Raw genomic sequence first — 57,265 nt, forward strand, 5'->3', positions numbered from 1 at the left:
CGATCACCCTCGCCCCCGGCGAGAGCACCGACTTCACCCTCAACCTCGGCACGGCCCAGGAAAACGCCGAAGACTCCTGGCTGCCCCGGACCGTCACCGTCACCCCGCCCGACGAGACCACCTCCCTGACCCTGAAATGGCCCTGGGGCCCCCTCGTCGACCAACGCAGCGCCACCCACCCCGCCACCTTCGTCAACCCCATCGGCTGACCCCACCGCACTGCCGCACCCACCGACCCGCCGCCACGGAAATTCACTACGGAAGCGGCGGGCAGGGCCACTACCGTGCCCCCCATGGCTGCCACGACCGGTACTCCCCTGAGTTACGACCGCTACTGCGCCGAAATCGTCCACCAGGCCGACCAACTGCGGTCCACCGTCAAGAACACCGACCCGGCGGCCACCGTGCCGACCTGCCCCGGCTGGAACCTCGGCCAGTTGATCCGCCACGTCAACGGCGCCCACCGCTGGGTCGAGACGATCGTCGGCACCCGGGCTACGGAGCCCGTCTCCGACGAACTGGTCAACGAGACCCCGAAGCTCGCCGACGAGGACCCGGCCGCGCTGGGCGCCGTACTCGCCGAGGGCGCCGCCCGGCTGTCGGACACCCTGCGGGCCGCCGGTCCCGACGTGCCGGTGTGGACCGTGGCGCCCGGCGGCACCCCCGTCTTCTGGGCCCGCCGGATGACCCACGAGACCGCCCTCCACCGGGCCGACGCCGCTCTCGCCGCCGGCCGGGAGTACGTCCTCGACGCGGACGTGGCGCGCGACGCCCTCGACGAATGGATGGGATTCCACGCCGTCGAGGAGATCGCCGAGGAACAGCCCGGCGCACCCGTCCTGCTCGGGCCCGGCCGTACGCTGCACTTCCACGCCACGGACACCGAGGCGGAGTGGTTCGTCGACCTCACCGGCGAGGCCCCCGTCTGGCGCCCCACCCACGAGAAGGCCGCGGTCGCCGTCCGCGGCACCGTCACCGACCTGGTGCTCTTCCTCTACGGGCGGCCCGCCGTCGCCGGGGGCGTGGAGACCATCGGCGACCGGAAACTGCTCGACGTGTGGCTGGAGCGGACGCGGTTCTGGCTCCAGTGAGGTGGGTGGGGCATTGACGCAGGGCGCCCATGGCCGGTTCCCGACGTCCGCGCTACGCTGACGCCGACGTAAACGGAACGGCGTTCCAGGGGCGGAGGAGGCTCATGAGCGAGGGCCCGCGGCAGCAGACCGGCGCGGACACCCCGGCCGCGAGCCCCGCCAAGCGCGTACGCGCCGACGCGCAGCGCAGCACCGACGCCCTGCTCACCGCCGCCGCCGACGTCTTCGCCACCTCGGGAGTCGACGCCCCCGTACGGCAGATCACCGCCAAGGCAGGCGTGGGCGCCGGCACCCTCTACCGCCACTTCCCGCAGCGCGCCGACCTGATCGCCGCGGTCTTCCGCCACGAGGTCGACGCCTGCGCCGACGCGGCCCCGTCCCTCATGGCCGAGTACGGACCGGTCGACGCGCTCGCCCGCTGGCTCCAGCGCTTCGCGGGCTTCATCGCCACGAAGCGCGGCCTCAGCTCCGCGCTCCACTCGGGAGACCCGGCCTTCGACAGCCTGCCCGGCTACTTCCAGGAGCGCTTCGTGCCCGTCCTCAGCGCTCTTCTCGACGCCGCGGCGAGCGCCGGGCACATCCGCTCCGACCTGGACCTGGACCCCGAGGACCTGCTGCGCGCCGTGGCCAACCTGACCCTGCCCGCCGCCGAGGACGACGACCCCACCCAGCAGATGGTCACCCTCCTCGTCGACGGCCTCCGCTACGGCGCGCACACCCCGGACGCGTGCTGAGCCGACGGCGACTGCTGCGGTTCCAGCCGGCCACTGTGTGTCCGGCCTTGGCGAGGTTGACCGCCATCGGGCTGCCCATGATGCCGAGGCCGATGCAGCCGATGGTGCCCATCGCGCAACACTTCCACCTTTTTCGCCTGCCGGATCTCCTCTACCGTCATGCGGAAACGGGTGGGAGTGTCACCGGCACACGTCAACGCTCACGGGAGGACGATCGCGGTGAGGTCGATGTCGATGTCGAAGGGGGCGCCCAGCTTTACCTGCTCCCGGAAGGTGTGCACGGAGCGGTAAGTGCGGGTTTCCTCGTCCAGCTCGAAGACCTGCACGACGGGGTGGCCACCGGGCCCGGCCTTTTCGACCCGCCAGAAGTGCGTGATACCCGCCTTTGCATATTTGTGCGGCTTGGTGTCGCGGTCCCGTGCCTCGGATTCCGGAGAAACGACTTCGACGGCGAGCAGGACGTCCCGCACCTGAAAATGCGTCTGGTCCGAGTGACGCACCGCTGCGGTCCGCACTACCGTGATGTCCGGTTCGGGGCCGTTGCGTTCGTCGATCAACACAGTCATTTCGCGCGCGACCGTCAGTTCTGGCGGCGCCGTGCGTCGCAGCCCGCTGACCAACGAATCGATCACGACGCTGTGAAAAAACCTCTGTGGGCTCACAAACACCAAGCTCCCGTCGAGCAATTCCGTATGCGGCGGGAGGTCAGGCAGGGTCAGCAGGTCGTCCACGGTGTAACCGTCTGGCGGGGGCACGGGCCAGTGGTGCGCGATCTCAGCGGTCATGAGTCCTCCCATGGACGGGATTCTGGGCCGTACGGCCAGCGTACCCACCAAGAACGCCGCAGCCGCCGCTCGAACTGCTGAGCGACGGCTGCGGCGTTGACCTGGTGCGGGGACCTACGAGGGGGTCACTCCCACTCGATGGTGCCCGGGGGCTTGCTGGTCACGTCGAGGACGACGCGGTTGACGTCGGCGACCTCGTTGGTGATGCGGGTGGAGATGCGGGCCAGGACGTCGTACGGCATGCGGGTCCAGTCCGCGGTCATCGCGTCCTCGGAGGAGACCGGGCGCAGCACGATCGGGTGACCGTAGGAACGGCCGTCGCCCTGGACGCCGACGGAGCGGACGTCGGCGAGGAGGACCACCGGGCACTGCCAGATCTCGCGGTCCAGGCCGGCCGCGGTCAGCTCCTCGCGGGCGATGGCGTCGGCCTCGCGGAGGAGGTCCAGGCGCTCCTTGGTGACCTCGCCGACGATGCGGATGCCCAGGCCGGGACCGGGGAAGGGCTGGCGCTGGACGATCTCGTCCGGCAGGCCCAGCTCGGCGCCGACCGCGCGGACCTCGTCCTTGAAGAGCTGGCGGAGCGGCTCGATGAGCTCGAACTCCAGGTCCTCGGGGAGGCCGCCGACGTTGTGGTGGGACTTGATGTTCGCGGTGCCGGTGCCGCCGCCGGACTCCACGATGTCCGGGTACAGCGTGCCCTGGACCAGGAACTTCACGGGCTCGCCGGCCGCGCCGGACTCGGCGACGATCTCCGCCTGGGCCTGCTCGAAGACCCGGATGAACTCGCGGCCGATGATCTTCCGCTTCTGCTCCGGGTCGGAGACGCCGGCCAGCGCCTTCAGGAAGCGCTCGGAGGCGTCGACGACCTTGAGCTGGACACCGGTGGCGGCCACGAAGTCCTTCTCGACCTGCTCGGTCTCGCCCTTGCGCATCAGGCCGTGGTCGACGTAGACGCAGGTGAGCTGGTCGCCGATGGCCTTCTGGACGAGGGCGGCGGCCACCGCGGAGTCCACGCCGCCGGACAGACCGCAGATCGCCCGCGCGCTGCCGACCTGCTCACGGATGGCCGCGACCTGCTCGTCGACGACGTTGGTGGTGGTCCACACCGGCTCGATGCCCGCTCCCCGGTAGAGGAAGTGCTCCAGGACCTGCTGGCCGTGCGTGGAGTGCATCACCTCGGGGTGGTACTGCACGCCGTACAGCTTCTTCTCGTCGTTCTCGAAGGCGGCGACCGGGACCATGTCGGTGGAGGCCGTGACGGTGAAGCCCTCGGGCGCGGCGGAGCAGGCGTCGCCGTGCGACATCCACACGGGCTGCTCGGCCGGGGTGCCCTCGAAGAGGGTCGAGGCGTTCTTGGAGACGTGCAGGTCGGTACGGCCGTACTCACGGGCGCCGGTGTTGTCGACCGTGCCGCCGAGGGTGGTGGCCATGAGCTGGAAGCCGTAGCACATGCCGAAGACCGGGACGCCGGCCTCGAACAGGGAACGGTCCAGGCTGGGCGCGTCCTCGGCGTAGACCGACGACGGGCCGCCGGAGAGGATGATCGCCTTGGGGTTCTTGGCGAGCATCTCGGCCACCGGCATGGTGGACGGGACGATCTCGCTGTAGACCCGGGCCTCGCGTACGCGGCGGGCGATGAGCTGGGCGTACTGCGCGCCGAAGTCGACCACCAGGACGACGTCGGGGGCGGCAGCAGGTGACGCTGATGGCACTTCGGCGGCCTTCCGGCGGTGTGGTGCAGGGGTTGGACTTTCAATTCTAACGGGCTCATACTGAGCGCCATGTACAAGCAGCTGACCTTCGTCTTTACCTATGGCACCGGCCCGTCCGGCTGCCATGGTCGTGCTGCTTGATCAACTGACGAGCGACTTCCCAGGCGCCCCGGGCCGGTACAGGCCCGGGGCGCTCGGTTTTTCCGCGGGCGGCGGGCCCGTAGGCGGTGCGGACGGCGGCTGTGGGGTCATGATCCGTAGGAGTGACGGACATGAGCGGTATCCAGGCGGTCACGGACCCGGCGACGCTTCCCGAGACCACGGCCGCGGGCCGGGCCACGAGCAGGGCCACGGTGAAGCCCGACACCGGCGCGCGCACCGAGGCGGCGGCCGGAGTGATCACGGACGCCCGGGAGCGGATCGACGATCTCGACGGCCGGATCATCGGCCTCGTGCAGGAACGCATGGCCGTCTCGGCCGTGATCCAGCGCGAGCGCATCGGCTCCGGCGGGCGCCGGGTGAACCTGTCGCGCGAGATGGAGGTGCTGGAGCACTACCGGGGGCAGCTCGGCCGGCCCGGCACCGCCCTCGCGATGACGCTGCTGGAGCTGTGCCGCGGCCGGATCTGAGTCCGCGGCCGTCCGGGGCCGGGTCCGCGGCCGGTCCGGGCCGCGGGCGTCCAGGGCCGGGGCCGCGGCGTCCGCAGCCGAATCCGACCCGTGGGCGGCGACTCACCCGTACGGCGCCGTGACCGGCCCCCGCCGAACTTCGTTGTTCCGGATGCCACGCCAGCCAGGTGCGGTCTGCAGGACTACGCGTAGACGCCGCCCGTGGGCGGATCCACCGGAGCGATGAGACGCCGACCGACTTGGAGCGGTCCGCGTCGTGGGACCTCGCTACGGTGCTGTGGCCGGTCAGCAGGGGACAGCAGCCCGGTCACATCCGATGGGGCGGTCGGTCCTGGGGACGCCCGGGGCCGACCGCATCCGGTCGAAACGGTTGCGCCGGGTGAGGCGCGTCCAGCACGATGCACAAGAGCGGCACACCGTGCCCGAAGCGGGGCCGTGAAAGCGGCACGCCGTGCCCCGAACGGGAGACGGCACCCGTCGGCGGTCCGGACCGCCGACGGCGTCACGGACGCCGGAGCCACCGGCGCCGGCAGGCGGCCGAGGCCGCGAGCGCGGGGGTGCCCACCCCCGGGACAACTTGAGAGCCAGCGGCGCCATCCCCCCCGGCGCCGCCCCCTCGGCGCCGACGCTGCCCTGACGCCGGCGCCGAAAGCCAAGGGCCCCGCGGCCGTCCGCACCCCCCTCGCGGGCGGCGTCCCGGGGCCCTTCGCTATGGCGGGATGCGGGGCACTACGGAGCGACACCGGCGTAACTTCCGGCGCTCAGGCCGGACCGTGCAACCTTTTCCGCGCACGGCCGGTCAGTATCTGCAATCGCCCGGCCATCCCGCGCCCCACCGCGACGGCCCACCCCGAACCGGTGCCGTGATCACGGCACTTCGGCTCCGAGAGGTCTTCACGATGCAGCTCCGCCGCGCCCTGGCCGCCGTCACCGCAACGGCCGCCATAGTCCCTGCCGCCCTGCTGGCGGCCCCCGCCGCGTACGCCACCGAGACGCCCGAGCGGGCCTCGACGGCCATCGCGACCACCACCGCCACACCGACCGCGACGGCGACACCGACGCCCGGCGCGACCGAGACCTCCGGCTCCCCCGCGCCCGGCGAGAGCGGCAGGCCGCCGCAGAGCGGGGGCGGGACGAAGACCGCTGCGCCGGCTCCGCCCAAGGGCGTGGCCCCCGGGAAGAACGCGGAGCCGGGCACGCCGACCACGCCCTCCGCGACCCCGGAGTGCAAGGACTGGTCGAGCGAGCGGTCGGTCAAGGCCGAACTCCGCGGGCTGCCCGGCAAGATCGTCGCCGGGGCCGGATGGGTGGACTTCACCTACCGCGCCACCAACACCTCCACCGAGCACATCCTGTCCGTACAGGCGTACACGCAGGTCTTCGCCCTGGACAACAAGACCTCCGACGATCTCTCCGAGCACCTGACGCTCGAATGGTTCGACGCGGCGACGGGCCGGTGGAAGCCGGTCGCGGGCTCCGAGGAAGGCGACGGCTACTTCGCCTCGATCGCCGGTGCCGACGGCCTGCGCCCCGGGGAGTACGCGGAGGCGAAGCTGCGGTTGAAGGCCGACGCGAAGACCCCCGCCGGCTACGGCGGCGCGGTCAGCGTCGGCTGGTACCTGAACGCGGACCTGAACTGCGGCTCTTCGGACGCCGCGGACCACCCGTTCGACATCCTGCCCGCCGGCAGCACCCGGCCGCCCCACGTACCGGACTCCAAGGGGCGGCCCGGCACCCGCCCCAACCACCCGGCGCCGCACGGCGGCGTGAAGCAGCAGGCCCAACTGCCGGTCACCGGCAAGCTGGCCGAGACCGGCGCGTCCTCCGGACTCCCGGGCCTCGCGCTGTCGGGTGCGGCGGCGGTCGCCCTCGGTGCGGGGGCGGTGTTCGCCGTACGCCGCCGCAAGGGCGCCGACGCGTCCTGAGCCCGGAAGCCGGGACGGGACGCGCCCCGGATCAGCTCTCCGCCGGAGCCGTGACCTGCGGCTTCGGCGGGACCGCCGGTACGGGCAGCAGGGGCAGCCGCAGCGCCGCGAACGCCTTCTCCGGCACGGCCGGGCGGTGCGGCGCCACCGCCGACAGCCGCTGATAGGCCCGGCCCGGCGCGGGGCGGGGGTCCGCCTCGCCCTTGTTCGGCCAGAAGGACATGGCGCGTTCGGCCTGGGCGGTGATGGTCAGTGACGGGTTGACACCGAGGTTGGCGGAGACCGCCGAGCCGTCGACCACCGAGATGCCGGGGTGCCCGTACAGCCGGTGGTACGGGTCGAGCACGCCGTGGTCCGCGTCCTCGCCGATCGGGCAGCCGCCCAGGAAGTGGGCGGTCAGCGGGGTGCCCATCAGCTCGCCGACGTTGCTGCCCGCGAAGCCGTTGATCTCCTGGGCGAGCAGGGTGGCCGCTTCGGTGGCCTCGGGGATCTGCTGCGGGTTGGGCGCGCCGTGGCCCTGACGCGCGGTGAGCAGCCCTTTGCCGAGGCCGCCCGGCTTGCGGTACGTGGTCAGGGAGTTGTCCAGGGACTGCATGACCAGGCCGATGATGGTCCGCTCGGACCAGCGGCGGTTGGACAGGGAGCGCAGCAGCAGGAGCGGGTGGCGTACACAGTTGGCCGCCCAGGCCAGGGCGCGGGGCGCGCGGGTGGCGATCGGCACCTGGAGGACGGACAGGCTGCCCATCGCGTTGGAGCCCTTGCCGTAACGGACCGGCTCGATGTGGGTGCTGTCGTTCGGGTGGATGGACGAGGTGATCGCGACGCCGCGGGTGAAGTCGGCCTTCGGCGCGCCGTGCGCCTTGCGGTAGCGGCGGTCGTCGGTCTGCGCGCCGACCAGCGCCTCGGAGTTGGTGCGGGTCAGCTCGCCGAGCCGGCCGGAGATCCGGGGCAGCAGGCCGCTGTCCTTCATCCGGTGCAGGAGCGTCTGCGTACCGTACGTACCGGCGGCGAGGACCACCCGGCGGGCGGTGAACGTGCGGCCCTTGCCCTTGCGCTTGTCGTCGGTGGGCAGCGTGCCGACGGCGAAGCCGCCGCGGGAGTCCTCGGTGACGGTGACCACGGACGTCATCGGGTGGATGACGGCGCCGGCCTGCTCGGCGAGGTGGAGGTAGTTCTCGTTGAGGGTGTTCTTGGCGCCGTGCCGGCAGCCGGTCATGCACTCGCCGCATTCGGTGCACGCGGTGCGGGCGGGGCCCGCGCCGCCGAAGTACGGGTCGGGGACCTCGGTGCCGGGGGCGGCCTTCGCCGTACCGTCGGTGTCCTGGCCGTCGCCGAAGAAGACGCCGACCGGCGCCATGTGGAAGGAGTCGCCGACGCCCATCTTCTCGGCGGTGGCCTTGAGGTGGACGTCCGAGGGCGTCATGGTCGGGTTGAGGCGGACGCCGAGCATCCGCTGCGCCTGGTCGTAGTACGGCTTCAGCTCGTCCTGCCAGTCGGTGATGTGCCCCCACTGCTGGTCGTCGAAGAACTGTTTCGGCGGTACGTAGAGGGTGTTGGCGTAGTTCAGCGAGCCACCGCCGACCCCGGCGCCCGCCAGGACCATGACGTTGCCGAGCAGGTGCACGCGCTGGATGCCGTAGCAGCCGAGGGCGGGCGCCCAGAGGTAGTTCTTCAGGTCCCACGAGTTCTTGGGCAGCGTGGCGCGGGTGAAGCGGCGCCCGGCCTCCAGGACGCCGACGCGGTAGCCCTTCTCGGTCAGGCGGAGCGCGGAGACGGAGCCGCCGAAGCCCGAGCCGATGACGAGTACGTCGTAGTCGTAGGCGTGCCCGTCCTCGGCCGGTCCGGGCCGGTGTGGGGCATGGTGGTGCTGGGGCACTGGCACTCCCTCGATCTCGGCGGGTCCTGGGGCGCTTCTGCCGGCGCTCCGCGGCGTCGCGACGCCCGTGTCTCAGCGGAGGCGGAACGCCTTCATCGCGCGCAGGCTGCGGGTCATGAGCGCCGCGTACTTCTCGTCGTCCATGCCGAACGACGGGGCGAGCGGCATGAGGCGCTGGTGGGCGACGGTCTGCGCCTCGGTGTACTTCAGGATGCCCTCGGAGCCGTGGCGGCGGCCGAGGCCGGAGTCGCCCATGCCGCCCATCGGGGACTGGACGCTGCCGTAGGCCGCGGCGTACGCCTCGTTGACGTTGACGGTGCCGGTGCGCAGCCGGGCGGCGACGGCGCGGCCGCGGCGGCCGTCCCTGGTCCAGACGCTGGAGTTCAGGCCGTACGGCGTGGCGTTGGCGCGCGCCACGGCGTCGTCCTCGTCGGTGAACCGGTAGACCGAGACGACCGGCCCGAAGGTCTCCTCCTCGCACACGGCCATCGGGGACTCGACGCCGTCGAGGATGGTGGGCTCGTAGAACAGCGGACCGATGTCCGGGCGGGCGCGGCCGCCGGCGACCAGGGTGGCGCCCTTGGCGACGGCCTCGTCCACGTGCCGGGTGACGGTCTCCAACTGGCGTTCGCCGACCAGCGAGCCCATGTCGGCGCCGTAGGCGAGGGCGTTGCCCAGGCGCATCGCCTTCGTGCGGGCGGCGAAGCGCTCCATGAAGGCGTCGGCTATGGACGCGTGGACGTACAGCCGCTCTATGGAGATGCAGAGCTGGCCGGCGGAGGAGAAGCAGCCGCGTACGGCGCCCGCCGCGGCCTTGTCGACGTCGGCGTCGTCCAGCACCAGCATGGCGTTCTTGCCGCCGAGTTCGAGGGAGACGCCGACCAGGCGGGCGGCGGCGCCCTGGGCGACCTCGCGGCCGGTGCGGGTGGAGCCGGTGAAGGAGACGTAGTCGGCGTGCCGGACGACCTCGGGGCCGACGACCGGGCCGTCGCCGAGGACGACCTGCCAGACCTCCGGGGGCAGCCCGGCCTCGATGAGCTGCTCGCGGGCCCACAGGGCGGTCAGCGCGGTCTCCGTGTCGGGCTTCATGACGACGGCGTTGCCGGCGGCGAAGGCGGGCAGCGCGTCGCCGACGGACAGTTCGAAGGGGTAGTTCCAGGGCGCGATCTGCCCCACGACGCCACGCGGCTGCCGCAGTTCGGTGACCTTGGTGAGGGTCGGTACGACACCGGTGCGGCTCCGGGGGCGCAGGTACGCCGGTGCCTTGCGGCCGTAGTGGCGGGCCGCGATGGCGACGGCCTGGATCTCCTCGTGGGCGTGCAGCCGGGCCTTGCCGGTCTCCAACTGGATCAGGTCCAGCACCTCGGCCTGGCGGCGGAGCACCAGGTCGTGGAAGCGCAGCAGGACGGCGGCGCGCTGCCGTACGGGGACCTCGGCCCAGGCGCGCTGGGCGGTGCGGGCCCGCTCGAAGGCGGTGGCGACGTCCTCGGGTGTGGACTCGGGCAGGTCCGCCAGCTTCTCGCCGGTGAACGGCGTGTGGTTGGCGGTACGGCCGGTGCCGGTCACGCCGCGGGTGAGGCGGGTGACCAGGTGCGGGGTGACCACGTCGGCGGCGGTCCGGGTGCCGGCGGCGGCGCGGGCGACGGGGTTGCCGCCGGCGGGCGCGTCCCGGTCGGCGGCGGGCCCGGCGCCGACGGGTGCGGAGGAGCGGGTTCCGGTGTCCTGCGAGTCCGTCATGCGGGCGAGCGTATGACGCGCCGGACGCTTTGGGTACCCACCGGTAACGAGTTTTCCCGCGGTGGGCACAATCACGCCAGTATTCACTGGCCACAAGGGCGCTGTGCTGGGGGCTTACGGGGGGGCGGGGCGGATCGGGGGACGGTGCGCGAGTGGCACTCGGGCGGTCCCCGGGCGGTGCGGCGAACGGTGCGGCAGAGGCCGGGGCCGGCCGGCGAAGCTCCCCGTCACCGTGCCGGAGAGCCGGCGCCTACCGGGTGAAACGTCCGCAGGGCCACCGTGAAGTGGCGTTTCGCCCGCTCGCGTTCGGCCAGTGGTGCCGAGACCCACACGTCGTACGTCCTGCCGCCCTCCTCCCAGACGAGGTCGAAGGTGTGCCGGGGCCCGCCGTCCTCCGGACCGCCGTCCCAGGTGAACTCCCACCGGGCGGCGGGCAGGCCGCGGTGTGTGGCGGGCGAGACCGTGCCGTCGCGGTACCCGGGGTAGAGGCCGGGGCCGTCCGCGTGGGCCCGGCGCATCGCGTCCAGCGGCCCGGCGGGGGACGGTCTCCGGAGGAGGATGCCGAGCCGGTAGCGCCTGCCCTCGGAGGAGTAGAAGACGCGGGGTGCCTCGTACGAGCGGGTGGCGCCTTCGGGGACGGCGAGAGCGAAACCGAGTGGGTCGCGCGCCATGGTGTAACCCGGTGGGGCGGTGTCAGCCGTACCAGGGGTGCCCGAACGTTCCTGCGACGGGGACGGCGACCGCGACGGCGGCGATGGCGATGGCGATGGCGATGGCGATGGCGATGCAGACTGCGTCGCCCGGCGTCCGTCGCCCTTGCCGTCCGGGTCCCCGCCCCGGTCCCCGTCCCGCAGAAACAGTGCCGCGAGGCCCACCCCCGCCCCCGCCAGCACACACACCGCCAGACCGGCCAGGAACACGGTGCGCGCGCGTCCGGTGTGCGGGCGGGCCGCGGCGGCCAGCGCGCGGTCCGCCAAGGCGTCCGGTATCGGGACGCCGTGCGCACGGCCCGGTTCCGGCGCGGGTGCCGGGCGCCCGGGGGCCGCGGCCGCGGAAGCGGGCGGTGGTGTCTCGGGGGCGCGGCCCGACTGGAGGTAGCCGCGCAACAGCCGTTCGGTGCCCGGGATGTCCAGCCGCCGGTCCGGGTCGCGTTCCAGCAGGCCGCGGACCACGGCGAGGAGGGGGCGGGCCGGTTCCGGCAGTTCGATCTCGTCGTGCACGACCGCGCTCAGTACGCCGCCCAGCGAGTCGCGGTGGAACGGCGAACGCCCGCTGAGCGCCGCGCACAGCAGTGCACCGACCGACCACAGGTCCGCCGCCGGTCCGGCGTGCCGGCCGGCCATCCGCTCGGGCGCGGTGTACTCGGGCGAGCCGACGAAGCCGCCGGCCTCGGTCAGTGTCGGGCTGCCGGGGAGCTGGGCGACACCGAAGTCGGTGAGGACGACCCGCCCGGTGCCCTCCTCCAGCAGGACGTTGGCGGGCTTGATGTCGCGGTGCAGGACGCCGCGCGCGTGCGCCACCCGCAGCGCGCCGAGCAGGGCCAGACCGATGCGCGCCACCTCGCGGGGCGCCAGCGGGCCGCCGCCGGCCAGCCGGTCGGCGAGGGAGGCGCCGTCGACCAGCTCCATGACGATCCAGGGGCGCGCGTCCTGTTCGACGACGTCGTGCAGGACGATCACGTTCGGGTGCTTGATGCGCGCGACGGACCGGGCCTCGCGCATCGCGCGCGCCCGCTCCGCCTCCGGGTCCGCGCCGGCCGGGCCGTCGTCCAGGTGCAGTTCCTTGACCGCGACCTGGCGGCGCAGCATCTCGTCGGTGGCGCGCCAGACCGTTCCCATGCCGCCCCGGCCGAGCCGTTCGCCCAGGCGGTAGCGGCCGGCGATGAGCCGACCCTCGCCCCGCAAGCTCCCCATGGGGCCATCTTGCCCCAACGGCCGGGCGCCGGCGGTGGAGGTCCGGAGGGACACGGGGTGGACGAGAGGCGCACGGGTCGGTTGTGCACGATTGCGGCGCGCGCCCGCGGGCAGGGAGTGGGAAGCCTGGCCGGACGGTGTGCGGTGGGGCGTGGTGACCCCGCGTACGGCAGTGCCGCACGACACACGCGGGGGAACCTCCGCCGCCTCTGCCGCCGTCCTTGACACAGTGAGGCGGCAGCAGCACTCGGCAGAGGCAACAGGGCAGCGGCAAGAAGGCAGTCGGCGGCACACGGGCTCTGAGCACGGCACGGCGGATCGGGGGTCGGACATGGTGATGCAGGACGGCGGTGCGGTGGACGTCCGGCCCGGTCCCGACCCCGGGCGGGCGGCGGCCGGGCACGAGCGCGCGTACCGCACGGCGGGGGCCGCCCTCGCGGTCTACGGCGGCGCGCTGACCGCGTGGACGGTGTACGGCATCGTCCAGGGCGACGGCAGCGTCTGGGACTTCTTCGAGGGGCTCTTCAACCCGCGTGCCTCCTTCTTCATGTGGACGCTCGGGCCCGGCGAATGGGCCCTGGTCGTCGCGCTGCTGGCGGTCGCGGCGGGCGCGCTGGCCCTGCGGCGGGTGGCGCGTACGGGTGCTCTGCTGCTGGGCTGGGTGATCCTCGCCCAGTCCGTGCGCGAGATCGTCGGCCTGTGCCACGCCGGGTACCGGCAGTTGTACGCCGTGGAGCCGCTCGGCGGCTGGGTACTGGCGACGCGGGCCCTGGGGCTGCCGGCCGCCCTGATCGTGATCGTGGCACTGCTCCGGGCCACCGAACGGGCGGGAGCGGCCGGGGCCGCCGCGGGCGGCGGGGCCGCCGGAGAGGGCGACACCCGGACAGGAGTGACAAAACGGTCGTGCGCCGACACCGACTCCTGGTGGCGGCGCCGGCTCTCCCGTATCTGCGGGGTGCTCTTCCTCGTCATGGGCGCGACCCGGCTCGTCTGGGCGGCATGGAGCACGGCCGAGGAGCACATCGGCCTGGGCACCTATCTGCGCCGGGCGGTGGACGGCTCCGCGACCGGCGGCATGGTCCAGCTCTCGCAGTCCGGCGAGTTCACCACGCTCTCGTCGGTCAGCGTCCTGCTGGTGCTCGGCGTGCTCGCCGTCCGCAGCAACCGCGACGTGCGCGGCGCGTTCCTGGTGTTCGCCGCGGTCGAGCTGTACCTGACCGTGCGGACGGTGGTCCTGCTGACCGTCACCGGGTTCTTCGGCGGCCCGTTCGTCACGGGCGAGAGCGCGGCGTCGCTGGTGATCACGGCGTACGAACTGGCCGCCACGACCTCGGTGGTGGTCCTGGCGACCGGCCGCTCGTTCAGTGCCTATGGTGCGTACGAGTCCCGGCTCAGCGGCCCGTATGGCGGTGGAAGCCATCGATCATCGCCTGACGGCCGGGCAGGTTGAACTCCCGGCCCAGGGTCCGCATGATCGAGTTCTCGGTGGGCCGGTTGAGGCCGCGCGGGTGGTAGCCGCCGCCCTCGAAGGCGCCGACCTTGCCGCCGTCCGGCGAGTTCTGGCCGAGGTAGCGGTACCACTTGGCCTTCTTGGCCTTCATCTCCGCGACGCTCATCTTGGTGATGTTGGGCGCGGCCGGCTCCGGGCCGCTGTACGTGCCGTTGGTGTCGTACACGTACTCGTCGGCCAGCTTCCCGAGGGAGTGGCCCGTCTCGTGGACCGCCACCTGCGCGGAGTCGCGGTGGTCGGAGGAGGCGGTGGCGATACCGTCGTACCCGACGGACGAGGTGATGCCGTTGTAGCCCGCGCCGCCGTACTTGGCGGAGTTGCCGAGGACGATCACGAGGTCGGCGTCCGGGGCCTTGGAGGCGTACGACTCGACCTTGCCGGTGTCCACGCACAGCAGGCGCTCGATGTCGTCGCACCAGAAGCGGGTGTCCAGCGCGGTGTCCTTGACCACGCCCTTGGCCGGGTCGCCGGAGACGCCGGACTGGTTGGAGACGGCGTCCACGGTCCAGACGTTGAACAGCGAGCGGTTCGAGGCGTACGGCTCGACGGCGGAGACCTGCGCCCACTTGGCCTTCGCGTCGGCGTGGAAGTCCTTCTGCTGGGCGAGCGTGTAGCCGTCGCCGATGACGACGACGTCGACCTTCTTGTCGGTGGGGCCGTTGCGCACGACCGAGGTCACGGTGCCGTCGGCGGCCAGCTCGGCGGCGGAGCGCGCGCGGTGGGCGCTCACCAGGCTCTCGGGCGTGGCGGCCGGGACGGTGGTGTGCCGGGGGTGCCCCTGCGGGGTGAAGTACTCGACCTGCTGGGTGCGGGCGTCCGCGGGCGGGGGCGCGGACGCGGCGGGGGAAGCCGACGCGGCGGCGGGGGCGGTGGCCGCCATGCCGCCGACGAGCGCGAGGCCGGCCGCGGCGGCGGCCACGCGAAGGCCCGTACGGCGACGGGTGGCCGCCCGGGTCCGTATGCGCGTCCGTATGGAGGTGCCGGGCGGTGTGGGGATACGCCGGGGTCTGTGCACGAAGAAGCCTCCGAAGCGATGCCGAGCCGTGCCCCGGGGGGCCGTGCTCCGAGGGGGTGGTGGCCCGCGCGGCGCCCAACGGGCAGGCGTGCGGCGGATCGCGGCCAACCTAGAGGCGCCAGTGACGGGAGGCAACGGGCGGGGCGGAAGTTGTCCGGAGGTGAGCGACGCCGGGCCGGTCGCGGATACGGAACGGGTCCAGCGGGACGTTGCCGGGTGGCTGGTCGAAGTCCGCCAGGGCGCTCAACGGCGACGGCCGCCACGTGTGGGGGTCGCGGCGGCCGTCACTGTGAGCTGCGCCGCCTCGGCCGCTCGTGGCCTCCTCGGTGGTGCAGCATGAAAGGCACTCTGCCCGCGGGCGCCACCTCACGGCATCCTCCGCAGGTCGTGCACCGACCCCCGCCGTCCGGCGGGGGTCGCCACGGTGTGCGGCGGGCAGGCCCATGGACGCGATGCAGAGAGGGGCGGCCGGTGATCCGTGTCGCGGTGGTGGACGACGAGCGGCTGGTCAGATCCGGGCTGCGGATGATCCTGGGCACCGCCCCGGACATCGAGATGGTCGCGGACTGCGGCGGCGGCGAGGCCGTGGACACCGTGCTGGAGAGCGCGGCGGACGTCGTACTGCTCGACATCCGGATGCCGGACGTGGACGGGCTGACCGTCCTGCGCGGCCTGCGCGCCGCGCCCGAACCGCCCGCCGTGGCCATGCTGACGACCTTCGACGCGCAGGAGTACCTGACCGCGGCGCTGCGCGAAGGCGCGGCCGGTTTCCTGCTCAAGGACTCCGACCCGGAACAACTCGTCCGGGCCGTACGGACCCTGGCCGAGGGGGGCAGCGTGCTCGACCCGGGGGTCACCCGCACCGTGATCGGCGGCTTCCTCACCGCCGAGGACCAGGCCGCCGCGGTCCGCGCCGTAGGGGCGCTGACGCCGCGGGAGTCCGAGGTGCTGGCCCTGCTCGGCGAGGGCCTGGGCAACGCGCAGATCGCGGAGCGGATGGGCCTGGCACCGAGCACCGTCAAGGACCACGTACGGGCGCTGCTGGGCAAGCTGGGCGGGCTCAACCGCGTCCAGGCGGCGATCCTCGCGGACCGCGCGGGCCTTGTCGCGGGCGGTCCCCGGTGAACGCGCGCGGCGGCCTTACCGACGGCATACGCCGGGCCGTGCCCCAGGCCGTGTCCCGGACCGCGTCCCGGGCCGTACCCCTGGTCGTGCCGGTGCTGCTGTCCATGGTGGACGCCTTCCTCGTCAACGGTCTGGACCTGGGACTGGAGTTGGGCGTCTCCCTGGTCGCCGCCACCGCGCTGCTGCTGCGGCGCCGGCTGCCGCTCGCCGTCTTCCTCGTCACCCTGCCGGGCCTGTACATCGGCTGCATCTGGTTCGCGCCGATGATCGCCCTCTACACCCTCGCCGCGCTCCGCCCCGGCCGCGCCCGGCTCGGCGGCTGCGCCGCGCTGCTGATCGCCGCGCACTTCCTCCCGTACCCGCTCTCCGACCTGGACCCGGGCGCGTACCGCGAGAACGTGCAGGTGCTGATCGACGCGACGGTGACCTCGGCCGCACCCATCGCGCTGGGCCTGCTGGTGCGCACCCGCCGCGAACTCGCCGCCCGGGTCGACGACCTGACCCGCAGCCTGCGCCGCGAGGACCGGCTGATCGCGGACCGGGTGCTGGCCACCGAGCGGGCGCGGCTGGCCCGCGAGATGCACGACGTGGTCGCGCACCAGGTCAGCCTGATCAGCCTGCAGGCCGGAGCGGTGCAGGTGAGCACCGGGGAGGACGCCGCGCGGGAGTCGGCCCGGACGATCCGTGAGCTGTCCGTACGGACCCTGGAGGAGCTGCGGCACATGGTCGGCATCCTGCGGGCGGCCGGCGGCGGCAGCGCGGACGCGCGGGACCTGGCACCGCAGCCGGACCTGGCCGAACTGCCGCGGCTGATCGAGATGAGCGCCCTGGACGTCGTGTACGAGCACGAGGTGCCGGACGGGGCGGCCGGGGCCAAGGCCGTGGAACGGGCCGCCTTCCGGACCGTCCAGGAGGCGCTGACCAACGTACGCAAGCACGCGCCGGGCGCGCGGGTACGGGTGCGGGTCGCGGCGGTGGGGGCGGAGCGGGCGGAGGGGAGCGCCGAGGGAGCGGAGCCGGTGGCCCCGCGGGGGCTGCGGGTGGAGGTGCGCAACGGGCCGCCGGACGCCTCCGCACCGGCCCCGGCGCTGCCGGGCGGCGGCCACGGCCTGGTCGGCCTGCGCGAGCGCGCCCAGAGCCTGGGCGGGCTGCTGGAGGCCGGGCACACGGCGGACGGGGGATTTCTCGTACGGGCGGAATTCCCCCGGGACGCGGGGTGAGGATTCCGCCAGATTTGTGGCGAGTTGAAATGATCAGGAGCAGAAATGAAGGGCTCCGACTCGACACTTGATCCCGGTAAGTAATCGGCATGCGACTCTGCGCCATCATCGATCGCCGGGCGCGGTCGCCGGAAGACCCCGCCCCGGCGGGTCTCGTGGAACTACGCGGACAGCGGGGCGGCCGCTTCGTCGACGGCCGTGCTCAGGTCCGGGTAGACCTCGAAGAGGCGGCGCACGCCGAGCGCCGCGAGCACCCGGTTGACGTGTGAGCCGTCCACCGCGCCCTGCGCGGGCAGGATCAGCCGCAGCCGCCCCTGGCAGGAGCGCATCAGCCGACGGGCGGCGATCAGCACGCCGACGCCGCTGGAGTCGCAGAACTGGACCTCGGAGAGGTCGAGCACCACACTGCGACGGCCCTCCGCGACCGCGTCGTGCACGTGCTGGCGCACCGTCGGCGACGTGACCAGGTCCATCTCGCCGGAGACCTGCAATACGGCCCAGCGGCCCTGCTCGCCTTCTGCCACCTTCAACGACACGCGCTCGAAGCCTTTCGCTCGCTTGCGGACGGGACACTCCCCGGTACCAACCGGAATGCACCCTTCCCGCCTCGACTGCCCGGCCGTTCTTCCCTGAAACTCTTCAGAATTCTGTGCGCAACGGGCCGTTCCTCTCCAAGGCTATGCCCAGTGAGCGGGGAACTTTCCCCGGGAACCGGTCACACACGGATAACACATCGGCAGATACGGGCGCGAACGGTTGCGCTTCGATCCACCCTGAGCGGGCATTACCACCAAAAGTGACCGTCTCCATACCATCCGTAGGTCATCGGCAGGGCGGGTTTGCCGCAAAGGGGCATCAATGTCGGACCGGGCCACTACATTCGATGGCACGGTGGAGTGCGGGGCACGGCGGCGGCGAGGGATGGGGGCCGGATGGGACATGACGCACCACCGCGCTGGGACAGGCGGATGCAGCAGCGGCTGGCGCGCGGCGAGGCGGCCGCGCTCGGTGAGCTGTACGACCGGTTCGCTTCGCTTGTGCACAGCCTTGCCCGCCGAGTCCTCGGCAGCGAGACCGCCGCCGACCGCATCACCCGTGAAGTCTTCGGCTACATCTGGGAGAACCCCGACTCCTACGACCCCAAGCAGGGCTCGCTGCGCTCCTGGGTGGCCCAGCTCGCCCAGCGCCAGTCCGTGCACCGGCTGCGGCAGGCCGAGGCCGCCTCGGCCCGGGACCGCGGCAAGGACGCTCCCGAGCCCGCCGAGCTGGAGCGCCAGGTCCGCGCCGCCTCCACCGCCGCCCGCGCCGACTACATCGTCACGTCCATGCCCGCCCCGCTGCGCGCCGCCCTGGAGCTGGCCTACTTCCAGCGCCGCGACTACCGCCAGACCGCCGCCGACCTCGGCGTCACCGAGGACGAGGCCCGGCGGCGGCTGCGGCTGGGCCTGCAACTGCTGTCCACCGCGCACAACCATCAGGCCCTGCCGCCCGCGCGGCCGGCGGAGTCCCCGCCGAGCGGCCCCGGACCCGGACGGCAGCGGTGAACGGCCCGGAGGAGTGGGACCGGCACGATCCGGACGACCCCCACGGCCCGCACGAGCCAGGAGGCCCGCACGAGCCGGGAGACCCGCACGTCCCGCACGATCCGGGCGCCCCGCAGGGCCCCGGCACCGACGGCGCGTCCCGCTCCGGCGGCCGGCCCCGTATACCGTCCCCGCGCACCGCGGCCGAGGACGACGGGCCGCTGCCCGACGCGCCGTCGCCGACGGCGCGACCGCACGCACCGGAACCACCGGCCCCGGAACCACCGGCACCCGCGTCACCGCAGCCCGCATCATCGGAGTCCGCATCACCGGAACCGGCGACCGCCCCCGCGGACGCCGGGAACGGGTCCGCGCACCCCCTCGCGCCACCCGCGCCCGCGCCCGCACCGCCCCCGCACCGGGTCCTGAAGTCCCTGCTGGGCGCGTGGGCCCTGGCCGCCTGCTCCGCCGAGGAGACGGCCGCCGTGGAGGAGCACCTCACGGACTGCGCGCCCTGCGCGGACGAGGCGCTGCGCCTGCGGGACGCGGTCGGCCTGCTGCATCCGGCCGACCCGCTGGACCTCGACCCGCTGTTGCGCTCGCGGGTGCTGGAGGGCTGCCTGGGCCGGCGCCCGGCCCGTATCCCCGTTCCGGAGTGGGCGGCCCCGTACGACGCCGAGACCGCCAAGCTGGACGCGCTGCTCAGCGACATGGGCGAGGCGGAGTGGCAGGCTCCGGTGCGGCTGCGCTGGTTCGAGGACGAGCGGCCCGCCGAGCGGCGCACCACCGTGGCCGGGGTCATCGGGCATCTGATGGCCGTGGACGGCCTGGTCGCCACCGCGCTCGGCCTCGGCGACCCGCTGGGCGCCGCCGCCCCGCACGGGCCGGCCGGTCCCGACGACCGTACGGAAGCCTGCTGGCAGGCGATCGCCGACGGCCGCGCCCCGCACGCCACCCGCGGACCGTGGCGCGACCAGAGCCACACCCTGGTCCGGACGGTGTCCTTCGCCGGCCACGGCGTCACCGGACTGGCCGTGCCGTACGGGGGCACCCGGCTGCCGCTGCGCGACGCCTTCCTGGACCGCGCCTTCGAGTGCTGGGTGCACGCGGGTGACATCGCCGAGGCGGTGGACTATCCGTACGAGGCCCCGGCCGCCGGGCATCTGCACCTCATGGTCGACCTGGCGGCCCGGCTGCTGCCCCGCGCGCTGGCCTACCGGCGCCGGGCCGGGCTGGCGCCGCCGCCGCAGCGCCTGGTCGAGGCGGGCGCGCCCGGCCGTACGCTGCATCTGGAGGTCGAGGGCAGCGGCGGCGGTCACTGGTACATAGCCCTGGACTCGCCGGGCGCCCTCGGCACGCCGGACCGCACGGTCGCGCACATCGCGCTGGACAGCATGGAGTTCTGCCAGCTGGCCGCCGGGCACGTGCCGCCGGAGGAGACGGCCGCCGGGCAGCACGGCGAGCCGGAGGCGATCCGCGACGTGCTGTTCGCCACGGCGTCGCTCTCGCGGCTGTGAGCGTGCCCGTGCCCCGCCGGGGGCACGGGCAGCGGTCGCTACGCGAAGACGACCGTGCGCGAGCCGTTGAGCAGGACGCGGCGCTCGCTGTGCCACTGCACGGCGCGCGCCAGGGCCTGGCACTCCACATCCCGGCCGACCGCCACGAGCTGGTCCGGCGTGACGCCGTGACCGACGCGCTCGACCTCCTGCTCGATGATCGGGCCCTCGTCGAGGTCGGCCGTCACGTAGTGCGCGGTGGCCCCGATGAGCTTCACGCCGCGCGCGTGCGCCTGGTGGTAGGGCTTGGCGCCCTTGAAGCTCGGCAGGAAGGAGTGGTGGATGTTGATGATCCGCCCGGACAGCGCCTTGCACAGGTCGTCGGAGAGCACCTGCATGTAGCGGGCCAGCACGACCAGCTCGACGTTCTCCTCGCGCACCAGCTCCAGCAACCGCGCCTCGGCGGCGGCCTTGGTGTCCTTGGTCACCGGGATGTGGTGGAAGGGGATGCCGTACGAGCCGGCCAGCTCGGCGAAGTCGGTGTGGTTGGAGACCACGGCCGCGATCTCGACCGGCAGCGCGCCGATCCGGGAGCGGAAGAGCAGGTCGTTGAGGCAGTGCCCGAACTTGGACACCATCAGGACGATGCGCATCTTCTCGTCGGCGCGGTGGATCTGCCAGTCCATCTGGAAGGAGTCGCCGACCGCGGCGAAGCTGGCGCGCAGCTTCTCCACGCTGACCGTGGCGTCCGCGCTGAAGTGGACCCGCATGAAGAAGAGCCCGGTGTCGTGGTCCCCGAACTGCTGGCTGTCCTCGATGTTGCAACCGGTCATGAACAGGTAGCTGGACACCGCGTGCACGATGCCCTGCTTGTCCGGGCAGGAGAGGGTGAGGACGTACTGGTCGGGGGTACTGGGCTGCGAGTCGCTCATGACCTCATAGGGTCGCACATTCCCGGCCGTGGTCCGTCCCACGGCGGGACGGACGGCGGGGGCGGGAGCGGACGAAACCTTTCGGCCGCGGGGTCCCGCGCCGCGCCCTCAGGCCGGGGCGCCCTGCCCCCGCGTCATGATGGCCAGGACCTCCAGCGAGTGCGGCGGCGCGTCCGGGTCCTCGCCGTCCGCCACCGCCATCCGTACGTGCGCGTCGCGCGCGGCCCGTACCGCCTCCGGCCAGCCGTGGTGCTCCAGGTAGGCGGTCACCGGGGCGTCCGGGCCGACCTGGTGCATGATGCGCAGCACCCGCAGGACGGCGACGTCGACCAGCGACGCCTCCTGGGAGTCGCGGAAGATCGTGCCGACGTACTTCTCGGCGGACCAGTTGTCCAGCCAGGTGTCCTCGACGAGCCGGTAGACGGCGTCGGTGACGTCCCCGTACCCCGGGAGACCGGCCAGCCAGGTCTCCCGCTGGAAGACGGGGTCGGAAAGCATGTGCAGCGCGGAGCGCACATTGCTGCGCCAGCGCCACCACGGCATGTCGGTCAGCGGCATGGCGCCCATGGTGGTCGAGCGACGGCCGCGACGGGAAGACTTCTCCGAACCTTGCACAGTATTCGATCGTACGTTCTCCGCCGATGATCACTGGCGGCCCCCCGGAGTTCACCGCGCCGTCACCACCCATTGCTCCGGCGTCACTCACACGTTCCGGGCGAAGCGGAATGCTCCGTGCACATGACCGGACGGCGACGCCCCTCCTCCCCCCGCCCCTTCCCCCGCGCCCTCGCGGCAGCCACCGCCGCGACGGCCTGCACGGCGGTCCTGGCGTCACTGCTCTCGGCCTGCGGCTCCCTCCCCGGCGCCCCGGGAGGCTCCGGGGAGAAGGAGCCGCTCACCGTCATGACGTGGGCCCCGGTGGACACCAAGGCGACCAACATGCCGGGCATGCCCGCGATGGCCGAGGCGTACGCCCGCTGGGTCAACTCCCGGGGCGGCCTCGGCGGTCACCCGCTGAAGGTCGTCACCTGCAACGACCACAACGACTCGGTGGCCGCCGCGGGCTGCGCGCAGCGGGCGGTCGAGGCCAAGGCGGTCGCGGTCGTCGGCTCGTACAGCCAGTTCGGCCGCTCGTTCATCTCGCCCCTGGAGCGGAACGGCATCCCCTACCTCGGCGGCTACGGCGTCTCCGACGAGGAGTTCGCCAGTCCGCTGTCGTATCCGGTCAACGGCGGCCAGGCGGCCCTCCTGGCGGGCAACGGACGGCAGCTCGCGAGCGTCTGCGAACGGGTCTCGCTGGTGCGCCCGGACACCATCCAGGGCGACCAGATGCCGGCCCTGCTCAGCGCGGGCCTGGCCGACGGCAGCCGCGCCGCCGCGAAGGACGTCCGCGCGCCCGAGGACGGCACCGACTACGCCGACGCGGCACGGCGCGCGCTGGACGGCGTCGGCGCCGGCACGGCCGGAACGGGCGCGGCGGGCGGCGCCAAGGGCGCCGGCGGCTGTGTGACGGCCGCCCTCGGCGAGCGCACCGACACGTTCTTCGACTCCTTCCGCCGGCTCCAGCCCGACGGCTCGAAGGTACGGATCGCCTCGGTGCTGGGCAGTGCCGGCCAGGCGCTGGTGGACCGTACGGGCGGCCGGGCCGGGCCGCTGGAGGGCGCGTACCTGACGGGCTGGTACCCCGTCGCGAGCGACCCGCGCTGGAACCCGATGCGCAAGGTCATCCACGACCACGCCTTCGGCGACAACCGCATCGACCCCGCCGACCCGGGCGTCCAGACGACGTGGATCGCCTACACCGTGCTGCGCGCGATCGTGGAACGGCTGGGCAAGGAAGGCGTCGAGGACATCACGGCCCACACCGTGCAGCAGGCCCTGGACCGCGGCGGACAGGCCGTGGACACGGGCGGGCTGACGCCGAAGCTGCGCTGGCGCTCCGAGGACATGCTCGCGGTGCAGGACTTCCCGCGCACCGTGAACGCGCTGGTGACCTACCAGGTCGTACGGGAAGGGCAGCTCGTGGCGGCGAAGGAGGGCTTCGTGAACGTCGCCGGGACACTGGAGAAGCCGCGGGCGGACGTCTGAGGAGCGTCCGTAGCCGCCCGCTGAGGGACATCCGGCGCGCCCCGCTGAGGCGCGTCCGTCACATGCCGCTGAGGCACGTCCGTCGCGCCCCGCTCAGGGGCACCGGCCGACGCGCCCCGCTCAGGGGCACCGGCCGGCGCGCCCCCGCCTCCCGCCCGTACGGCCACCCGCTCAGCTCTTCTTCGTCAGGGCCTTCTCGACGTCCGTGAGGACCGCCTCGGCGGCGAGCGGGCCGCCCGAGCTGTTCCACGCCGAACCGTCGATCACCACGACGTGGTGCTTCTCGACGGCCTTGAGCTTGCCGAAGTTCGGTACGGCCGTGGCCTCCTTCAGTCCCTTCTCCCCCGCGGCCCGGTCGCCGAGCGCGCCGAGGAACAGCCAGTCGCCGTCGATGGTCTCCAGGCGCTCCAGGCTCACCGGCTCGCTGTGGCCGGAGCTCTCGCCCTGCTGGCCCTGGGGCCGCTTCAGGCCGAGCGCGGCGAGAGTGTCGCCGACGTGGCCCTTGCCCTTGCCGACGACCGAGGGCGCGCCGTTCTGCCAGCGGATGACGCTGGTGACGGCCCCGGCGTTGTCCCCGAGCCCGTTCTTCACGGTCTTCAGGCGCGCGTCGAAGGCGTCCAGCCACTTCTGGCCGTCGGCCTTCTTGCCGAGGGCGTCGGCGGTCGCGGTGAAGGCGTCCCGCCAGGGGGCGTTGAGCTTGGCGGTGAGCACGGTGGGCGCGATCCGGCCGAGCTTGTCCTGGACGCGCTTGGCGCCCACCGTCTCGTCGAGCAGGATCAGGTCGGGGCGCAGGGCGGCGAGCTTGTCCAGGTCGGGTTCGGCGACGTTGGCGACGATCTCGGCGGACTTCGCCTTCGGCGCGAGGTAGCCGGCCACGCCGGACTGGCCGCGGCCGCTGGTGGCGCCGATCGGGTGGGCGCCGAGGGCGAGGGCGGCGTCGAGGGTGGGTTCGCTGAGCGTGACCACCTTCTTCGGGGCGGCGGGCACCTCCACCTTCTTGCCGTTGGCGTCGGTGACGGTACGGGTGCCGGAGCCGCCCGCCTTGGTGTCGGCGCCGTCCTTGCCGCCGGAGTCGCCGTCCCCGCAGCCGGCGAGGGTCAGGGCGCCGGCCAGGGCGACGGTGAGCAGGGCGGCGGATCGGCGGTAACGCATCGGAAATGCTCCTCGGGTGTGCGGAAAAGTTCGGGGGAGGTCAGCGGGTGCCGGTGGCCGGGGGCGCGGCGGTGTCCCGTCGGCCGGGTGGCGTGCCGGGGCCGAGCAGGGCGATCAGCCCCTGGGCCAGGCCGACGGCCCAACAGGCGTAGTCGTGGCCGCCGTTGTAGTCGGAGCCGGTGACGGTGTGACCGTCGGCGCGGAGCTTCTGGCGCAGGTCACGGGTCTGTTCGAGCATGCCCCACTCGTGCAGCCCGGCCTCCAGGTGCAGCCGCAGGCCGCGCGGTGCGCCCGCGGCGTAGCGGCGGGTGATCCACGCGGTCTCCTCGGCCGGTTCGCCCGGGGGCCGCCACCACAGGGAGGGGGACTGGGCCAGGACGTTGCCGAAACGCTTCGGCGCCGTGTGCCCCGCGTACAGGGCGGTGAGTCCGCCCAGGCTCTGCCCGGCGACGACCGTGCGCGCCGGATCCGTGCCGACCGGCAGCCGGCCGGCGGCCCAGGGCAGCAGCTCTTCGGCGAGGAAGGTGACGTACTCCGGGTGGCCGCCGAGTTCCCGGGCGCGGGTGGCGTTGTCGACGGCGTGCGGGGCGAGCACGGTCAGCGGCGGGATCGCGCCGTCGGCGACGAGGCCGTCGAGCGCGTCCTCCAGGTGCAGTTGGCCGAACCACATGTCGCCGTCGAGCAGGACGAGGGTGTCGGTGCGCCCGCCGGGGCCCGCGCCGGGCGCCGACGGCTCGTACACCCACACCTCGCGTTCCGTGCCGAGCGCGGCGCTGGTCACCTGGTGGCGCCGTACCGTGCCGCGCGGGGCGCCGGGCCCCGCGGGGCGGGTCCACGGGCGGGGCGGGGCGTGCGGGAGTTCGAAGACGGAGCCGGGCGGACCGTGCCAGCGGGTGGCTATCGTGCGGGGGTTGAGGGGGTCGCCGACACCGGTGGCGGCCAGCGCGCCGAGGTCGTCCGGCGCCCGGCCCTCGGTGTCGGGGGCGATGCGGTACGAGCCGCGGTGGTCGCCGCGCAGACGGTAGGTCAGGTGCCACACGTCCGTACCGGGCAGGTGGCGCATCAGGCTGGCGGCCAGGTCGGAGCGGTCCATCAGCCGGTTGACCATCAGCAGCACCTGGCGGGTCGCGGGGTCGCCGCGCCACAGGAAGGTGACGGCGCGGTGGTCGGGGTCGGCGTCGAGCGGTTCGGCCAGTGGCGTGCCGCGGGCTTTCACCTCGTCCCAGAACCGGTCCAGCACCGCGGCACGGGCCTGTGCCGACCCGGCCGCGGCCAGCTCGGCGGCCAGGCGCCGTACCCGCGGGCTGTCCGTGGTCTCGGCCGGGTGGGGCCGGGGGGTGCGGGGCGGCCCGGCGGGGACTGCCGGGGCGGTGCGGGCGCCGGTCGCTGGGATGCCGTCCGCGTGGGTCATCTGTTCACTCCCTGGGAGAGGGCCAGTTCGACGAGCCGGGGTACGACGTCGGCAGGGCTGGGCATGACGGCCATCTCCTCGGCCGTCTCCCCGGCAGCGGTGGCCAGCGCTTCGTCCTCAAGGAGCCGGCGGACCAGTTCGCGCCCGGGGCGGTCGGGCCCGGCGAGGGCGGCCGGGTCCTCCGGCACCAGACCGCACCCGCGCCTCCGGACCGCCGCCGCGTTGGCCGGCCGGTCGGCGCCCTCGCCGAGGACGAGCTGCGGCAGGCCGGAGTCCAGGGCGGTCAGGGTGGTGCCCGCGCCGCCGTGGTGGATGGTGGCGTCACTGCCCGCGAGCAGCGCGCCCAGGGGTGTCCACGCCACGGGGCGGACGTTGTCGGGGAGCGGGCCGAGCGCGGACAGGTCGGCGCCGCCGAGGGCGAGGACGAACTCGGCGTCGGTGACGCGGGCGGCGTCCACGACCCACTCGACGGGCGAGACACCGTCCACGACCGGGCGGACCGTGCCGAGGGTGACCGCGATCCGGGGGCGTTTGCGGTCCTCGAAGAGCCAGCGCGGGAGCGCTCCGCCGCCGTTGTACGGGACGTAGCGCAGGTAGCGGCGGTGCGGTTCGGCGGTGACGCTCATGGCGGGCGGGGTGACGTCGAGCCAGGCGGCGACCGGGCCGGGGCCGGTGAGGCCGTGCCGGGCGTACCCGTCGGCGAGGGCGTCGTTCATCATCGCGACGTGCCGTCCGGTGTGGCCGAATCCGACCGCGTGCACGACCGAGGGGATGCCGAGGGCGGCGGCCACGAGCTGGCCGACGACGCCGTTGGGGGTGTGCACGACGAGGTCGGGCCGCCACTGACGGGCGATGTCGACCATGGTGTCCGCCATCTCCTCGCTGAAGAAGGAGAAGCCCTTGCCCTTGGGGGCGGTGCGCTGCTCGCCCGGGGCCGGGGGCTTGCCCTGGCGGCCCTTCTCCATGGCCGCGTACAGGGCGTCGGGGTCGATGCCGGGCGCGCAGTCGACGGCCGGCAGCCCGGCGGAGACGGTGTGGCCGACGGCCCGTCCGCAGGTGGCGACGAGGACGTCGTGGCCCGCGGCGCGGAACGCCTGGGCCAGCGGGACCATCGGGTAGAGCAGCCCGAAGAAGGGGGGCCCGGCGAACAGGACACGCATCGAACTACCTGCTTTCTTCCCCGACGGTCCGTCAAGACGCTCTCGGGTCACGGGTGGTACGGCGGGACGACTGAAACGGGTGGGTCGCGAGTGCATGTGTGCCAGGTCACACACTCCGAGTGACGACCAAGCACTTAGGCAAGCCTAAGCTAACCACGTGCTCAGCAGGTCAACAACGTCCCCCGGCTGGATACGCAGGCTCGGCGCCGCGTGCCGGCACCATCCCCGACTCCTCCTCGCGGTCGCCGTGAGTTCCGTGTTCGGCACGGGACTTGAAGCGGTCGGACCGCTGCTGGCCCGGCTCGGCGTCGACGACGCCGTGGCAGGTCGCACCGGCCGCATCGGCTGGCTCGCCGCCGCGATGGCGGGCCTGGCGCTCGTCCAGTTCGGCGCCGAGTTCACCCGCCGCTACGCCGCCGGAAAACTCGCCCTCGGTGTCCAGCACCGGCTGCGCACCCAGGTGTTCGACTCCCTCCAGCGCCTGGACGGCGTCAAACAGGACGCGCTCCGCACCGGCCAGGTGGTCTCCCGCGCCAACAGCGACCTGACCCAGGTGCAGATCATGCTCGGGATGCTGCCGATCCCGCTCGGCACCTCGGCCCTCTTCCTCGTCGCCGTCGGCGCGATGCTCTGGCTGTGCGCCCCGCTCGCCCTCGTCGCGCTGACCGTGGTGCCCGCCACCGCGTGGGCCGCCGCCCGCAGCCGCGCCCGGCTCGTCCCCGCCACCCGCGCGGCACAGGCCGGCGCCGCCCAGGTCGCCGAGCAGGTCGAGGAGGCCGTCACCGGCGTACGGGTGGTCAAGGGCTTCGGCCAGGAGGACCGTGAGACCGACCGGCTGGCACGCGCCGCCCGCGGCCTGTTCGGACGGCGGATGCGCGTGGCGCGCATCCAGGCCGGCGCCACCGCCACCCTCGCCGCGCTGCCCGCGCTCGGCCAGGTCGGTGTCCTCGCCCTCGGCGGCTGGCTGGCGCTGCGCGGCACCATCGGACTGGGCACCTTCCTCGCCTTCGCCGCCTACATGGCGCTGCTGGCCGGGCCCGCCCGGCTGTTCGCCAGCTTCCTGGTCACCGCCCAGCAGGCGCGCGCCGCCGCCGAACGCGTCAACGAACTCATCGACGCCCGGCCGGAGATCACCGAACCGGAAAACCCCGTCGCCCTGCCCGACGGCCCCGTCGGCCTGGAACTGCGCGACGTGCGCTTCGGATACGCGCCCAGCGACCCCGTCCTCGACGGCACGTCCCTGACCGTACGGCCCGGCGAGACACTCGCCCTGGTCGGCCCGTCGGGCTCCGGAAAATCCACCGTCTCCCTGCTGCTCCCCCGCTTCTACGACCCGCAGGCCGGCTCCGTGCACGTCGGCCCGCCCGGTGCGGCCGCCGACATCCGCGAACTGTCCCTCGCCGGCCTCCGCGCCACCATCGGTGTGGTCTTCGAAGAACCGTTCCTGTTCTCCTGCTCGGTCCGCGACAACATCGCCTACGGCCGTCCGGACGCCACGGACGAGCAGGTCAGGGCCGCCGCCGAGGCCGCCGAGGCACACGAGTTCATCGCCGCGCTGCCCGACGGCTACGCCACCGAGGTCGGCGAGCGCGGACTGACGCTCTCCGGCGGGCAACGGCAGCGCGTGGTGCTGGCCCGCGCCCTGCTGGCCGACCCGCGGGTACTCGTCCTGGACGACGCGACCTCCGCCGTGGACGCCGGCACCGAGGCCGCCATCCACCGCACCCTGCGCGCCGTCACCGGCGACCGTACGACCCTGCTGATCGCACACCGCCGCTCCACCCTCCAGCTCGCCGACCGCATCGCCGTCCTGGACGACGGCCGCGTGGTGGACACCGGCACCCAGGACGAACTGACCGCACGCTGCCCGCTGTTCCGCGAGCTTCTGGCCGGGCCCGGCGACTCCCTCGACGTACGCGTCACCGCCGACCCGCACACCGGCGACCGGGGCGTCACCCCGGACCTCTGGCCCGAGCCCCCCGCCGACGCGGACCGGAGCACGGCCGAGGAGACCACCGAGGACCCGCGCCTGGACGAGGCCCGGCTGCGCGCCCCCGACCCCGACGCCCGCTTCCGGCGGCTGCTCGCCCCCGTACGCACCGCCCTGCTCCTCGGCCTGCTGCTCGTCGTCGCCGACTCCCTCGCCTCCCTCGCCCTGCCCCTCCTCGTCCGGCACGGTCTGGACGCCGGGGTCGGCACGGGCGACGGCGGCGCGCTCGCCACGACCGTCCTGACCGCCCTGCTCGTCGTCGCCCTCGGCTGGGGTGTGCTCTCCCTCCAGGCGCGCATCACCCGGCGGGCCGGGGAACGGGTGCTGTACGGGCTACGGGTGAAAACCTTCGCCCACCTCCAGCGGCTCGGCCTGGACTTCTACGAACGCGAACGCGGCGGCCAGATCATGACCGCCATGGTCAACGACATCGACGCGCTCTCCGCCTTCCTCCAGACCCACCTGCTGACCTCGGTGGCCGCGCTGGCCACCCTGTGCGGCGCGGTGCTGGCGATGCTCGCCGTCGACCTGCCGCTGGCCCTGACCGCGCTCGCCCTCGTCCCCCTGATCGCCGTCGCCACCGCCGTCTTCTGGCGGCTGTCCTCCGCCGCGTACACCGATGCCCGCAAGCGCGTCGGCGAGGTCAACTCCAGCCTCCAGGAGAACGTCTCGGGCCTGCGCGTCGCCCAGTCCCAGAGCCGTGAGGGCCGGACCGCCGAGGCGTTCGGCAAGCTCTCCGAGAGCTATCGCGCCGCCCGGCTGCGCGCCCAGCGCTACGCCGCCGTGTACTTCCCCTGCGTCAACCTCACCGCCGAACTCGCCAAGGCCACCGTCCTGCTGTTCGGCGCGTACCGGGTCGCGGACGGCGGCCTCAGCCCCGGCGTGCTGGTCGCCTTCACCCTCTTCCTCGGCATGTTCTTCTCGCCGATCCAGCAGCTCTCGCTCGCCTTCGACAGCTACCAGCAGGCGTCCGTCGGCCTGCGCCGCACGATGGAACTGCTGCGCGTCGAGCCGTCCGTACGATCCGCCGCCGACCCCGCGCCCGTACCGGACCGGCTGCGCGGCCCGATCGAACTGCGCGACGTCACCCTCCGATACCCGGGGGCCGAGCGGGCCTCGCTCGACCGGGTCAGCCTGCGCATCGAGCCCGGCGAGACGGTCGCGCTCGTCGGCGCGACCGGCGCCGGCAAGTCCACCGTCGTCAAGCTGCTCGCCCGCTTCCACGACGCGACCGAGGGACAGGTGCTGGTGGACGGGGTGGACGTCCGTGCCTACGACCCGCCCGCCTACCGGCGGCTGCTGGGCGTCGTCCCCCAGGAAGCCCACCTGTTCACCGGCGACATCGCCGACAACGTCCGCTACGGACGGCCCGACGCCACCGACCAGGAGGTCGAGGCGGCCGTGCGCGCCGTGGGCGCGCTGCCCGCGGTCGCCGCCCAGCCGTACGGCTTCCGCCAGCCCGTCGGCGAACGCGGCCAGCGCCTGTCCGCGGGCCAGCGCCAGCTCGTCGCACTGGCCCGCGCCCACCTCGTCGACCCCGGCCTGCTGCTGCTCGACGAGGCCACCGCCGCCCTCGACCCGGCCACCGAACGCACCGTGCTGGACGCCGGGGACCGGCTCGCCGACGGCCGCACCACCGTCCTGGTCGCCCACCGCCTGGCCACCGCCGCACGGGCCGACCGGATCGTCGTCCTGGACGCCGGACGGATCGCCGAGCAGGGCTCCCACCAGCAGCTCCTCGACGCCGACGGCCTGTACGCCCGGCTGTGGCACCACCACGCGACCGCCGCCGAACCCGCCCCCCTCACCCAAGGATGACCCGCTCATGAAGGCACTTGTCCTCTCCGGAGGCACCGGCAGCAGGCTGCGGCCCATCACCCACACCGCCGCCAAGCAGCTCGTCCCCGTCGCCAACAAGCCGGTGCTCTTCTACGGCATCGAGTCCCTGGTCGCAGCGGGCGTCACCGACATCGGCATCATCGTCGGCGACACCGCGGCGGAGATCCGTACGGCCGTGGGCGACGGCTCTCGCTTCGGCGCCCGCGTCACCTACCTCCCCCAGGAACAGCCCCTCGGCCTGGCGCACGCCGTCCTGATCGCCCGCGAATGGCTCGGCGACGACGACTTCGTGATGTACCTGGGCGACAACTTCGTCGTCGGCGGCATCGCGGAACTCGTCGACGAGTTCCGCGAGACCCGCCCCGACGCCCGCATCCTGCTCACCAAGGTCCCCGACCCCAGCGCCTTCGGCGTCGCCGAGCTCAGCCCCGAAGGGGACGTCGTGCGCCTGGAGGAGAAGCCGAGCAACCCGCGCAGCGACCTGGCGCTGGTCGGCGTCTACCTCTTCACGCCGGGTGTGCACGACGCCGTACGGGCCATCGAGCCCTCGGCGCGCGGCGAACTGGAGATCACCGACGCCCTCCAGTGGCTGGTCGACGCCGGCCGCACCGTCCAGTCCACGGTCATCTCCGGCTACTGGAAGGACACCGGCAACGCCACCGACATGCTGGAGGTCAACCGCACGGTGCTGGAAGACCTGCCGCCCGCCGTCCTCGGCGACGTGGACGACGCCAGCGAACTGGTCGGCCGGGTCCGCATCGAGGCCGGGGCCAGCGTCGTACGGTCCCGGATCGTGGGACCGGCCGTCATCGGCGCGGGCAGCGTCGTCCGCGACTCCTACATCGGCCCCTCCACCTCCGTCGCCGACGGGTGCCTGATCAGCGGCAGCGAGGTGGAGTTCTCCATCGTCCTGGGCGACTCCCGCATCGAGAACGCCGGCCGGATCGAGGGATCGCTCATCGGCCGCATGGTCCGCATGAGCGGCGCCGCCCGCGCACCCCGCGCGCACCGCCTGGTGCTCGGCGACCACAGTCAGGTGCAGATAGCGCCCTGAGCCCCGGCCCTCCGCGCGCCCCCGCCCCCTTTCCCTTTTCTTGGACTGACGCCTTGAGAATCCTCGTCACCGGCGGAGCCGGTTTCATCGGCTCCCACTTCGTCCGCACCCTGCTCACCCCCGAAGGCCCCGGCGACGGCACCGGACCGCACGTCGTCACCGTGCTGGACGCCCTGACCTACGCGGGCGACCGCGCCAACCTCCGGCCCGTGGCGGACGATCCGCGGTACACCTTCGTGCACGGCGACATCCGCGACCGGCCACTGGTGGACGACCTGCTGGCCGACCACGACGCGGTGGTGCACTTCGCCGCCGAGTCGCACGTGGACCGCTCCATCGCGGGCGGCACCGACTTCGCCTCCACCAACGTCCTGGGCACCCAGGTCCTCCTGGAATCCGCGGTGCGCCACCGCATCGCCCGCTTCGTCCACGTCTCCACCGACGAGGTGTACGGCTCGATCGCGGAAGGCTCCTGGACCGAGCACGAGCCCCTGGCGCCCAACTCGCCCTACTCCGCCAGCAAGGCCGGCTCCGACCTGCTCGCCCTCGCCCACCACCGCACCCACGGCCTCGACGTCTCGGTGACCCGCTGCTCCAACAACTACGGCCCCTACCAGCACCCCGAGAAGGTCGTCCCGCTGTTCGTCAGCCGCCTGCTGGCGGGCGGGCGCGTCCCGCTGTACGGCGACGGGCTCAACGTCCGCGACTGGCTGCACGTCGACGACCACTGCCGGGCGCTGCGCCTGGTCCTGGAGGGCGGCCGGCCCGGCGAGGTCTACAACATCGGCGGCGGCACCGAACTCAGCAACAAGGACCTCACCGAACGCCTCCTCGCCGCCTGCGGCGCCGACTGGGACCGGGTCGACCACGTCACCGACCGCAAGGGCCACGACCGGCGCTACTCCGTGGACTGGACGAAGATCCGTACCGAACTCGGTTACGTCCCCCGGCGCTCCTTCGACGACGGACTCGCCGAGACCGTCGCCTGGTACCGCGACCGCCCCGAACGGTGGGCGCCCCCGGCCGACGGCACCACCGCCGCACCTGCCCTGGGGGGTGCCGCCCGGTGAACCGCTGGCTGATCACCGGCGCGGGCGGCATGCTCGGCCGCGAGGTCTCCCGCATGCTGGCCGCCGAAGGCGTGTGCGCGCTCCCCCTGGACCGCCGGACCCTGGACCTCACCGACACCCGCGCCGTGGCGTCCGCCCTGCGCCGCGTCCGCCCGGCCGTGGTCGTCAACTGCGCCGCGTACACCGACGTGGACGGCGCCGAGACCCACGAGGAACAGGCGCACCGCATCAACGCCGACGCGGTGCGCGGACTGGCCCGCGCCTGTGCCGGCACCGGCACCCGGCTGCTGCACGTGTCCACCGACTACGTCTTCTCGGGCGACGCCACCACCCCGTACACCGAAGGCGCGCCGACCGGGCCCCGCACCGCCTACGGCCGCAGCAAACTCGCCGGGGAACAGGCCGTCCTGGCCGAACTGCCGCACACCGGCACCGTCGTCCGCACCGCCTGGCTCTACGGCGCCCACGGCCGCAACTTCGTCCGCGCCATGGCCGAACGCGCCGTGCGCGGCGCCACCGTGGACGTCGTGGACGACCAGACCGGCCAGCCCACTCCGGCCCGCGACGTCGCCGGGCGGCTGCTCGCCCTCGGGCGCGGGCCCGCCCGCGCCGGCGTCTTCCACGCCACCACCGGCGGCACGACCACCTGGTACGGACTGGCCCGCGAGGTCTTCCGGCTGGCCGGAGCCGACCCGGACCACGTCCGGCCCACCGACAGCACCACCCTGAACCGGCCCGCCCGCCGCCCCGCCTGGAGCGTGCTGGGCCACGACCGCTGGGCCGCCGCCGGGCTGCCCGCGCCCCGGCACTGGCGCGACGCGCTCGCCGCCGAGTTCACCCGGGTGACCGCCGCACTGGAAGGAGCCGTCTCATGCGCCCGCTGAGCATCGAAGGAGCCTGGGTCCGCGAACCCCTCGTCCACCGGGACGACCGGGGCTCCTTCCACGAATGGTTCACCCAGCCGGAGTTCACCGGCGCCACCGGGCGCACCCCGATACTGGCGCAGGCCAACTGCTCCGTCTCCCGCCGCGGTGTGCTGCGCGGCGTGCACTTCAGCGAGGTGCCGCCCGGCCAGGCCAAGTACGTCACCTGCGTACGCGGCGCCGTCCTGGACGTGGTGGTGGACCTGCGGACCGGCTCCCCCACCTACCGCGCCTGGGAGGCCGTACCGCTGGACGAGGACGGGCTCAGCGCGGTCTACCTCTCCGAAGGGCTCGGCCACGCCTTCATGGCCCTGTCCGACGACGCCACCGTGGTCTACCTCTGCTCCACGGGCTACCAGCCGCAGCGCGAACACGGCGTCCACCCGCTGGACCCGGCCCTGGGCATCGACTGGCCCGCCGGGGTCACCCCGCTGCTGTCCGCCAAGGACGCCGCCGCGCCCACCCTGGAGGAGGCCGAGCGGCAGGGGCTGCTGCCGTCGTACGAGGAGTGCGTACGTCATCGGGCAACCGTCCGGGCCGCCGAACGGACCGCCGAACGGGAAGGCAGCGCGGCGTGACGACGACGGCGACCGCGGCGCGCACCGGAGCCCCCGCCCCGGAAGCCGAGCCCGCACCGCCCGCGGGACGCCGCGTACTGCGGGCCGGCGGGCTGCTGCTGGGACTGGCGCTGCTGGCCGTCGTCGTCCTGGTGAGCATCGCCGTGGGCGCCAAGGCCATCCCCCTCGACCAGGTGTGGCACGGCCTGTTCGAATCGACGGGGACGGCCGACGACCGGATCGTGCGGGAACTGCGGCTGCCCCGTACCGCTCTGGGCGTCGCGGCGGGCGCCGCCCTCGGCCTGGCCGGCGCCGTGATGCAGTCCCTCACCCGCAACCCGCTGGCCGACCCCGGCCTCCTCGGAGTCAACGCGGGCGCCTCGGCCGCCGTGGTCACCGCGATCAGCGTGCTGGGCATCACCTCCTTCACCGGCTACCTGTGGTTCGCGCTGGCCGGCGCCGGTGTGGCGGCCGTCCTGGTCAACGCCCTCGGCGGCAGCCGGGCAGCCACCCCCGTACGGCTGGCCCTGGCGGGCACCGCGGTCAACGCCGCCCTCTTCGGCTACGTCAACGGCCTGCAACTGACGGACCTGGGTGCCCTGGAGACCATGCGGCACTGGTCGATCGGCACCCTCACCGGCCGCCGCGGCGACCTGCTGCTGACCGCGCTGCCGTTCCTGCTGGCCGGCGCCGTCCTCGCGCTGGCGGTGGCCCGCCCGCTGAACGCGGTCGCCCTGGGCGAGGACACCGCCCGCTCGCTCGGCGCCCGGCTGGGCCGCACCCGGGTGCTGTCCATCGTCGCCATCACCCTGCTGTCCGGCGCCGCGACCGCCGTGTGCGGGCCGATCGGTTTCATCGGCCTGATGATCCCGCACGCGGTACGGGCTTTCTGCGGCCCCGACAACCGGTGGCTGTTCCCGTACTGCGCCGTCTTCGCGCCGGTCCTGCTCCTGGGGTCGGACATCATCGGCCGGGTGCTGGTGCCGCCGGCCGAGATCGAGGTCGGGGTCGTCACCGCGTTCTTCGGCGGCCTGCTCTTCATCCACCTCGTCCGCCGCCGGAAGGTGGCCCAGCTATGACCGCCGTACGCACCTCCCGCACCTCCCCCGCGCGCCGCACGGCGCCCCGTCCCACCGTCCTGCGCACCCGAGGCGGACTGTCCCTGCGGCTGGGCCGCCGCGCCCTGCTGGTCTGCGCGGCACTGGCGCTGACCGGCACCCTGGTGGCCGTCCTGTCGCTGGGCATGGGCAGCTACCGCCTCAGCCCCGGCGAAGTCGTCGCCACCCTCTTCGGGGACGGGCCGCCCGGCGCGGACTTCGTCGTGGTCGACCTGCGGCTGCCCCGGGTGCTGGACGGGCTGCTGGCCGGATTCGCGATGGGCATGAGCGGCGCGGTCTTCCAGTCGCTGGCTCGCAACCCGCTGGGCAGCCCCGACGTCATCGGCTTCGGCAGCGGCGCCTCGGCCGGCGCCCTCGTCTCCGTCATCCTCCTGGAGGCCGGCACCGCGCAGATCGCCCTCGGCGCGGTGGCCGGCGGACTGGCCACCGCCGCCGCCGTCTACCTGCTGGCCTGGAAGCGCGGCGTGCACGGCTACCGCCTGGTGCTCGTCGGCATCGGCGGCTCGGCGGTCCTCGGCTCGCTCACCAGCTACCTGTACGTACGGGCCGACATCGGCAAGGCCGCCGAAGCCGCCACCTGGATGATCGGCAGCCTCAACGGCCGCGGCTGGCCCGACGTGAGCGTGGCCGCCCTCGGCGTCGTCGCCCTGGCACCCGCCGTCCTGGCGCTGGCCCGGCGGCTCTCCCTGCTGGAGATGGGCGACGACACCGCGGCCGCGCTCGGCGTCGCCCCCGAACGCAGCCGCCTGGCCCTCCTCGCCACCGGCACCGGCCTGACGGCACTCGCCGTCGCCGCCGCCGGACCGATCCCCTTCGTCGCGCTCGCCGCACCCCAACTGGCCCGCCGCCTCACCCGCTCCCCCGGCCCCAACGTCCTGCCCGCCGCCTGGATGGGCGCCGTCCTGGTCACCCTCGCCGACTGGTCGGCGCAGCGCGTCTCCGGTACGGGCATCCTGCCGGTGGGCGTGATCACGGGGGTGGGCGGGGGCGTGTACCTGGCGTGGCTGCTGTTCCTGGAGAGGAGGTCGGGGAAGTTGTGAAGGTCCGGCCGGTCCGTGAGGGGCCGGCCTGTCCGTGAGGGGCCGACCGGTCCGCGCCGGCCGCTGACGGGCCGGGGGCCGCCCGTCAGAGCTGTTCCGGGCGGCGCTCCGTCAGGCCGTACTTCTGCGCGATCGGGTTCCAGAGCTTCGCCGCCTGCTGCTTGGCCTTCGTGGCCCGGCCGCTGTCCGCGTTGCCCTGGGCGGGCTCCTTGCCGCCCCGGGCCTTGCCCTTGGGGCAGCCCTTCTTGCCCTTCACCTGCCCGGCCCAGGCCGCGTAGTGGTTGTCGGCCGAGGCGGAGGACTTCCACGCCTCGTTGAGCGAGGCGGTCAGCTCACCGCTGCCGGGCAGCTTGTCGACGGGGAGCGCGGCCAGTCGGCTCACCAGGTCGTTGCGCTGCTTCGCGGCGTCCCGGAGGTCCTTGGCCGCCGCGTCGAGGTTGTCGCACGACTTGATGCTCTTGACCGCGCCGATCACGGCGGCACGGCTGTTGTTGCTGTCCTTCAGCAGCGCGTCGAGACCCTTCGCCTGCGCTGCCACCGGGTCGGCGGACGGTGACGGCTTGGTGTCCTTGCCGTCCGCCTCGTCCTTCGCGGCGCCGGACGCACCGGCGGACTCCTGCTTCTTCTCGGCGGGCCCGTCGTCACCGCCCCCGCTGAGCGCCCAGCCGACGCCGAGCCCGGCGCCCGCCAGGGCCACCACGGCGACACCGATGATCGCGGCGGGCGCGAAACGCCGACGCCGTCCGCCGCCGTCCGGCCCGTGGTCCGCCTGCGGCGCGTACTGGTCGAACTGCGGGCGGCCGCCGAAGGGCTGCTGACCGTACGGCCCCGGCTGCTGCTCCGGCTCGTCGAAGCGGGGCAGTTGCGCGGTGGCGTCCGGGACAGCGCCCGGCGCTGCGGCCGGGGCGGCGCCACCGGGGCCGGAACGGAAGAGGCCCTCGAACTCGGCCGGGGTCGGGCGGTCGCCGGGGGCGCCGGGGTGTGCCGGCCCTGCGGGTTGTGCGCCGAAGGGGGCGCCGGGCGGCGGAGTGCCGGGACCGATCGGCGGTAGGAACTGGGTGGCCTCGGAGTCGGCGCCGGGCGGCGCCGGCTGGGCGGATGGGGCGGGCTGGGCGGATCGGGCCGCGTCGGGCCGCGGGCCGTTCGGCTTGATCGCGCGCAGCGTACGGGTGGACTCACCGGGCGTCTCGGGACGGCCGCCCGCAGGACCGCCGGCCGCCGGCGGCATCGGCGCGGCACCGGGCATCGGGCCGGGCTGCCCGCCCTGCGTGCCGCCACCTGTCTGGCCCTGCTGCGGCTGCTGTGCGCCGATGGGCCGCAGCAGCGCGGTCGACTCCGGGTCACCGGCGGCGGGCGGCATCGGCGCACCGGCCTGCGGCGTCGCGGGGACGAGTTGGCCGGGCCGGGGCTGCTGTCCAGGGTGGCCGGGGTGGCCCTGCTGGATGGGCTGGCCCTGCTGGCCGGGGTGGCCGGACTGGCCCTGCTGGCCCCCGGGCTGCGGGCCGAGCGGGGACACTCCGGACATCGGGGACATCAGCGCGGTCGCTTCCATGTCCGGGGCAGGGCCCTGGTCCGGCTGCTGCCCCGGGTTCTGCGGGGGCTGCGCGGGCGGCGGCATAGGCGCGGCGCCCGGGGGCTGATGCTGCTGGAACGGCTGCTGCTGCGGCGGCTGCGCGGGCGGCGGCGTCGGAGGGCCTGAAGGAGCTTGGGGCGCCGGGGGCATCGGCTGGGCAGGCGGGTACTGGGCGAAAGGCTCCTGCCCGTACGGCTGCTGCTGGGCGGGAGGCGGCTGCTGCCGGCCGTACGGCGACGGTTGCTCCTGGCCGTACTGCGACTGCTGCTGACCGTACTGCGGCTGCTGCTGACCGTGCGGCTGACCGGGCGCCTGCTGACCGCCGTACGAGGGCCCCTGCCCCAATTGCCCCGCAACCGGCGGAGCCTGAACCGGCTGCCCCGGTATCGACTGTCCCTGCACCGGCTGGCCCTGCACCGGCTGGCCTTGAACCGGCTGTCCCTGCACCGGCTGCGCGCCCGGCGTCTGCTGCTGCTCGGGCCCCCAGGGCTGCCCCCAAGGCTGGCCCGCGGGCGGTGCGGCCTGCTGGCCGGGGACCCACGGATCACCGTGAGCGGGCAGCACAACGCCCTCTCGCGCGGGCTCGCCCGCAGGATAGTGCGGGTCGTTGCCCTGTCCGCTCTGCGTCACCGGGACTCCTACGATCTGCTGACTTACGGAAGCGTCGGCTCACGCTACCGGGTCGCAGTCTCGTTCGACCATGTCCCCTGGTCACCACCCACCCTTAACGCCCCACAAGGGCCTTCCAGGCCCTTCTGAGGCCCCTGTGGCAGTTCGGGAGGGCCCGCCGGGCGGACCCTGCGCGGTCCGCCCGGCGGAGAAGGACGAGGCGGCCCGGGCGCCGACAGGCCCTCCCCCGGCTGCCGCGGGCCGCGAATCCGCTACGCGGCTGCCCGCAATTCCAGCCGGGCACCGAACTCCCGCACCACCGGCTCGTCCCGGTACGGCTCCAGCCGCAACTGGAAGTCCTCCAGATACTCCGCGCCGCGGTTCGACCGCAGCCCGCTCAGCAACTCGATGGCCTGGGTGCCCGTGTGGCACGCCTGCTCGATCTCGCGCTGCTGCACCTGCGCGCTGGCCAGCAGCACCAGCCCGATGGCGCGCCGCCGCGCCCGTCCTTCGGGGTGCCCGTCCACCGCTTCCTGAGCGCGCTGGCGCGCCGCGCCCGCCTGGCCCAAGTCACGATGGCAGTGCGCGAGTTCGTCGGCGAGGTACGCCTCGTCGAAGTGCGAGATCCACACCGGGTCGTCGCCGGCCCCGGAGGAGCCGACGGCGCGTTCCATGGCGCCCACCGCCCGGCCCGCCACGACCTGGAAGGCGCGCGCGTCACCCATCAACGCGTGCCCGCGCGCCTCCGCCGCGAAGAACATCGCCTCCGCACGCGGCGTGACGTGTCCCCGCGCTCCTTCCTGGGCGGCCTTCGCGAGCTGCGCGATCTCCCGGGGGTTTCCGAGCGAGGCGGCGAGGTGGCTCATGCTGGCGGCCAGCACGTAGCCGCCGTACCCGCGGTCGCCGGCCGCCTGCGCCAGCCGTAGCGCCTGGATGTAGTAGCGCTGCGCCAGCCCCGGCTGGCCGGTGTCGACGGCCATGTAGCCGCCCAGTTCCGTCAGCCGGGCGACCGACGCGAACAGTTCGCGGCCGACCGACTCGCGGTACGAGCCGGCCAGCAGCCCGGAGACGACGCTGTTGAGGTAGTGGACGACGACCGGCCGGACATGGCCGCTGCCGTAGCGGTGGTCCAGCTCGCCCAGGGCCGTGGTCATGGCCCGTACGGCTTCGACGTCCGAGATGCCCACCCGCGCCCCGGCGTTGCGCGCGACCTGCGGGTCGGCACTGGTGATGAGCCAGTCCCTGCTCGGTTCGACCAGCGCGGAGGCGGCCACGGTGGAGCCGCTCAGGAAGTCGCGCCGGCCGACGTCGCTGCGCCACAGCTCGCAGACCTGCTCGATGGCACCGAGGACGGTGGGCGAGAACTGCAGGCCCACACCGGACGCGAGGTTCTTGCCGTCGGCCATCCCGATCTCGTCGATGGTGACCGTCCGCCCGAGTTTGCGGCCCAGCGCCTCCGCGATGATGGCGGGGGCCCGGCCGCGCGGCTGCTGGCCGCGCAGCCAGCGGGCGACGGAGGTCTTGTCGTAGCGCAGGTCGAGGCCGTGTTCGGCGCCGCACATGTTGACGCGGCGGGCGAGTCCGGCGTTGGAACAGGCGGCTTCCTGGATGAGCGCCTGCAGCCGTTCGTTCGGCTGCCGCGCGACGAGTGGCCTGGCGGCCATACTGCACCCCCTGATTACTGCTGCGCGTTCACCAGCGAACGCCGTACCCGTGGACCAATTCCCCACGCATATGCCGGATATCCGGGATATCTCGGATGTGCGTCATGTCCGCCGAAGCCTTGACATTTCCGGGTTGTGGCGATCGGGTCGGCCGGCCGGCGGATCGCTCCGCCGGATTGCGGTGTCCGGCACGTCCTGTCGCTCCGGTCCCGGGTACTGCCTCACGGTCTCGGCTCCTGCTGCTCCGGTCTTCGATGTTCGGTCGTCGGTGTTTCGTGTTCCGTGTTCGGTGTTTCGTGTTCCGTGTGCGGTCTTCGGTGTTCCGTGTTCGACGTCCGAACGTTCGGTGGAACGGTGTTCCGGGGAATCGGCCGAACCGGGGTACGCCGTGCGGTACCCGCGTCCTGCTCGCGGCGCCGCCGCGCCGTGCGGTCCCGGCGTTCGCTCCGGGGTCCGTGCCGGCTGTGCCGCGGCCTGCCGCCGGGCGGCCTCTCCGCCCGTCACGCAGGTGGCTACCCGTTCTCCCGGCGCTGCCCCGCACGCGCCCCCAGCCATGCATCCATGCGCCCCACGTGCGGGAACGATGCGCCGGGGTGGTGCACATGTCGGCCGTAACCCTTGGTGACGGGGAAAGTTGTCCACCACGTGGAAGACACCATCGGAGTCACAGGAGCCTCTCAGGTCCCCGAGCAGCGTGGCGAGCTGTTGATCGAAACTGCGGTGCGTTACGCGGAAGAGCGGCATTGGGACGTCTTGCCCGGCGCATGGCTGGAGGACGAGGGCGAAGTGCCGCGCTGCTCGTGCGGCGCGGCCGACTGCGCCGCGCCCGGCGCGCACCCCGCCGTACCGGGCTGGGCCGGCCACGCCACGGGCAGCGCGACGGCCGCCCGCCGCCTGTGGAGCAGGAATCCGCGCGCCTCGATCCTGCTGCCGACAGGCCGTACGTTCGAGGCGCTCGACGTGCCCGAGACGGCCGGCTGCCTGGCCCTGGCCCGGATGGAGCGGATGGACCTGCCGCTCGGGCCGGTGACCCGCACCCCGGGCCGCCGGATGCTCTTCTTCGTCCTCCCCGGCGCCGCGGTCAAGGTGCCCGACCTGGTGCGCCACCTGGGCTGGCCGCCCGCGTCGCTGGACCTGGTCGCACGGGGCGAGGGCGACTACGTCGCCGCGCCGCCGACGCGCGTGGGGGCGCACGGGGCGGTGCAGTGGGTACGTGAGCCCACCGCCGCCAACCGGTGGCTGCCGGACGCGGACGAACTCATCAGCCCTCTGGCGTACGCCTGCGGGCGGGAGGCCGCGGCGGCACGCGGACGGTGAGGACGGAGCGGCGGAACCGTACGGGGCGCGCCTGCCGTACCCGCCGCTCCGCCGCCCCGCCCCCGTGCACCGCGCGTGTGCGCCGGGCGCCTGTCGCGCCGCGCACGCCCCTGCACAGAACCGCGCGCCCCTCCCTCCACGCCGCACACGCGGCCGTTCGGACGTACCGGTCCCGTCGCACACCCGCACGTATCGTGTGATGAACGGACGGGGGCACGACCAGCCCCCGCGGGGACGTCGAAGGGCAGGCCGGTGGCCAACGAACCGGAGAACATCGACCAGACGGCGAAGGCGCGCACACCACCGGACGGTCCGTCCATCCGGGCGGACGGCACGGTTCCGCCCGCCGTGCGCATCCAAGGGCTGTGGAAGAAGTACGGGGAACAGATCGCCGTGGCGGGGATCGACCTCACGCTGCCGGCGGGCCGGTTCATCGGCCTGGTCGGCCCGAACGGCGCGGGCAAGACCACCACCCTCTCGATGGTGACCGGCCTGCTGCGCCCGGACGCCGGGCAGGTGGAGATCGGTGGCCACGACGTGTGGCACGACCCGGTCGCGGTGAAGTCCCGTATCGGCGTACTGCCCGAAGGGCTGCGCCTGTTCGAGCGGCTGTCCGGCCGCGAACTCCTGGCGTACATCGGGCGGCTGCGGGGGCTGCCCGGTGCGGAGGTCGACAAGCGCGCCGACCAGCTTCTGCAGGTACTGGACCTGGCCGGCGCGCAGAACAAGCTCGTCGTCGACTACTCGACCGGTATGCGCAAGAAGATCGGGCTGGCGGCGGCGCTGCTGCACAACCCGGAGGTGCTCTTCCTGGACGAGCCGTTCGAGGGCGTCGACCCGGTGTCCGCGCAGACCATCCGCGGCGTACTGGAGCGCTACACCTCCTCCGGGGCCACCGTCGTCTTCTCCAGCCATGTGATGGAGCTGGTGGAGTCGCTGTGCGACTGGGTGGCGGTGATGGCGGGCGGGCGTATCCGGGCGGACGGCCCGACCGCCGAGGTGCGCGGCGACGCGCCGTCCCTCCAGGACGCCTTCCTCGAACTGGTCGGTGCCAACGGCCGCGCGGCCGGACAGGACCTGGACTGGCTGGGCGGCGGGGCCGCCCGATGAGCACCTCCGCCACCTCCACGACACCCGCCGGGGCGCCGCCCGGCGCCCCGCACGCGGCCCCGGCGACGTCGCTGACGCCGGTCTTCGTACGGCTCAAGCTGTCCCTGCTGCGCAACGGCCTGCGCCAGTCGTCCGGCCGGACCGTCGCCTATGTGGCGTCGCTGGTCATGTCCCTGCTGTGTGCGGCAGGTGTCCTGCTCGGCCTGATCGCCCTGCGCGGCGTCGACCACGCGGGCGCGCTCGGCGTGCTGCTCGCCGCCGTACTGACACTGGGCTGGGCGGCGATGCCGCTGTTCTTCCCCTCGGGCGACGAGACCCTCGACCCGACCCGGCTGGTCATGCTGCCGCTGCGGCCCCGGCCGCTCATCGTCTCGCTGCTGATCACGTCGCTGGTCGGCATCGGCCCGGTCTTCACCCTGGCGGTGGCCGTCGGCTCGGCGATCATGTTGGCGCACACTGCGGGCGCCGCGGTCGTCGGTGTCCTCGCCGTCGTCCTGGTCGTCCTGGTGTGCGTGGCGCTGGCGCGCGCCGTGGCCACCGCCAACGTACGGCTGCTGACCAGCCGCCGGGGCCGCGACCTCGCCGTACTGAGCGGCCTGTTCGTCGCCATCGGCGCACAGGGCGTGAACGTCGGCACGCAGAAACTGTTCGGCTCGGGCGCCGGGCTGTCCGCACTGGAACCCGTCTCCGACATCCTGCGCTGGGTGCCGCCCGCCTCGGCCGTCGACGCGGTCCAGGCGGCGAGCGAAGGCTCGTACGGGCGTGCCGTCCTGGGCCTGGCGCTGGCCGCCGTGGCGCTCGGCCTGCTGCTGTGGTGGTGGCAGCGCACCCTGACCACGCTGATGACCTCGCCCGACTCCTCCACCCTCCAGGCCGTCGAGAAGGACAGCGCGCGCAAGCAACGCTCCTCGGGCGGCGGCCTGCAGCGGCTGCTGCCCGAGAGCCGTACGGGCACCGTCGTCCTGCGGATGATGCGTTACGCGTGGCGTGACCCGAAGTCCAAGATGTCGTGGGCGATGGCGTTCGCCGTGGGCCTGCTCGTCCCGTTCATCTCCGCCATCCAGGGCGGCGGCAGCATCTACACGGCGTTCTCGGCGCCGGCCCTGCTGGGCATGCAGATGTACAACCAGTTCGGGCAGGACACCTCGGCGTTCTGGATGGTCGCCTCGACGATTTCCACGCCCCGCGACGCCTACCTGGAACTGCGGGCGCGCGGGCTGGGCCTGGCCCTGGTCGGCGTGCCGTTCGTGACGCTGGTCGTGATCGGCGCGGCGGCCTTCCTCGGGCCGTGGTCGGCGTTCTTCGACGTCTACGGACTGTCGCTGGCCCTGCTCGGCGCCCTGGTGGCGACCGGCGCGATGGCCTCGGCGGTGTTCCCGTACTCGATTCCCGCCGAGAGCAACAAGAACGTCGCCCCCGGCCAGGGCGCCATCGCCTGGTTCAGCCTGTTCGGCGGCATGCTGGTGAGCGCCGTACTGGCCGCGCCGATGATCGGACTGCTGATCTGGCTGCACGTGGCGGGCCTGCACAGCCTGCTGTGGCTGCTGCTGCCGGTCGGAGCGGCGTACGGGGTCGGCATCGCGCTCCTGGGCATGCGGGTGGCGGCACCGCTGGTGGCGCGGCGCCTGCCGGAGATCCTGGGCGCGGTCAGCAAGGGGTGAGACTCGGGGCTGCGCCGACGCTGTCGGCGCAGCCCGTCCGAAGTTGTCCACAGGCTTCCCCACGGCACTTGCCGGGCCGGTACCGTCGTGGAACGCGGCGACGAAATGATCGCCGCGTCGACACACGCGTCGACACGGACATCGCCACGGCCGTCGACGCGGCCACCGGCGCAGCCGGTGAACGGGGGTGGGGAAGCATGTGGCTGACCGGAAGAACGTCCGCGACCACGACAGCGGCCCTCCACACAGCCCTGTCCTCCCCCACCACCACGGCTGCCTCCCCTCTCCGCTTCCTCTTCCTCGCCGCCGGACCGCTCCTGCTCGTCGCGGCGGTCGGTCTCCTGCTCCGGCGCCGCTCGCGACTGCGGGACCTCGCACAGCCGTTGGCGATCCCCCGGGCGGTCTTCGCCGCCGTGCACCGCGCCGACGAGGCCGGGATACGGGAGCGTGCCGCTGAGGAAGTCGCCCGTCTGGCCGGGCACGCGCAGGGCAACCGGGCTGCCCCGGCGGCCACGGGTCGGGCCCGCGAGTCCTGCGCCACGGCCGAGGCACTTTTGCAGCGGGCGAGTGGAGTCCCCGACCTGGCAGGCGTCTTCGCCCTCGTCCACGAGGGCCGCACAGCCCTCGACGGGTCGAAGGCGCCGCTCCCCTTGTGCTTCTTCCACCCGCTGCACGGCCCGGCGGCCCGGCGCATACCCTGGCGCCCGTCCGACGACGGCGAGCGTTTCCAGGTAGGCGCCTGCGCGACCTGCATACGGGACCTCCGGTCCCGCCGGGAGCCGGACACGCTCACCGACCAGCGGGCCGGCCGGCCCGTCCCGTACTTCGACGTACCGCACGAGCACAGCCTGTGGTCGGCCACCGGCTACGGCTCCCTGCTGACCGACACCTCCCTGACCACCCACGTCCAACGCGAACTCGACCCCTCACGATGACCCGCCCCCGACTCAGCAACGCTGGAGCGCGCTGCCGGTGTGAGCACAGTGGGTCGCCGCTCGCCACGTGTTTCCCGCTGCATCGCGGGTTCGCCGCGTCGTGGGGACCGGCCGGGCTTCGACGCCCTGTGCGCACTCACCCCGGAGGAAGGAAAGCGGAAGGTCACGCTGACGTTCGCTGGCGTCGATGAGAGGAGCGACGCCCCCTCGAATCGCTGCGCACGCGTAAGGGGACGTTCCTGGCCGACTACGGGGAGTTCATGCGCGGGAGCGTATGAAGGCGGCGGCAGGCGCCGGGCAGCAGGCCGAAGAGCTGCGCTACCGGATCGAGCCGGGTGGCCCACCTGACATCCGGGTCCACGAGGTCGCGGTAGTGGCGCCGGGGGCACCATCGTGCCGCGCGTGCGCAGCGCCTGCCCCGGATGTGGGGGTACCCCCGGCTTCAGGCTGTGGCGGGCGGGGCCGGGGTCGAGGGCAGGGCGGCGAGGGCGGCTTGTTCTTCTTCGGGGGTGTAGCCGAGGCGGAGCGGGGGCTCGCCCCGGGCACGGTCCCAGGCCAGGACGTCGGCCGCCGTCACCTCCAGTGGTGTCGCGGGCATGCCCGCCTGCCGGGCGCGCGCCGCGCTGCGCTGCTGGGTCGCCCAACTCGCGCGGACCAGCGGGAACATCCGGGGCGCACCCTCGGGAGGGACCGGCACGATGTCGATCTCGGTGCCCGCCGCCCGTGCGCAGGACTCGATCAGTTCGCCGAGTGTCGTCGGCTCGGCCGGGCCCACCGCATGGAAGGCGCCGGGGCGGTCGTCGGTGAGCAACCGCACCACCAGGCGGGCCAGGTCGCGCGAGTCGACGACCTGTACCGGCTGCGCGGGGTCGCCCGGCAGGGCCACCCGGCCGCCGCGCGCGGCGCGGCGTACCCAGTACGTGAACGTGTCCATCGAGTCGTGCGGTCCGGCCACCTTGCCCGGCCGTACGATCGTCGCCCGCGGCCCGTACCGGGCGGTCACATCGTCCTCGCAGGCCACTTTGAGCGGGCCGTACGTGGCTTCGCTCAGCTCCTCGGTGTCGCGTACGGGCGGACGGCGCGGGGTGTCCTCGTCGCTCCCCGGGGCCACGCCCGTACGTTCGTAGACCGCGTGGCTGGAGATGAACAGGTACCGGCCGACACGGTCACCCAGGGCGTCCATCGCCTGTCCGACGTGTCGCGGGACATAACCGCTGACGTCGACGACCGCGTCCCAACCGCCCTCGCTCAGGGCGGCGTAGTCGCCGGTGTCACGGTCGCCGATGAGCCGGGGCAGGCCGGGGAACAGGTCGGGGTTGGTGCGGCCCCGGCCGAACAGGGTCACCTCGGCTCCGGTACGCAGGGCGTCCTCGACGATCGCGCGGCCCACGAAGGACGTTCCACCGAGCACAAGAAGGCGCATGGTCACCGACACTACCGAGACCGCGGCGGGCCCGGCACGGAAAATGGGGCGGGAGGGACGGCAGGGGCGGGAGTGGGTGAGGGAGCAGGGACGGGCGCGGGAACGGAAACCCGGCGCGGGCGGTGACGGGGGGTCAGGGCGGGAGGACGGACTCCAGGAAGGGGCCCAGTACGCCTCGCCACTCCTCGGGGGCCTCCCAGGGGAGCCAGTGCCCGGCGTCCGGGATTTCGGCGTAGGCGCCGTGCGGGAGGACGCGGACCATCTCCTGGGCCTCGGCGCGGCCCAGTTCGCCGTCCAGGCCGCGGACCACGAGCGTGGGGCACCGCACCAGTGCGAGGTCCTCCCAATGGGCGTCGTGGACCCAGGTCTCGCGGGCGGTGAGCATCTGGTGGCGGGAGAAGACCGGACGCCAGCCGTCCGCGCGTTCGGCCATGATCTCGGCGAAGAACTCGCCGCGGGCCGGCTGGGGCCGCTCCAGGGTCGGGTCCTCCTCGCCGAACCACTTGCGTACGTCCGCGAGGGTGGCGAACGGGACCGGCCAGGAGCCGAACCAGTCCGCCCACTCCTGCTGCGAGGCCGCGCCCAGGGCGGAGGCCCGCATGTCGCAGACGACCAGCGCGCTGACGAGGTCGGGCCGGCGGGCGGCCACCTGCCAGGCCGTCAGGGCGCCCATGGAGTGGCCGATCAGGACGGCGGGCGCCAGGCCGAGCTGCTCGATGGCGGCTATGGCGTCAGCGATGTACGCCTCGCGGTCGTACGGGCCGTCCTGGGGCTTCTCGCTGCGGCCGTGGCCGCGCTGGTCCAGGCCGACGGCGCGGCAGCGGGAGCCGAGCCAGCGGGCGGTCTCGGCCCAGTGCGACGCCCGGCCCATGAGGCCGTGCAGGAGCAGCACACCGGGGCCGCGCTCCCCCTCCTCCCCGCCCCGGCCGGTCTTCGGCGGGTCGGTGAACTCCCAGGCGGCGAGCCGGACGCCGCCGGTCCCCGTCACGTCGATACGCCGCACCACGGGCCCTGGCACCCCCATTCGGTCCTTGAGCAGCCCCACACTATCGAACCCCTATTCGAATACGCTGTTCCTGCGCCCAATAACCCTCGTTCGGGTGACCACACCCAAGGATTGCCGGTCCTCGCCGAGGGGAGACACGTAGCGGGAGGCGGGCCCCACCGGGAAGGGGGCCCACGGGGAAAGACCCTGAGAGCTCGGGGCTCCGGGTCTTGGCGGGGGGACGTGGGGAGGCGGGGCCCCGGCTGCTCGCAGCGCCGGGGCCCTGGTCGTTCACGGGGCCACGGCCGCCGCGGCGCCGACGGGCGGCCCGCCGGCGGGCGGCCCGGACACCGGCCGGTCGGCAGCACCCGGGAGTGCCGCTTTCACCCCTGCGACTTCCCGAAGTCGCCGCACACATCGACCTTTTCGCGCACCTGACGATCAAGCGCTCCGAGGCCGGACACACCGGGGCCGGGCACTTCGGGGGCAGGCACTGCAAAGCCCTGCATTTCAAGCCCGGGCGCATCGTGACCCGGCGCTTCAAGCCCGGGCGCATCGGGGTCAGGCGTTTCAGGACCGGGCGCATCGGGGTCAGGCGCTCCCAGACCGGACACTTCGAGACCAGGGGCACCGTCCGGGGCCGAACCGGGGGTCGCGGCGGAGCGCTCCTCACCCGAGCCCCCTCCCCGACCCGGGCCCGCGGCGGCAGGCGCGGTCGCGCCCAGTGCGTCGTTCAGCCGCCTCGCCCCGGGCCTCCGGCGCCACACGTCATGAGCCCGCTGTCGTCGCGCGCGCACGCCTGCCGGGGTCCGTACGGCATCGCCGCGCGACCCTCGGCAAGCCTTCACGCACACGCTCAGCGCCAGCGTGACACGCCACCGGCCGCTCCGCTCGCGTTCCGCCAACTCCGTCCGTCGGCACAGCGGTTGAGCAGTACTCCGGAGCGGCCGTCGGGCCAGGTCAGGCGGGCGGAGCGGGGGCGGACGGAGGTCAGCGCTTGGCGACGAAGACGTGCGCGGCGATCTCGGATTCCAGCTCCGCCGCCTCGCCGCTGCTGCCGACCAGGACGCCCGTGGAGGACTCGGTCACGCTGACCACCGCGCCCGGCTGCACCCCGGCCCGCCGCAGCGTGTACATGAGCTGGGCGTCGGCCTGGATGGGCTCGCCGATCCGGCGCACCACGACCGTCTTGCCGTCCGCGCCGGCCTCCAGGTCCATCAGGCTCACCATGCCGGCGTCCAGGAACGGGTCGGCCTCGGCCTTCTCGCCCAGCTCCTCCAGACCCGGGATCGGATTGCCGTACGGCGACTCCGTCGGATGCCGCAGCAGCTCCAGGACGCGGCGCTCGACCGCCTCGCTCATCACGTGCTCCCAGCGGCACGCCTCGGCGTGCACCTGCTCCCACTCCAGTCCGATGATGTCGACGAGCAGGCACTCGGCGAGCCGGTGCTTGCGCATGACGCGGGTCGCCAGCCGGCGGCCCTCCTCGGTCAGCTCCAGGTGGCGGTCGCCCGCGACCGTGAGCAGGCCGTCCCGCTCCATGCGCGCCACGGTCTGGCTGACCGTCGGGCCGCTCTGTTCGAGCCGCTCGGCGATCCGGGCGCGCATCGGGACCACACCTTCCTCTTCCAGCTCAAGGATGGTGCGGAGATACATCTCCGTGGTGTCGATCAGTCCGGACATGCGTGCCCCTTGATGTGTCGTGCGGTGGCCCTGAACTCAATTCTGACGCATCCCACTGACAACGGATCCGCGTCCGCTCCGGCCGGACCCTCCCGAAGCCCCGGTACGGCGGCACCCGCCCCGCGGCGGGACGGCAACCGGGCGACGTCCCGGCGGCCGGAAGGTGTCCGTCCGGTCGCGAGCGGTGGCGCACACCGTATTGACAGGGCACTGGTCCAGACCGCAACGTGATCCGCGCCACGGCCGTCCCGCCAGGGCAGGCACGCGGCACCCCGGCCGGCTCGTACTGCCGGATGCGTCAGAACGTAGGACAAACGTACGAGGACCAACGTACAAGACCGATGAGTACCGACGAGAGGGGCCCCGCGGCGATGGGCGAGAGCAACCGGTTGGCCGGGCAGTACTTCGACGCCGCGATCGACCTGCTGCGCCGGGTGCGCGACGAGGAGGACGAGCGGATCGGCGCCGCCGGGACGCTCATCGCCGACACCGTCGAGGCCGGCGGCCGGGTCTTCGTCTTCGGCGCCGGGCACTCCTCCCTCCCCGCGCAGGACACGGTCTACCGGGCCGGCGGCCTCGCCCTCATGAACCTGCTCACCGTCCCGGGCGTCGTCGGCGTCGACGTACGGCCCGCGACGCTCGGCAGCGCGCTGGAGCGGGTGGACGGACTGGCCGGGGCAGTCCTGGACACCAGCCCCCTGGAGGCCGGTGACGTGCTGATCGTCATCTCGCTCTCCGGCCGCAACTCGCTGCCGGTCGAGATGGCCATGAACGCGCGGGCGCTGGGCCTGAAGGTCATCGGGCTGACCTCGGTGGCGTACGCGGAGGAGACCAGGTCACGGCACGTCTCCGGCACATATCTGCGGGACCACTGCGACATCGTCCTGGACAGCAAGATCCCGGTGGGCGACGCGGAGTTGACGCTGCCGGGCATCGAGGCGCCGTTCGCCCCGGCCTCGACGGTCGTCACCAGCGCGGTCATGCAGGCCGTCGTCGCGACGGCCGCGGGCGTCCTGGCCGACCGCGGCATCGACCCGCCGCTGCTGCGCTCCGGGAACGTGGACGGCGGCCACGACTGGAACGGCCGGGTGATGCGGGAGTACGCGGACCGGATCTACTACCGGCAGTAGCGGACGGGGTACGGAAGCGGGGACGGCGGCCCAACACCGACCCCGCCGGCCCCTCAGGCCCCACCAGCCCCCAGGCACCCCCGGCCCCACCAACCCCTCAGCCCCCCGCCACCTCGCCCGCGAGATCCAGCGCCGCGGCGATCCGGGAGGCGACGTCCTCCGCGTACGCCGCGTCCGCGCGGTCGAAGGGCCGCCGTGAGGGCCCGCGCAGGAACGTCACCACGCCCAGCGTCCGCCCCCGGCTGCGCAGCACCACGCACAGGCCGTGCACGGTGCCGTCCGGCCACTTGCGGGCCGCGGCCCAGCCCTCCGCGACGGCCGCGCCCGCGCCGGCCCGTACCGAGCCGCACCGTTCCAGCGCCAGCGCGGCCGGGTGGCCCGCACCGTAGGCCACCGGAATCCCGGTCGGCGGGACCGCCTCGGAGGGGCCGGGCGCGCCGGCAGGTGAGGCGATGGCCCGTACCAGGGCGGGCGCGCTCTCCGGAGGGACGCCGGTGCCGCTCCCCTCACCGGCGCCGCCGTCCTCGCCGGTCCCGCCCCGCACCACATCGACCAGCCCGTGGTCGGCGAACCCCGCGAGGGCGAAGTCCAGGTGGACCGCCGCCGCCTCCGTCGGGCCCTCGCACTCCCCCGCGGCCCGGCCCGCCCGGTGCAGCTGCTGGGCGCGGAAGCGCAGCAGGGCGCTCTCCTGTTCCGTGCGCTTGGCGTCCGTGACGTCCTGGAAGAGCCAGCCCACGCCGAGCGGTACGGGTTCCTCCGTGAGGGGCGAGGCCAGCCGTACGAAGCCGCTGCGCCAGCACCGGCGGGTCTGTTCGGCCTCGTCGGACCGGAGGGTCACCCACAGTTCGGCGGCGGCGGGCGGGGTGCCTTCGGCGAGGACGTGCGTCAGGGCGCTCTCCAGTTCCTCCACGCCCTGGGTCAGCAGGTCGCCCAGCGGGCGTCCGAGCACGGCCGTACGGCCCATGCCCAGGGCGCGGGCGGCGTGCGCGTTGACGACCGCGGGCCGCAGGTCGGCGTCGACCAGCACCACGGCCCAGGAGGCGTCCACGAAGAGCGCCTCGCTCAGCGCGATGGACCGTTCCAGGTCGATCTGGGTGTGCACCTCGCTGAACGCGCAGTACACGCCGGCCGCCCGGCCGTCGGGCCCGAGCACCGCGGAGGACTGGGTGCGTACCAGGACGCGGCGCCCGTCCTTGGTCAGCAGCGCGAACTCGTGGACCTGGCGCCCGGGTGAGCGGGTCGCCGCCAGCAGGCGGGCCTCCACCTCGTCGGCGTCCTCCTTGCGTACCGCCCAGCCGGCCAGTCCCTGGCGGCCGACCGCCTCGTCCGCCGTCCAGCCGAGGATGCGTTCCGCCTCGCGGTTCCAGTGGGTGACCGAGCCGTCCGCGCCGAAGGCGCACAGCGCGGCGTCCATCCCGTCCAGCAGGGCGGCGAGCAGGCCGGAGTCGTCGCTGTCCGGCTGCGGGTCCTGGTCCGCTCCGGGGCACCCGTCCGCGCACGCGTCGTCCGGTGGCGGGCCGTCCCGGTCCGCTTCCCGGCCCTGCCCGCCGGGCGGTACGGGCGCGAAGCGGCGCGACGAGGGCGAGGACGACGAAGAAGACGATGACGATGACGACGATGAGGACGAGGAGGAGGACGACGAAGACGAAGCAGCCACTGGCACCCCCTACGAACGCGGCCGTACGTGCTGCACGCCGGATCATTCAACTGGAACGTGACGCGGACCACACCCCATTCGGGGAAATCCCTCAAATCCCTGCCGCCGAAATTCGGTTGTGCGGCCGCCGTACCGGTTCCTAGGGTGTGAGGCACACGAGAAGGGAGGTGGTTCGGCAGATGATTTCGCACCGGACGCGTGAGGTGGCTGCGGGCTAGCGGCCCGTCGTCGCACTCAGTGTGCAGCGCCGGACCAGCACAGGAGAGAGCTGTGCAGCCGGCCAATCCCAAGCAGTCACCCGACCCGCGGGCTGCCGGTTCGTCCGACCGGCCCCTTCGCGCCCCAGGCGCGGGGGAAGCAGCCCGCGGGTCGTCTGCGTCTCCGGACCCGGACGCGTAGGCGGCACCCGCCGCTTCTCGGCGCGCGGGCACGTAGGCCGTACCCGCCGCCCCTCAGGCGCGAGCCGTACGGCCCCTCAGGGCGCCAGCCGTACGACCGACCAGCTCGCGCCCTCGCGCTCGTACCGCAGCCGGTCGTGCAGGCGGTTCTCCCGGCCCTGCCAGAACTCGACGGTCTCCGCGACGACCCGTACGCCGCCCCAGTGCGGCGGCGCCGGTACCTGCTCGCCCTCGGGGTAGCGGGCCGCCAGATCGTCGTAGGCGCGTTCCAGTTCGGCGCGGGAGGCGACCGGCGTGGACTGGTCGCTGGCCCAGGCGCCGAGCTGGGAGCCGTGCGGGCGGGTACGGAAGTACGCGGCGGTCTCGTCGCGGCCGATGCGGGCGGCCGTGCCGGTCACGACGACCTGCCGGGCCAGCGGGTGCCAGGGGAAGAGCAGCGAGACGTGCGGGTTCTCCGCCAGGTCGCGGCCCTTGCGGCTGCCGTAGTTGGTGAAGAAGACAAAGCCGTGCTCGTCGAACCGCTTGAGCAGTACGGTCCTTGAGCTGGGGCGGCCCGCGGCGTCGGCGGTCGAGACGATCATCGCGTTCGGTTCGTGCAGTCCGCTGGTGGCCGCTTCCTTGAACCAGCGAGCGAACTGGTCGTACGGGCCGGGGGCGAGTTCTGCCTCGGTGAGTCCCTCGGCGCGGTACTGCGCCCGCATGGCGGAGGGATCGAGCGGGTCCGGGGTGGGCGTGTCGGCGGAGTGCACGGCCACATCTTGCAGCATGAGGGCCGGTTGGGGCAGCCGGGTGGCAGGGAAGTCTGCCCTTGGTCGACGTGGCGTAACCCTCGCTTAAGCGAATCGTCCGGTGTGCCGGATCTCACCCTTCCCGGCACGTACCGGACCGGCCAAAATCGTGCCGCGCGCCACTGTGGCGCACGGGCGGTGCGGGATATCGTGTCCGCCCTGAAGTGATCGAAGTGACGTGCTCCGGGCGGGAAGCCACGGGTGCCGGTCGGGTGACCAACGCCCGCGCGGGGCATGACGGGAGTGACCGGGACGGACCGCGAGCCGCAGGGGCGGCCGCGTAACCGGACCGGCGCCCGGACCCGTCGTCCGACGCCCGGAGCGGCCCGCGGAGCCGGTGGTCCCGCCGGGGCCGTCCGCCGGCCGGTCACCGCGGCGGACTTCCGGACGGCGTCCACCGCACCGCCGGCCCGAACCACCCGAAACGCCCGACCCGACCAGCCTGACCTGACAGATCTCGCACGCACGGCATCTTGGTCATGAGCCGCATGTCGTCCACATCTTGAGGAGCCGCCTGATGTCCGACTTCGTACCCGGACTCGAAGGAGTCGTCGCGTTCGAGACGGAGATCGCCGAACCGGACAAGGAGGGCGGCGCGCTGCGCTACCGGGGCGTCGACATCGAGGACCTGGTCGGCAAGGTCTCCTTCGGGAACGTGTGGGGGCTGCTGGTCGACGGGTCGTTCAACCCGGGGCTGCCGCCGGCCGAACCGTTCCCGATCCCCGTCCACTCGGGTGACATCCGGGTGGACGTGCAGTCCGCGCTGGCCATGCTCGCGCCGGTGTGGGGCCTGAAACCGCTGTTGGACACCGACGTGGAGACCGCCCGCGACGAGCTGGCGCGGGCGGCGGTGATGGCGCTGTCGTACGTCGCGCAGTCGGCGCGCGGGCAGGGGCTGCCGATGGTGCCGCAGAAGGAGATCGACAAGGCCGGCACGATCGTCGAGCGCTTCATGAAGCGCTGGCGCGGCGAGCCGGACCCCAAGCACGTCGCGGCGGTCGACGCCTACTGGACCTCGGCGGCCGAGCACGGCATGAACGCGTCCACGTTCACGGCCCGTGTCATCGCCTCGACCGGCGCCGACGTGGCGGCCGCGCTGTCGGGCGCGGTCGGCGCGATGTCCGGGCCGCTGCACGGCGGGGCGCCGTCCCGGGTCCTCGGCATGATCGAGGAGATCGAGCGGACGGGGGACGCGACGGCGTACGTGAAGCAGGCGCTGGACCGCGGCGAGCGGCTGATGGGCTTCGGCCACCGGGTGTACCGGGCCGAGGACCCGCGGGCCCGGGTGCTGCGGCGCACCGCCCGTGAGCTGGGCGCGCCGCGCTTCGAGGTGGCGGAGGCGCTGGAGAAGGCCGCCCTGGAGGAGCTGCACAACCGGCGTCCGGACCGGGTCCTGGCGACGAACGTGGAGTTCTGGGCGGCGATCGTGCTGGACTTCGCGGAGGTCCCGGCGCACATGTTCACGTCGATGTTCACCTGTGCCCGCACGGCGGGCTGGAGCGCGCACATCCTTGAGCAGAAGCGCACGGGCCGCCTGGTCCGGCCGTCGGCCACGTACGTCGGCCCCGGCCCGCGCGGGCCGGAGTCGGTGGAGGGCTACACGCTGCCCGTGTGACGGGCCGGGCGCTCCTGGCGCCGTACGGCGTCCTCGGTGACCGGCGTGAAGAGATTGACCAGGTTGCCGTCGGGGTCCCGGAGGAGCAGCGAGCGGTTGCCCCACGGCATGGTCGTCGGCTCCTGGACGAACGTGCAGCCGTGGGACGCCAGACGCCGGTGTTCCGCGTCGACGTCGTCGACGCGGAACTCGGTGATCACCGTGTGGTTGGCGGCGGCCCGCGCGCTTCCTTCGCCGAACAGCGCCACCGTGCGGCTGCCGGCGATCGCCAGCGTGCCCGCCGGCGTCACGAGTTCGGCGAATTCGGGGGTGGCCCACGCTGCCGGGACGCCGGTGACGCGCTCGTAGAACGCGACGAGGCGGGCGACGTCGTCGGTGATCACGCGGAGGGAGACGAAATTCATGGTGCTGCTTCCTGGCGGGGAGGGAGAGGTGCCCGGAACGACGGGCGTCGCCGGGCATCGCCCACGCTAGGAGCAATACCGGACAGCTTCCGCCCGGTATAGACGCAAGACTTGCGAACGTGACCACTTCGACCACCGCCCGGGTGCTCGGCCTGCTGGAGCTCCTTCAGGGCGGCGGCACCCGTACCGTTCCCGACCTCGCCGCCCGCCTCGGCGTCGACGAGCGCACCGTCCGTCGCTACGTAGCCCACCTGCTGGACCTCGACATCCCCGTCGACGCGGTGCGCGGCCGCTACGGCGGCTACCGGCTCGCCCCCGGCTACCGCATGCCCCCGCTGATGCTCACCGACGAGGAAGCCCTGGCCGTGCTGCTCGGTCTCCTCTCCGGGCAGCGCGGCGGGCCGGGAGCCGTCTCGGGGGCCTCCGCGGCGGCCGGCGAGAGTGCCGCGGCGAAGGTGCGGCGGGTGCTGCCCGTGACCCTGCGGCGGCGGCTGGAAGCGCTGCTGGAGACGGCCGACTTCACCGACCGTCCCCGTCCCGCCGCGCCTCCGCGGGCGGCGGTGCTGCTCGAACTCGCCGAGGCCGTACGCGGGCAGCGGCCGGTGGCGTTCGCGTACACCGACCGCGCGGGCGACGACAGCGCCCGTACGGTCCTGCCGTACGGGCTCGTGGCGCACTCCGGGCGGTGGTACCTGACCGGGGCAGGACGGGACGGCGGGGAGTTGCGGATCTTCCGGCTGGACCGGATCACCTCGGTCCGCCTGCTGACCGGTTCGTTCGACGTCCCGGACGGTTTCGATCCGGCGGCGACCGTCCTCGACCATCTCGCCCGTACGCCGTGGACCCACGACGTGTCGGTGCGCGTCCGGGCCACCGTCGGGCACCTCCGCGACCGGCTCCCGGCCGGGATCGCCGCGCTGTCCGAGGCCGGGCCCGCCGGCGGGTGGGACGGTGGGTCCGGCGACGGGTCCGATGACGGGTCCGGCTGGGTCCACGTCCGTATCCGGGCCGAGCGGCTGGACTGGATTCCGCCCGTACTGGCCGCGCTGGACCGGCCGTTCGTCATCGAACGCCCCACGGAACTGCGGGACCTCGTCCGCGCGCTGGCCCGCCGTCTGGGCGCGTACGCGGACGCCGACGATCAGCCCGGCCAGGGCGGCTGACCATCCCCCGACGGCGGCCGGCCGTCCCCCGACGGCGGCCCGTCCCCGTTCAGCACCGTGTCCAGAATGCGCGCCCACTGCGTCACCACGCGGTCCCGGCGCGGCTTGTCGTCCGTGAGGAGCGTGGCGAGGCCGAGCCCCCGGGACATGTCGAGGAGTCCCTGGACGGTCTCGCGGACGCCGGCGACCGACTCGTCCGCGTCCAGGAGGCCGACCGCCGTACGGTGCGCCTCACGGCCGACGCGGGCCTCCAGAGCGGTGACCCGGTCCCGGAGCTGCTCCTCGTCGGAGGCGGCCACCCACAGGTGCAGGGCGGCGCGGAAGAGGGGGCCCGTGTAGAGGTTGACGATCTCCTCGACGACGATGCGGGTACGGGCGGCGGACCCGGCGGGCGGCAGATCGTGCGCGACGGCCTTGAGAGCCCCCTGGCGCTTCTCCGCGACGTGCTCGACGGCCGCCGTGAACAGGTCCTCCCGGGTACGGAAGTGGTGCTGGGCGGCCCCCCGCGAGACGCCCGCCCGCTCC

Annotated in this window: 48 protein-coding genes (1 of these 48 cut by a window edge); 26 read left to right on the plus strand and 22 right to left on the minus strand. The window is 73.7% G+C overall.

Annotated features, from left to right (window positions below):
* From AB0A97_RS32725 to AB0A97_RS32735, 3 genes are all read left to right on the plus strand, one after another.
* The coding region (locus tag AB0A97_RS32725; RefSeq protein ID WP_361156822.1) for a DUF4232 domain-containing protein at positions 1-209 on the plus strand (209 nt) is incomplete at its 5' end.
* An 84-nt stretch (positions 210-293) separates the two neighbouring features.
* A complete protein-coding gene (locus tag AB0A97_RS32730; protein ID WP_361156824.1) occupies positions 294-1,091 on the plus strand; it encodes a maleylpyruvate isomerase family mycothiol-dependent enzyme in 798 nt (265 codons plus the stop codon).
* A gap of 104 nt (positions 1,092-1,195) precedes the next feature.
* Complete coding sequence (locus AB0A97_RS32735; RefSeq protein WP_361156826.1) at positions 1,196-1,825, plus strand: TetR/AcrR family transcriptional regulator; 630 nt, start codon at positions 1,196-1,198, stop codon at positions 1,823-1,825.
* On the opposite strand, the gene AB0A97_RS32740 is transcribed toward AB0A97_RS32735, so the two are convergent.
* The 3 genes from AB0A97_RS32740 to guaA all read right to left on the minus strand — a co-directional run bounded on the left by AB0A97_RS32740 (position 1,770) and on the right by guaA (position 4,322).
* Positions 1,770-1,937, minus strand: a complete 168-nt coding sequence (locus AB0A97_RS32740) for an NAD(P)-binding domain-containing protein (protein ID WP_361156829.1) — start codon at positions 1,935-1,937, stop codon at positions 1,770-1,772. The genes AB0A97_RS32735 and AB0A97_RS32740 overlap by 56 nt on opposite strands.
* A gap of 88 nt (positions 1,938-2,025) precedes the next feature.
* Positions 2,026-2,610 (minus strand): Uma2 family endonuclease, encoded by a 585-nt coding sequence (locus AB0A97_RS32745; protein WP_361156832.1) that lies wholly within the window; start codon positions 2,608-2,610, stop codon positions 2,026-2,028.
* 125 nt (positions 2,611-2,735) lie between these two features.
* A complete protein-coding gene (guaA, locus tag AB0A97_RS32750) occupies positions 2,736-4,322 on the minus strand; it encodes a glutamine-hydrolyzing GMP synthase (protein ID WP_361156835.1) in 1,587 nt (528 codons plus the stop codon).
* A 263-nt stretch (positions 4,323-4,585) separates the two neighbouring features.
* Here guaA and AB0A97_RS32755 point away from each other — a divergent pair, with 263 nt between their 5' ends.
* Positions 4,586-4,951, plus strand: coding sequence for a chorismate mutase (locus AB0A97_RS32755; protein ID WP_361156837.1), 366 nt, complete (start codon positions 4,586-4,588; stop codon positions 4,949-4,951).
* An 899-nt stretch (positions 4,952-5,850) separates the two neighbouring features.
* Positions 5,851-6,876, plus strand: coding sequence for an LPXTG cell wall anchor domain-containing protein (locus tag AB0A97_RS32760; RefSeq protein WP_361156839.1), 1,026 nt, complete (start codon positions 5,851-5,853; stop codon positions 6,874-6,876).
* Positions 6,877-6,907: 31 nt separating this feature from the next.
* On the opposite strand, the gene AB0A97_RS32765 is transcribed toward AB0A97_RS32760, so the two are convergent.
* The 3 genes from AB0A97_RS32765 to AB0A97_RS32775 form a co-directional block, all read right to left on the minus strand.
* On the minus strand, positions 6,908-8,752 hold the full coding sequence (locus AB0A97_RS32765) for a GMC family oxidoreductase (protein ID WP_361156841.1): 1,845 nt from the start codon (positions 8,750-8,752) through the stop codon (positions 6,908-6,910).
* Positions 8,753-8,824: 72 nt separating this feature from the next.
* Positions 8,825-10,489: a succinic semialdehyde dehydrogenase gene (locus AB0A97_RS32770; RefSeq protein ID WP_361156843.1), complete on the minus strand. Its 1,665-nt coding sequence runs from the start codon at positions 10,487-10,489 to the stop codon at positions 8,825-8,827.
* 227 nt (positions 10,490-10,716) lie between these two features.
* Positions 10,717-12,402, minus strand: coding sequence for a serine/threonine-protein kinase (locus AB0A97_RS32775; protein WP_361156846.1), 1,686 nt, complete (start codon positions 12,400-12,402; stop codon positions 10,717-10,719).
* A 331-nt stretch (positions 12,403-12,733) separates the two neighbouring features.
* Here AB0A97_RS32775 and AB0A97_RS32780 point away from each other — a divergent pair, with 331 nt between their 5' ends.
* Positions 12,734-13,852: a hypothetical protein gene (locus tag AB0A97_RS32780; protein ID WP_361156849.1), complete on the plus strand. Its 1,119-nt coding sequence runs from the start codon at positions 12,734-12,736 to the stop codon at positions 13,850-13,852.
* Here AB0A97_RS32780 and AB0A97_RS32785 read toward each other — a convergent pair.
* Positions 13,794-14,831 carry a M64 family metallopeptidase gene (locus AB0A97_RS32785; protein ID WP_361156851.1) on the minus strand — a complete coding sequence of 346 codons (1,038 nt, stop codon included), beginning with the start codon at positions 14,829-14,831 and terminating at the stop codon, positions 13,794-13,796. The genes AB0A97_RS32780 and AB0A97_RS32785 overlap by 59 nt on opposite strands.
* 567 nt (positions 14,832-15,398) lie before the next feature.
* On the opposite strand from AB0A97_RS32785, the gene AB0A97_RS32790 reads away from it, so the two are divergent.
* Positions 15,399-16,052, plus strand: a complete 654-nt coding sequence (locus AB0A97_RS32790; RefSeq protein WP_361156853.1) for a response regulator transcription factor — start codon at positions 15,399-15,401, stop codon at positions 16,050-16,052.
* A 104-nt stretch (positions 16,053-16,156) separates the two neighbouring features.
* The gene (locus AB0A97_RS32795) at positions 16,157-17,272 is read left to right on the plus strand and encodes a histidine kinase (protein WP_361157129.1); all 1,116 of its coding nucleotides are present in this window, start codon (positions 16,157-16,159) and stop codon (positions 17,270-17,272) included.
* 161 nt (positions 17,273-17,433) lie between these two features.
* Here AB0A97_RS32795 and AB0A97_RS32800 read toward each other — a convergent pair whose 3' ends face one another.
* A complete protein-coding gene (locus tag AB0A97_RS32800) occupies positions 17,434-17,808 on the minus strand; it encodes an STAS domain-containing protein (protein ID WP_031001764.1) in 375 nt (124 codons plus the stop codon).
* Between the two features lie 396 nt (positions 17,809-18,204).
* Here AB0A97_RS32800 and AB0A97_RS32805 point away from each other — a divergent pair, with 396 nt between their 5' ends.
* Together AB0A97_RS32805 and AB0A97_RS32810 are read left to right on the plus strand one after the other, a co-directional pair.
* Positions 18,205-18,816: a sigma-70 family RNA polymerase sigma factor gene (locus AB0A97_RS32805; RefSeq protein WP_361156857.1), complete on the plus strand. Its 612-nt coding sequence runs from the start codon at positions 18,205-18,207 to the stop codon at positions 18,814-18,816.
* A 200-nt stretch (positions 18,817-19,016) separates the two neighbouring features.
* A complete protein-coding gene (locus AB0A97_RS32810; protein ID WP_361157132.1) occupies positions 19,017-20,312 on the plus strand; it encodes a zf-HC2 domain-containing protein in 1,296 nt (431 codons plus the stop codon).
* A gap of 38 nt (positions 20,313-20,350) precedes the next feature.
* On the opposite strand, the gene purU is transcribed toward AB0A97_RS32810, so the two are convergent.
* Together purU and AB0A97_RS32820 are read right to left on the minus strand one after the other, a co-directional pair.
* On the minus strand, positions 20,351-21,223 hold the full coding sequence (purU, locus tag AB0A97_RS32815) for a formyltetrahydrofolate deformylase (protein WP_361156859.1): 873 nt from the start codon (positions 21,221-21,223) through the stop codon (positions 20,351-20,353).
* Positions 21,224-21,331: 108 nt separating this feature from the next.
* Positions 21,332-21,790 (minus strand): hypothetical protein, encoded by a 459-nt coding sequence (locus AB0A97_RS32820; RefSeq protein ID WP_361157134.1) that lies wholly within the window; start codon positions 21,788-21,790, stop codon positions 21,332-21,334.
* Positions 21,791-21,961: 171 nt separating this feature from the next.
* Between AB0A97_RS32820 and AB0A97_RS32825 the strand changes: the two genes are divergently transcribed.
* A complete protein-coding gene (locus AB0A97_RS32825) occupies positions 21,962-23,311 on the plus strand; it encodes an ABC transporter substrate-binding protein (protein ID WP_361156861.1) in 1,350 nt (449 codons plus the stop codon).
* Between the two features lie 171 nt (positions 23,312-23,482).
* On the opposite strand, the gene AB0A97_RS32830 is transcribed toward AB0A97_RS32825, so the two are convergent.
* The 3 genes from AB0A97_RS32830 to AB0A97_RS32840 are packed head-to-tail and all read right to left on the minus strand — an operon-like array spanning position 23,483 to position 27,034.
* Positions 23,483-24,463, minus strand: a complete 981-nt coding sequence (locus AB0A97_RS32830) for an ABC transporter substrate-binding protein (RefSeq protein ID WP_361156863.1) — start codon at positions 24,461-24,463, stop codon at positions 23,483-23,485.
* Between the two features lie 40 nt (positions 24,464-24,503).
* Entirely contained in the window at positions 24,504-25,874 is a 1,371-nt protein-coding gene (gene fes, locus AB0A97_RS32835) for an enterochelin esterase (protein ID WP_361156866.1), read from the minus strand.
* Positions 25,871-27,034 carry a nucleotide disphospho-sugar-binding domain-containing protein gene (locus AB0A97_RS32840; RefSeq protein WP_361156869.1) on the minus strand — a complete coding sequence of 388 codons (1,164 nt, stop codon included), beginning with the start codon at positions 27,032-27,034 and terminating at the stop codon, positions 25,871-25,873. Before AB0A97_RS32840 ends, fes begins: the two co-directional genes overlap by 4 nt.
* A 157-nt stretch (positions 27,035-27,191) precedes the next feature.
* Here AB0A97_RS32840 and AB0A97_RS32845 point away from each other — a divergent pair, with 157 nt between their 5' ends.
* The 7 genes from AB0A97_RS32845 (at position 27,192) to AB0A97_RS32875 (ending at position 36,625) form a co-directional block, all read left to right on the plus strand.
* On the plus strand, positions 27,192-30,842 hold the full coding sequence (locus tag AB0A97_RS32845; RefSeq protein WP_361156871.1) for an ABC transporter ATP-binding protein: 3,651 nt from the start codon (positions 27,192-27,194) through the stop codon (positions 30,840-30,842).
* A gap of 7 nt (positions 30,843-30,849) precedes the next feature.
* Entirely contained in the window at positions 30,850-31,917 is a 1,068-nt protein-coding gene (locus tag AB0A97_RS32850) for a glucose-1-phosphate thymidylyltransferase (protein WP_361156874.1), read from the plus strand.
* Between the two features lie 53 nt (positions 31,918-31,970).
* Positions 31,971-32,987, plus strand: a complete 1,017-nt coding sequence (gene rfbB / locus AB0A97_RS32855) for a dTDP-glucose 4,6-dehydratase (protein ID WP_361156876.1) — start codon at positions 31,971-31,973, stop codon at positions 32,985-32,987.
* Complete coding sequence (gene rfbD / locus AB0A97_RS32860) at positions 32,984-33,871, plus strand: dTDP-4-dehydrorhamnose reductase (RefSeq protein ID WP_361156879.1); 888 nt, start codon at positions 32,984-32,986, stop codon at positions 33,869-33,871. The genes rfbB and rfbD overlap by 4 nt, the downstream gene beginning before the upstream one ends.
* Positions 33,859-34,488, plus strand: a complete 630-nt coding sequence (gene rfbC, locus AB0A97_RS32865; protein WP_361156882.1) for a dTDP-4-dehydrorhamnose 3,5-epimerase — start codon at positions 33,859-33,861, stop codon at positions 34,486-34,488. The genes rfbD and rfbC overlap by 13 nt, the downstream gene beginning before the upstream one ends.
* Before the next feature lie 77 nt (positions 34,489-34,565).
* The gene (locus AB0A97_RS32870; RefSeq protein WP_361157137.1) at positions 34,566-35,546 is read left to right on the plus strand and encodes an iron chelate uptake ABC transporter family permease subunit; all 981 of its coding nucleotides are present in this window, start codon (positions 34,566-34,568) and stop codon (positions 35,544-35,546) included.
* Positions 35,543-36,625: an iron chelate uptake ABC transporter family permease subunit gene (locus tag AB0A97_RS32875; RefSeq protein ID WP_361156884.1), complete on the plus strand. Its 1,083-nt coding sequence runs from the start codon at positions 35,543-35,545 to the stop codon at positions 36,623-36,625. Before AB0A97_RS32870 ends, AB0A97_RS32875 begins: the two co-directional genes overlap by 4 nt.
* Before the next feature lie 85 nt (positions 36,626-36,710).
* Here the strand turns inward: AB0A97_RS32875 and AB0A97_RS32880 are convergent, their stop codons facing one another.
* Complete coding sequence (locus AB0A97_RS32880; protein WP_361156887.1) at positions 36,711-38,243, minus strand: hypothetical protein; 1,533 nt, start codon at positions 38,241-38,243, stop codon at positions 36,711-36,713.
* Between the two features lie 87 nt (positions 38,244-38,330).
* On the opposite strand from AB0A97_RS32880, the gene AB0A97_RS32885 reads away from it, so the two are divergent.
* Positions 38,331-38,957: a hypothetical protein gene (locus AB0A97_RS32885; RefSeq protein ID WP_361156889.1), complete on the plus strand. Its 627-nt coding sequence runs from the start codon at positions 38,331-38,333 to the stop codon at positions 38,955-38,957.
* A gap of 122 nt (positions 38,958-39,079) precedes the next feature.
* Here AB0A97_RS32885 and AB0A97_RS32890 read toward each other — a convergent pair whose 3' ends face one another.
* Entirely contained in the window at positions 39,080-40,471 is a 1,392-nt protein-coding gene (locus AB0A97_RS32890; RefSeq protein ID WP_361156891.1) for a transcriptional regulator, read from the minus strand.
* Positions 40,472-41,116: 645 nt separating this feature from the next.
* Here AB0A97_RS32890 and AB0A97_RS32895 point away from each other — a divergent pair.
* The 4 genes from AB0A97_RS32895 to AB0A97_RS32910 all read left to right on the plus strand — a co-directional run bounded on the left by AB0A97_RS32895 (position 41,117) and on the right by AB0A97_RS32910 (position 45,494).
* Positions 41,117-41,788: a bifunctional DNA primase/polymerase gene (locus tag AB0A97_RS32895; RefSeq protein WP_031001746.1), complete on the plus strand. Its 672-nt coding sequence runs from the start codon at positions 41,117-41,119 to the stop codon at positions 41,786-41,788.
* Between the two features lie 318 nt (positions 41,789-42,106).
* Positions 42,107-42,898 (plus strand): ABC transporter ATP-binding protein, encoded by a 792-nt coding sequence (locus tag AB0A97_RS32900; protein ID WP_361157140.1) that lies wholly within the window; start codon positions 42,107-42,109, stop codon positions 42,896-42,898.
* Positions 42,895-44,559 carry a transporter gene (locus tag AB0A97_RS32905; protein WP_361156894.1) on the plus strand — a complete coding sequence of 555 codons (1,665 nt, stop codon included), beginning with the start codon at positions 42,895-42,897 and terminating at the stop codon, positions 44,557-44,559. The genes AB0A97_RS32900 and AB0A97_RS32905 overlap by 4 nt, the downstream gene beginning before the upstream one ends.
* A gap of 197 nt (positions 44,560-44,756) precedes the next feature.
* Complete coding sequence (locus AB0A97_RS32910; RefSeq protein ID WP_361156896.1) at positions 44,757-45,494, plus strand: hypothetical protein; 738 nt, start codon at positions 44,757-44,759, stop codon at positions 45,492-45,494.
* A 442-nt stretch (positions 45,495-45,936) separates the two neighbouring features.
* Here AB0A97_RS32910 and AB0A97_RS32915 read toward each other — a convergent pair whose 3' ends face one another.
* The 3 genes from AB0A97_RS32915 to AB0A97_RS32925 form a co-directional block, all read right to left on the minus strand.
* Positions 45,937-46,917 carry an NAD-dependent epimerase/dehydratase family protein gene (locus AB0A97_RS32915; protein WP_361156898.1) on the minus strand — a complete coding sequence of 327 codons (981 nt, stop codon included), beginning with the start codon at positions 46,915-46,917 and terminating at the stop codon, positions 45,937-45,939.
* A 133-nt stretch (positions 46,918-47,050) separates the two neighbouring features.
* Complete coding sequence (locus tag AB0A97_RS32920; protein WP_361157143.1) at positions 47,051-47,923, minus strand: alpha/beta hydrolase; 873 nt, start codon at positions 47,921-47,923, stop codon at positions 47,051-47,053.
* 969 nt (positions 47,924-48,892) lie between these two features.
* The gene (locus AB0A97_RS32925; RefSeq protein ID WP_361156901.1) at positions 48,893-49,585 is read right to left on the minus strand and encodes a metal-dependent transcriptional regulator; all 693 of its coding nucleotides are present in this window, start codon (positions 49,583-49,585) and stop codon (positions 48,893-48,895) included.
* A gap of 371 nt (positions 49,586-49,956) precedes the next feature.
* On the opposite strand from AB0A97_RS32925, the gene AB0A97_RS32930 reads away from it, so the two are divergent.
* Entirely contained in the window at positions 49,957-50,715 is a 759-nt protein-coding gene (locus AB0A97_RS32930) for an SIS domain-containing protein (RefSeq protein WP_361157145.1), read from the plus strand.
* Positions 50,716-50,812: 97 nt separating this feature from the next.
* On the opposite strand, the gene AB0A97_RS32935 is transcribed toward AB0A97_RS32930, so the two are convergent.
* Together AB0A97_RS32935 and pdxH are read right to left on the minus strand one after the other, a co-directional pair.
* Positions 50,813-52,153: a PAS domain-containing protein gene (locus AB0A97_RS32935; RefSeq protein ID WP_361157147.1), complete on the minus strand. Its 1,341-nt coding sequence runs from the start codon at positions 52,151-52,153 to the stop codon at positions 50,813-50,815.
* A gap of 694 nt (positions 52,154-52,847) precedes the next feature.
* On the minus strand, positions 52,848-53,537 hold the full coding sequence (gene pdxH, locus AB0A97_RS32940) for a pyridoxamine 5'-phosphate oxidase (RefSeq protein ID WP_361156903.1): 690 nt from the start codon (positions 53,535-53,537) through the stop codon (positions 52,848-52,850).
* A gap of 538 nt (positions 53,538-54,075) precedes the next feature.
* Here pdxH and AB0A97_RS32945 point away from each other — a divergent pair.
* Positions 54,076-55,173 carry a citrate synthase 2 gene (locus AB0A97_RS32945; RefSeq protein ID WP_361156906.1) on the plus strand — a complete coding sequence of 366 codons (1,098 nt, stop codon included), beginning with the start codon at positions 54,076-54,078 and terminating at the stop codon, positions 55,171-55,173.
* On the opposite strand, the gene AB0A97_RS32950 is transcribed toward AB0A97_RS32945, so the two are convergent.
* A complete protein-coding gene (locus tag AB0A97_RS32950) occupies positions 55,155-55,577 on the minus strand; it encodes a VOC family protein (protein WP_361156908.1) in 423 nt (140 codons plus the stop codon). The genes AB0A97_RS32945 and AB0A97_RS32950 overlap by 19 nt on opposite strands.
* A 119-nt stretch (positions 55,578-55,696) precedes the next feature.
* Here AB0A97_RS32950 and AB0A97_RS32955 point away from each other — a divergent pair, with 119 nt between their 5' ends.
* Positions 55,697-56,740: a WYL domain-containing protein gene (locus tag AB0A97_RS32955; protein WP_361156911.1), complete on the plus strand. Its 1,044-nt coding sequence runs from the start codon at positions 55,697-55,699 to the stop codon at positions 56,738-56,740.
* Here AB0A97_RS32955 and AB0A97_RS32960 read toward each other — a convergent pair.
* A protein-coding gene (locus AB0A97_RS32960; RefSeq protein ID WP_361156913.1) for a TetR/AcrR family transcriptional regulator crosses the window boundary here: on the minus strand, positions 56,719-57,265 show its 3' portion. It continues 140 nt past the right edge of the window; 547 of the gene's 687 nt are visible here — the last part of the coding sequence; its start codon lies beyond the right edge, outside the window; it ends in the stop codon at positions 56,719-56,721. The genes AB0A97_RS32955 and AB0A97_RS32960 overlap by 22 nt on opposite strands.

It is taken from the genome of Streptomyces sp. NPDC045470, from assembly GCF_040646595.1.
Lineage (GTDB): Bacteria > Actinomycetota > Actinomycetes > Streptomycetales > Streptomycetaceae > Streptomyces.

What these genes read in the sequence shown, in the direction of transcription:
- AB0A97_RS32730 (WP_361156824.1), top strand. Translation starts at nt 294, where the DNA reads ATGGCTGCCACGACCGGTACTCCCCTGAGTTACGACCGCTACTGCGCC.
- AB0A97_RS32735 (WP_361156826.1), top strand. Translation starts at nt 1,196, where the DNA reads ATGAGCGAGGGCCCGCGGCAGCAGACCGGCGCGGACACCCCGGCCGCG.
- AB0A97_RS32740 (WP_361156829.1), bottom strand. Translation starts at nt 1,937, where the DNA reads ATGGGCACCATCGGCTGCATCGGCCTCGGCATCATGGGCAGCCCGATG.
- AB0A97_RS32745 (WP_361156832.1), bottom strand. Translation starts at nt 2,610, where the DNA reads ATGACCGCTGAGATCGCGCACCACTGGCCCGTGCCCCCGCCAGACGGT.
- AB0A97_RS32760 (WP_361156839.1), top strand. Translation starts at nt 5,851, where the DNA reads ATGCAGCTCCGCCGCGCCCTGGCCGCCGTCACCGCAACGGCCGCCATA.
- AB0A97_RS32770 (WP_361156843.1), bottom strand. Translation starts at nt 10,489, where the DNA reads ATGACGGACTCGCAGGACACCGGAACCCGCTCCTCCGCACCCGTCGGC.
- AB0A97_RS32775 (WP_361156846.1), bottom strand. Translation starts at nt 12,402, where the DNA reads ATGGGGAGCTTGCGGGGCGAGGGTCGGCTCATCGCCGGCCGCTACCGC.
- AB0A97_RS32780 (WP_361156849.1), top strand. Translation starts at nt 12,734, where the DNA reads ATGGTGATGCAGGACGGCGGTGCGGTGGACGTCCGGCCCGGTCCCGAC.
- AB0A97_RS32795 (WP_361157129.1), top strand. Translation starts at nt 16,157, where the DNA reads ATGGTGGACGCCTTCCTCGTCAACGGTCTGGACCTGGGACTGGAGTTG.
- AB0A97_RS32805 (WP_361156857.1), top strand. Translation starts at nt 18,205, where the DNA reads ATGGGACATGACGCACCACCGCGCTGGGACAGGCGGATGCAGCAGCGG.
- purU (WP_361156859.1), bottom strand. Translation starts at nt 21,223, where the DNA reads ATGAGCGACTCGCAGCCCAGTACCCCCGACCAGTACGTCCTCACCCTC.
- AB0A97_RS32820 (WP_361157134.1), bottom strand. Translation starts at nt 21,790, where the DNA reads ATGGGCGCCATGCCGCTGACCGACATGCCGTGGTGGCGCTGGCGCAGC.
- AB0A97_RS32825 (WP_361156861.1), top strand. Translation starts at nt 21,962, where the DNA reads ATGACCGGACGGCGACGCCCCTCCTCCCCCCGCCCCTTCCCCCGCGCC.
- AB0A97_RS32830 (WP_361156863.1), bottom strand. Translation starts at nt 24,463, where the DNA reads ATGCGTTACCGCCGATCCGCCGCCCTGCTCACCGTCGCCCTGGCCGGC.
- fes (WP_361156866.1), bottom strand. Translation starts at nt 25,874, where the DNA reads ATGACCCACGCGGACGGCATCCCAGCGACCGGCGCCCGCACCGCCCCG.
- AB0A97_RS32840 (WP_361156869.1), bottom strand. Translation starts at nt 27,034, where the DNA reads ATGCGTGTCCTGTTCGCCGGGCCCCCCTTCTTCGGGCTGCTCTACCCG.
- AB0A97_RS32850 (WP_361156874.1), top strand. Translation starts at nt 30,850, where the DNA reads ATGAAGGCACTTGTCCTCTCCGGAGGCACCGGCAGCAGGCTGCGGCCC.
- rfbC (WP_361156882.1), top strand. Translation starts at nt 33,859, where the DNA reads ATGCGCCCGCTGAGCATCGAAGGAGCCTGGGTCCGCGAACCCCTCGTC.
- AB0A97_RS32875 (WP_361156884.1), top strand. Translation starts at nt 35,543, where the DNA reads ATGACCGCCGTACGCACCTCCCGCACCTCCCCCGCGCGCCGCACGGCG.
- AB0A97_RS32880 (WP_361156887.1), bottom strand. Translation starts at nt 38,243, where the DNA reads ATGCCGCCGCCCGCGCAGCCCCCGCAGAACCCGGGGCAGCAGCCGGAC.
- AB0A97_RS32890 (WP_361156891.1), bottom strand. Translation starts at nt 40,471, where the DNA reads ATGGCCGCCAGGCCACTCGTCGCGCGGCAGCCGAACGAACGGCTGCAG.
- AB0A97_RS32905 (WP_361156894.1), top strand. Translation starts at nt 42,895, where the DNA reads ATGAGCACCTCCGCCACCTCCACGACACCCGCCGGGGCGCCGCCCGGC.
- AB0A97_RS32910 (WP_361156896.1), top strand. Translation starts at nt 44,757, where the DNA reads ATGTGGCTGACCGGAAGAACGTCCGCGACCACGACAGCGGCCCTCCAC.
- AB0A97_RS32915 (WP_361156898.1), bottom strand. Translation starts at nt 46,917, where the DNA reads ATGCGCCTTCTTGTGCTCGGTGGAACGTCCTTCGTGGGCCGCGCGATC.
- AB0A97_RS32925 (WP_361156901.1), bottom strand. Translation starts at nt 49,585, where the DNA reads ATGTCCGGACTGATCGACACCACGGAGATGTATCTCCGCACCATCCTT.
- AB0A97_RS32930 (WP_361157145.1), top strand. Translation starts at nt 49,957, where the DNA reads ATGGGCGAGAGCAACCGGTTGGCCGGGCAGTACTTCGACGCCGCGATC.
- pdxH (WP_361156903.1), bottom strand. Translation starts at nt 53,537, where the DNA reads ATGCTGCAAGATGTGGCCGTGCACTCCGCCGACACGCCCACCCCGGAC.
- AB0A97_RS32945 (WP_361156906.1), top strand. Translation starts at nt 54,076, where the DNA reads ATGTCCGACTTCGTACCCGGACTCGAAGGAGTCGTCGCGTTCGAGACG.
- AB0A97_RS32950 (WP_361156908.1), bottom strand. Translation starts at nt 55,577, where the DNA reads ATGAATTTCGTCTCCCTCCGCGTGATCACCGACGACGTCGCCCGCCTC.